The organism is Nonomuraea sp. NPDC003707 (assembly GCF_053587055.1).
This window is the reverse complement of sequence record NZ_JBSFNK010000044.1, coordinates 1-57,061: the sequence shown is the minus strand read 5'-3', so window position 1 is coordinate 57,061 and position 57,061 is coordinate 1. Positions and strand designations below refer to the sequence as shown.

The window sequence follows — 57,061 nt, the reverse complement described above, 5'->3', positions numbered from 1 at the left end:
GTCGCAGAAGGGAGCGTGACCCGTGTCCGCTGACGACAACCCCGCGGCCAGGGGAGCCGCGATGGCCAGGGAGAAGCTCGCCCAGGCCAAGGCCGACGCGGCCAAGCGCGGCCAGCTCCCCCGGCGCGAACCCAGGCGCAAGGCGGCGGGGCCGCGCAGGGAGGGCGGCGATCCACAGCTTTTCGGACGTGCCATTGCCGACCTCCTGGCCGACCGCGGCTGGGAGCGCTCGGCGGCGGTCGGCGGGGTGTTCGGGCGCTGGATCGACATCGTGGGTCCTGACCTGGCCGCCCACACCAAGCCCGAGTCGTTCGAGGACGGCGAGGTGCTGATCGCGGCCGACTCCACGGCCTGGGCGACGCAGGTGCGGCTGCTCGCGCGCACCCTCGTCCGCAGGCTCAACGAGGAGCTCGGCGACGGCACCGTCACAAAGGTCAAGGTCAGAGGCCCGCAGAACGGTCCCCGGCCGTCCGGAGGGTTGCGGGTGACCGGAAGCCGGGGCCCTGGCGACACCTACGGATAGCCTCGATCAGCGGTTTTCCGCAGCAGGCACTTTTGCTGCTCCGGTTGGGCCCCAGGGGCGATCAGAAAGCCACAGACGCGATAAGCCCCCTTTCCGAAGGGGGGATGCTTACCAGGGGGCAAAACGAGCTAGGAGCCATCACAGGCGCGTTCCTTGCCACCTTCGGCCGCCGGACCCGGTAGACTGAAGACGGATTCCGGACACGTCCGCTTGCGTGTCACCCCGGCGGTAAGCCGACTTCCCTTGGGTGACCGCGCATCGGGGCACTCACGACGGTGACGGGCACGGTAGGGGCAGCTTTCGCAGGTTGATGGCCTCCCCCGCCGCGTGTCCGCGGCAGGAGGATTTCGCAGTTGTCCTACGACGCTAGCTCTATCACCGTACTCGAGGGGCTTGAGGCGGTTCGCAAGCGCCCGGGTATGTATATCGGCTCCACCGGTGAGCGCGGCCTGCACCACCTCGTCTACGAGATTGTGGACAACTCGGTGGACGAGGCCCTAGCCGGTTACTGCTCCCGGATCGACGTCACGCTCTTGGCCGACAACGGCGTACGCGTGGTCGACGACGGCCGTGGCATCCCCACAGGCTTCATGGAGAAGGAGAACCGCTCGGCGGTCGAGGTCGTGCTGACCACGCTCCACGCGGGCGGCAAGTTCGACAGCCAGTCCTACGCGGTCTCCGGCGGCCTCCACGGCGTCGGCTCGGCCGTCGTCAACGCGCTGTCCACCGCCATGGACGTCGAGGTCAAGCAGAACGGCCACTACTGGCGCCAGCGCTACGAGATGTCCAAGCCTCTCGCGCCGCTGGCCAAGGGCGAGGGCACCGACGAGACCGGCACCACGATCACGTTCTGGCCCGACCCCGACATCTTCGAGACCACCGCCTGGAACTACGAGACGTTCTCGCGCCGTTTCCAGGAGACGGCCTTCCTCAACAAGGGCCTGACGATCACGCTCACCGACGAGCGCCCCGACCACATCAACGGCGAGGTCCACACCGTCACCTACTGCTACGAGGGCGGTCTGACCGACTTCGTCCAGCACCTCAACACCAAGAAGGAGGCGGCGCACGCGTCGATCATCTCCTTCGAGGAGGAGGGCGACGGCATCGCGGTCGAGATCGCCATGCAGTGGAACAACTCCTACTCCGAGTCGGTCTACACCTTCGCCAACATGATCAACACCGCGGAGGGCGGCACCCACGAGGAGGGCTTCCGCGCGGCGCTGACGACGATCGTCAACCGCTACGCGCGCGAGCAGAAGTTCCTCAAGGAGGGCAAGGACGACAACCTCTCCGGCGAGGACGTCCGCGAGGGCTTGACCGCGATCATCTCGGTCAAGCTGGCCGAGCCGCAGTTCGAGGGCCAGACCAAGGCCAAGCTGGGCAACACCGAGGCCAAGTCGTTCGTGCAGAAGGCCTGTAACGACCACCTGCGCGACTGGTTCGAGCGCAACCCCGGCGAGGCCAAGGACATCATCAACAAGTCGCTGCAGGCCTCGCGCGCCCGCATGGCCGCCCGCCAGGCCCGCGACCTGACCAGGCGCAAGTCGCTGCTCGAGTCGGGCAGCGGCCTGCCGGGCAAGCTGGCCGACTGCCAGTGGAACGACCCGGAGAAGTGCGAGCTGTTCATCGTCGAGGGTGACTCGGCCGGCGGCTCGGCCAAGGGTGGCCGCGACTCGCGCTTCCAGGCGATCCTGCCCATCCGCGGCAAGATCCTCAACGTCGAGAAGGCGCGGATCGACAAGGTCCTGAAGAACAACGAGGTCCAGGCGCTGATCACCGCCCTGGGCACCGGTGTGCACGACGAGTTCGACATCGCCAAGCTGCGCTACCACAAGGTCATCCTCATGGCCGACGCCGACGTCGACGGCCAGCACATCAACACGCTGCTGCTGACGCTGCTGTTCCGGTTCATGAGGCCGCTGATCGAGGCCGGCCACGTCTACCTGTCGTGCCCGCCGCTCTACAAGATCAAGTGGGACCGCAAGGGTGAGGACGCCTCCTACGCCTACTCCGACGCCGAGCGCGACGCGGTCATCGCCGAAGGGATCGCCAACGGCAAGGCCGACCCGCGGCCGCGCGACAACGTACAGCGCTTCAAGGGTCTCGGCGAGATGAACGCGGGCCAGCTCTGGGAGACCACGATGAACCCGGAGACCCGGCTGCTGCGCCTGGTCACGCTCGACGACGCGGCGCAGGCCGACGACCTGTTCAGCGTGCTCATGGGCGAGGACGTGGAAGCCCGGCGCGACTTCATCATCCGTAACGCGCGCGACGTCCGCTTCCTCGACGTTTAGTTAGAAAAGGGATCATCACCTGTGACGGACGTGAACACCACTCCCCCGGCTGAGCGCATCGAGCCTGTGGACATCCAGTCCGAGATGCAGCGCAGTTACATGGACTACGCGATGTCGGTCATCGTGTCCAGGGCGCTGCCGGACGTCCGCGACGGTCTCAAGCCCGTGCACCGGCGAGTACTCTACGCGATGTACGACGGTGGCTACCGTCCCGACCGCGGCTACTTCAAGTGCGCCCGCGTCGTCGGTGACGTGATGGGCACCTACCATCCCCACGGCGACACCTCGATCTACGACGCGCTGGTGCGACTGGCGCAGCCGTGGTCGCTGCGATACCCGCTGGTCGACGGGCAGGGCAACTTCGGCTCGCCGGGCAACGACCCGGCGGCGGCGATGCGCTACACCGAGTGCAAGCTCGCGCCCATCGCCATGGAGATGCTGCGCGACATCGACAAGGACACCGTCGACTTCCGCCCCAACTACGACGGCAAGTCGCAGGAGCCCGACGTCCTGCCGGCGCGCTTCCCGCAGCTGCTGGTCAACGGCTCGGGCGGCATCGCCGTCGGCATGGCCACCAACATCCCGCCGCACAACCTGCGCGAGGTCGCCTCGGCGGTCAAGTGGGCCCTGGAGAACCCCGAGGCCGGCGACGAGGAGTTGCTCGAAGCGTCGATCAGGCTGGTCAAGGGGCCCGACTTCCCCACCAAGGCGCTGATCGTCGGGCGGCGGGGCATCGAGGACGCCTACCGCACCGGGCGCGGCTCGATCACCATGCGGGCCGTGGTCGAGGTCGAGGAGGACAAGGGGCGGCAGGCGCTCGTCGTCACGGAGCTGCCGTACCAGGTCAACCCCGACAACCTCGCCCTCAAGATCGCCGAGCTGGTGCGCGAGGGCAAGCTGACCGGCATCGCCGACGTACGCGACGAGAGCTCTTCTCGGGTCGGGCAGCGCCTGGTGATCGTGCTCAAGCGCGACGCGGTCGCCAAGGTCGTGCTCAACAACCTGTACAAGCACACCCAGCTCCAGGACACCTTCGGCGCCAACATGCTGGCCCTGGTCGACGGGGTGCCGCGCACGCTGCGGCTCGACCAGTTCATCCGGCACTACGTCGCGCACCAGATCGAGGTCATCGTCCGCCGGACGCGCTACCTCCTGCGCAAGGCCGAGGAGCGCGCCCACATCCTGCGCGGCCTCCTGAAGGCCCTTGAGCGGCTCGACGACGTCATCGCCCTCATCCGGGCCTCGGAGTCCGCCTCGCACGCCCAGCAGGGCCTCATGGCGCTGCTGGAGATCGACGAGGTGCAGGCGCAGGCCATCCTCGACATGCAGCTGCGCAAGCTGGCCGCCCTGGAGCGGCAGGCCATCCAGGACGAGTACGACTCCCTGATGACGCAGATCGCCGAGTACAACGCGATCCTGGCCAGCGAGGCCCGTCAGCGGGAGATCGTCAACGAGGAGCTCGCCGAGATCGTCGGCCGCTACGGCGACGACCGGCAGACCGAGATCATCGCCTACGACGGCGACATGTCGATCGAGGACCTCATCGCCGAGGACGAGATCGTCGTCACGATCACCCGGGGCGGCTACGCCAAGCGCACGCGTACCGACCTCTACCGGGCGCAGAAGCGCGGCGGCAAGGGCGTGCGCGGCGCCCAGCTGCGCCAGGACGACATCGTCGACCACTTCTTCGTCACCACGACGCATCACTGGTTGCTGTTCTTCACGAACAAGGGCCGGGTGTACCGGGTCAAGGCGTACGAGCTGCCCGACGCCGGACGTGACGCACGTGGCATGCATCTCGCGAACCTTTTGGCGATGCAGCCCGACGAAACAGTTATGGAGGTTCTCGACCTACGCGACTATGACGTCGCCCCCTACCTCGTGCTCGCCACCCGCAGCGGGCTGGTCAAGAAGACCCGCCTGTCCGAGTACGACTCCCCCAGGTCCGGTGGCCTGATCGCGATCAACCTACGGGATGACGACGAGGTCATCGGAGCCCGCCTGGTCTCCGAGCAGGACGACCTGCTGCTGGTCTCCAAGGGAGCCCAGTCGATCAGGTTCACCGCTTCCGACGAGGCGCTGCGGCCCATGGGCCGTGCGACCAGCGGTGTGATCGGCATGAGGTTCCTCGACGGTGACGAACTTCTCGCCATGAATCGACTCGCCGACGGTCAAGATGTGCTTATCGCCACGGAGGGTGGGTACGCAAAACGGACGCCAGTGGAGCAGTATCCAGTTCAAGGACGTGGCGGTAGGGGCGTGCTTACTGCGAAAATCGTGTCTTCCCGTGGCAAGCTGGTCGGTGCCGTCATGGTCAACCCAGAGGACGAGGTCTTCGCGATCACGTTCGCCGGCGGGGTGATCCGGACGAGTGCCGGTGAGATCAAGCAGTCCGGCCGCCAGACCATGGGAGTGCGATTGATGAATCTCGCCGAAGGAGACAGCGTGGTGGCCCTCGCCCGGAACGCGGAGTCGATGGAGACTTCGGTGGAAACTGAGGAAGACGGGGGAGGAGAGTAGTTCATGAGCGCCCAGGGTGGCTCCGCCAGGACAAAGGCGGCTTCGGGTAACGGACAACAGCCGAAGAAGCCCAACGAAACCGAGATCTTCGGCGCGGTCGACGACGGCAAGGACACGTCGCCCGCGCAGGGCAAGCCAGGTCCGCCCAAGGAGGAGTCGCGGTCGACGGCCCCCGCGCCGTCACCCATGCCCACGCCGTCCGCCCCCGGCCCCGGCGGTCCTGGTCCTGGTCATGGCCCCGGTCCGGGTTCCGGTCCTGCTTCCGGCCCGCAGCCTCCGGAGGGCAACGACACGGTCCGCGTCCGTCCGTCGCTCGCCACCGAGGCCCCGCCCGCTCTCGAGCTGCCCAACAAGAAGAAGTCGTCGAACTCCTCGGGGTCCCGGCTCCCCCGCAAGGCTCACCTGGTCCTGCGCCGTGTCGAGCCGTGGTCCGCCATGAAGTTCAGCTTCGTGGTGTCCCTGGTCTGCTTCGTGGTGCTGTTCGTGGCGGTGGCCGTCCTGTACGGCGTGCTGTCGGCCCTGGGCGTGTTCGACTCGCTGGTCGACCTGGTCAACCAGCTCGGCCAGGGGGAGCAGGGGCAGAGCTCCATCCCCATCAACATCGCCTCCTGGTTCGAGCCGGTGCGCATCCTCGGCTACACGGCACTGATCGGCGCCGTGAACGTCGTACTGATCACCGCGCTGTCCACGTTGGGGGCGGTCATCTACAACATCGCCTCTGACCTGGTCGGAGGCGTCGAGGTGACCTTCAGCGAGGCCGAGTAGTCGTGGCGCTCGCGCCGGCCCCGTGGGCGGGGACGGCGCGAGCAGCACGCTGGAGGCGGTAAGCTTTTCCTCGTCCGAACAACCGGTTCGCCTCCGTCCTGCGGATGCGATAACGTTCGGTGTGCGCGGGGCTATAGCTCAGACGGTTAGAGCGCTTCCCTGATAAGGAAGAGGTCCCAGGTTCAAGTCCTGGTAGCCCCACAGAGTTTCACCAGTTCAGAGGCTAGATCCCAAGATTGTGGATCTGGCCTCTTGATCGTTTGGCCGTCATTTGACGGCGGCGGGGTGATGCTGTGTTCAAGTAGAATCTCCGGTCCTTCCGAGGATCTTGAGCGGTGTCCTGCAGATGGGCCTTCAGCCCAGTCGAGAGTCTCTTGCCGCCGATGCCCGCGCCGACCCGCCCTCCAGGTCGAGAAGCAGGGCCTTCAGGTCTCGCGCGCCTCGGCCTCGATCGGCTGCGCAGCGCGTTCTCAGTGTGCGGGTCCCAGCACGGCGAGCTGTCCGCGCGGACCGGTCTGACAAGCGGCTGATCAGCTCGCCGCGAACATCTGTGCCGCCAGGCGCCGCGAGTTGTCGATGGCCGCGAAACCACGCGGCAGCATGATTGCCTGGTAAGCCGCAACCGCTTCGACCAAAGATTTCCCGCCTCGTGCGGCGGAAAGGATTTCATCCGCCAGCGTGGCGGCGTCGGCCAGCGCGGTGTTCGCTCCGGCCCCCGCAGTGGGCGGCATGGTGTGGACCGCGTCGCCGAGCAGGGTGACCGGGCCCGGCGCCCACGCCGGTATCCGTTCGCTGATCCGGAACGTGATGGGGAAAAACGATTCGGTGTCGGCGCGGGCGTAGATTTCGCGAATAGCCGGATGCCAGTCGGCGACGGTGTCCGTCGAGAGTTTCCACAGTTCTTCCGACGACATGTGGAACAGCCTCTCGTCCGTGACGCCGAGATGATCCGGGGTCGCGACGAGGGTGACCATCAGGTAGTCCTGCGGCCCGTCCACGGGGGTGCGGAACCGGACGGTACCAAACCCGGCGCCGCACGTGCTGCCGCCCGAAACCCAGCACAGACCACGCTCGAATTCCTCGGGAGACAACGATCCGGTGAGGGGCATCCGGCCGTACAGACACCGCAGACCGAAGTCGCGCACCACCGCTCCGGGGAGCAACAGGCGCCGAATGGCTGACCCGACGCCGTCCGCGCCGACCAGCAGATTCCCCTCGTCGCTGCCGCCTTCGGCGAACTCGACCCGCACCCGTCCCGAGCCGGTCACCTGATAGCCGGACACCGTGCGCCCGAACCGGACGACGTCCTCGAGGCCGGTGAGCAGGCCCTGGCGGAAGGTGTTGCGGTCGACGGCGGTGAGCTGGTCGGCGGGAATGTCGGGGAAGTGCTGTGTGAACACCTGCCTCAGCCCGGTGGTGAAGGTCGTCACCAGATCGCCGTTGCGGCCGCTGGTGCGGCGCAACACTGCCAGTACGTCCGGCGGGACGCAGTCGGCCAGTGCCGCGTTGCCGGTCGGGTCGAGGTGGATCCGGTAGCCCTGGTTCCGGGTGCGGGGTGTCGGGTCCTGCTCGTAGACGACGACATCGAGCCCGGCATGGTGCAGCGCCTGCGCGAGCGCCAGGCCGCCGACACCGCCACCGGCGATGAGAATCCTTGTGCTTTCCGGCATTTCACTCCCCTTGTTGGCTGCGATGCCCCAATGGTGCGCCTGGGGAGCAACGCTGTCAAGCGTTCATTTGATACGTTCAAACAGATGATTGATAGAACCAGGTGAAGATATGATCGTGTGCATGTCCGCGTCGAAACCCCGAAGGTCCCCCAAGCCGCAGGAGCGGCAGCGCGATCCCGAACGCACCCGCGCGCTGATCCTGGACGCCGCGATGGCCGAGTTCGGCGCGCATGGTTACGCGGGCGCCCGGATCAGCGCGATCGCCGCCCGCGCCGGAGTGAACGTGCAGCTGATCTCGTACTACTTCGACGGTAAAGAGGGCCTGTACCAAGCCATTTCGCGGCAGTGGCAGCAACGACAGGCCACGCTGGCGCCCGCGGGCACGCCGTTGCCGGAGCAGCTACGCCGCTATGCGCTGGAGGCGTTGCGCAACCCGGACGGGGTCCGCCTGCTGGCCTGGAACGGGCTCGAATACACCGGATCCGACGCGCACCCGTCGACCGGCATGTTCGCCGAAACCATCGACGAGCTGCGGAAACGGCAAGAAGCCGGTGAACTGCCCGCCGATCTCGATCCGGCCTGCCTGGTCGTCATGCTGATGGCGATGACCATGGCGCCCACCACACTGCCGCATATCATCGAGGGCACCTGCGGCGTCGACCCGCGCTCGTCCGAATTCCTCGACCGGTTCGCCGGCCAGGTAGCCATCCTGGCCAGGCACCTCGGGCTCGGCTGAGTAGTACCACAACTCGCCTTCAGAACCGCCTCGACCTGCTCATCCAGCGCCTTGCCACCTGCGAGACCTGGCTCTTGGAGATGTGCTTGATGCCCGGCTGCTCCACCAGCTTGTCCACCCGCCGGGTCGCGACCACGCTGATCAGCGCCTGCTCGGCCCGCCGCCGACGTTCCGGCAGCCAGTCGGGGAAGTAGGAGCCGGACCGGAGCTTGGGGATGGCCGGCTTGGCCTGGCCGGCGGGCCGACGATCCTGCCGCTCGCTTACGGCCGCAACCTGCTGCTCGGGCTCGCCGCCCTCGTTCCCCGCCTCCGGATCGGCGCGGCCCGTGTACTGGCCAGGCGCCGCCGGCTATGTCAGTAAGGCGGTGTGGCAGCGGACCCGGAGGGGCGCCCTGACACCGTCCGGCGGCCACAGCGCGGAGGCGTGCGCGTGGATCAGGTCGTGGAGCCGGTACAGGCCCGGGGCCGGCTCCTGCAGGAGGTGGGCGTTCAGGAGGTGGTCCAGGAGCCGGATCGCCTGGGTGGTGGTCGTGTTCAGCAGGGCAGCGGCGGTGTCGAGGTCGAAGGCGGGGTGGAGGGCCGAGCCCAGGAGCCGGTAGGCCTCTTGCTGGTCGGTGGGCAGGCGTTCGTAGGAGCGGTCGAAGGCGGCGGTGACGCTTTGGTGGCCGGCTGTCAGTTCGGTGAGGCGGTCGGCGGCCAGGCGGTCGAGCAGATGGTGGGCGTTCCAGGCGGGGTGGGCCTGGAGGCAGGCGGCGGCGATGCGGATGGCCAGGGGGAGGAGGCCGCAGCGGCGTACGATCTCGGCCAGGACGTCCGGAGGCGTGTCCCCGTCGCATCCGGCGGTGCGGGTGAACAGAGTGATCGCCTCTGCCGGAGGCAGGGCGTCCAGGGACAGGATGCGGGCGTTGCCCGGGCAGGTCAGGCGGTGGCGGCTGGTGACGATCACCTGGCAGCCGGGGGTGGCGGGCAGGAGCGGGTGGAGCTGGTGCTCGTCGGCGGCGTCGTCCAGGACGATCAGGAGCCTGCGGCCGGCCAGGACGCTGCGGTACAGCGCGGCGCGGTCGTCCAGGTGCCACGGGATGTGTTCCGCCGGGACGCCCATGGTGCGGAGTATGCGGGCGAGGGCGGCGCCCGGTTCGACCGGTGCCGTCGCCTGGGCGTGGCCGTGCAGGTCCACGAAGAGCTGCCCGTCGGGGAAGCGAGGGGCGAGGCGGTGGGCGGCGTGTACGGCCAGCACCGTCTTGCCCGTCCCGGCCATGCCGTTGACGAAGACGACGGCCTCGTTCAGCTCAGGCATGGTGGTGGTGTGGTCCTCCACGATCGAGAGTTCGCGTTCCCGGACGCCCGGCGCGGCGACGTCGGCGGGCAGCTGCCGGGGGATGGTCCACGGCCTCGGGTCGGTCACAGACGGGTCAGCCGGGGCTGTGGTGGGGCGGCCACGGGCGACCGCGTTCAGGGTCGCCCGTTCCGCACCGTCCAGCTCCAGCGCCTTCGCCAGCTGCAGAACCGAGGTGGTCCGCGGCTGCAACAGCCCGTCGTTCTCCAGCCGACGCACCGTCCTGACATTCAGACCCGCCCGTTCGGCGAGTTGCTCCTGCGTCATCAGCGCCCTCCTGCGCCACATGCGTAGCAGCGCCCCCAATGACATCCCGACACCCCCGTCTTCTTCGTCGGTCCTGCCCCCGCGAACAACCACGACCATCGAAACCGCGTCCCGGCTGTTCAGGCCACTGGTCGGACGGCATTGGACGGAATCGGACGGGGCGGATGAATCCGGCTATCCGCGCAAACGTGATTGAGGGCGTGCGGGCGATTGGCCAGAATGAGCGCCATGGGCGAGCGAGGCGGGGGCGGCCGATCCCACGATGTGTGCCCTTACCAAGGTCTGGTGCCGTTCGAGGACACGAAGGCCGAACTGTTCTTCGGGCGTACGCGGGCGACCCGCAGCCTCCTGGATCGCCTGGGGAGGCGGCTGGCGCGGCACGGATCCATCCTGCTGGTCTCGGGCGCCTCGGGGGTGGGCAAGTCGTCGCTGCTGCGGGCGGGGCTGATGCCGGCGCTGGCGGAGGGGATGCTGCCGCTGGCCGGGTCGCAGGACTGGCCGCGCCTGCTGGTGACGCCGAGCGCGAAGCCGTTCGGCGCGCTCGCCGGGGTGTGGGTGGGGGAGTTCGGCGGGCTGGTCGAGACCGTGGCCGAGCGATTACGGGAGGATCCGGGGGAGGTCGTCGCGGGAACCGGGCGGTTCGTGCTGGTGGTCGACCAGTTCGAGGAGCTGTTCACCCTGGTGGGCGACGAGCGGGAGCGACAGGCGTTCGTACGGGCCCTGCACGCCCTGGCCGAGGGCGCGGACGGCGGCGGGGTGATCGTCGGGGTGCGCGCCGACTACTGGGACCGGTGCGCCGCCTACCCGCAGTTCGCCGAGGCGATCCAGGACGGTCAGGTCATCGTCGAGCCGATGGCGGAGCCGGACCTGCGGCTGGCCATCACCGGCCCCGCGGCCGCGGCGGGCCTGGAGCTCGAACAGGGGCTGGTGGAGATCATCCTGGCGGAGCTGCGCGCCGGCGACCGGTACGAGGCCGGCGCCCTGCCCCTGCTCTCCCAGGCCCTGCGCAACACCTGGGAGCGGCGCGAGAAGGACACCCTGACAGTCCGGGGGTACGAGGACTCCGGCCGGGTACGCGACTCCGTACGACGTACGGCCGACGAGGCCCTCGACGGGTTGCGGCCGGACGATCGCAAGGCCGCGCTCAGGTTCTTCCGGCGGATGACGACGATCACCGCGGGCGGCCGGGTGGCGCGGCGCCGGGCGACGCTGGCCGAGCTGCACGCCGCCGCGTCGGCGCGTTCGGTGGAGGACCTGGAGCGGACGGCGGCGCTGCTGTCCGCGTTCGCCGACCGGCGCCTGCTCACCCTGCACGAGGACAGCGCCGAGATCGCCCACGACGCGCTCCTGACGGCCTGGCCCACCCTGCGGCAGTGGCTCGAACCGGACCTCGCCGCGCAGACGGTGTACGACGGGCTCCTGGAGGCCGCCGCCCAGTGGGCGGAGAACCACCGCGACCCGGCTTTTCTCTACCGGGGGCCCCGGCTGCTGGCGGTCCAGGACAGCCGGCCCCGCTGGGAGCGCGACCCCGACAGCTTCCCCCCGCCCGGCGCCACCGTGGAGAGCTTCGTCGCGGCCTCCACGCGGGAGGCGCGGCGGGTGACCCGGCGCCGCCGGCTCGTCATGTCGGGTCTGGCAACGCTGTCGGTCCTCGCCCTCGCCGCGGCCGGCACCGCCGTCAACGCGGCGGCCGACGCGAACTGGCAACGCGGTCTGGCCAGCTCCCGCCAGCTGGCGGCGCAGAGCGAGGTCACCGGCGACACCGCCCTGGCCTCGATGCTCGCCGTGGCGGCGTGGCGGATCGCGCACACCAACGAGGCCAGGAACCGGGTGCTGACCGCGGCGACCCGTACCGGCAGGGGGACGCTCACCGGGCACCAGCGGGGCGTCACGGCGGTGGCGTTCACTCCCGACGGCGCGACCATCGCGACGGGGGGCGACGACGGGACGGCGCGGTTGTGGGACACGGCGACGCGGCGGCAGCTCGGCGCGCCGATCACCCGGGCGAAGTACGACTGTTCGAGCGTGCGGCTGGCTTTCAGCCCCGACGGCCGGACGCTGGCCACGGCGTGCCTCGACAGCGTCCGGTTCTACGACGTGGTCACCCGTCGCGAGCTGGGCGCCCAGGTGAAGGCCGAGGAGGTCGTGACGGCGCTCGCGTTCAACCCGGACGGGAGAACGCTGGCGACCGGCGACAGCAAAGGCGTGGTCCAGCAGTGGGACGTGGCCACGCGCCTCCCGCACGGGGCTCCCATGGGCCGTCCGGACGAGGGGCACGCCATCCACGGGGTGACGTACAGCAGGGACGGGAAGATCCTGGTCACCGCCGGGGAGGACAAGACCGCGCGGCTCTGGGACACCGCCACGTCCGGCCAGCTCGGCGCCCCCTTCACGGGGCACACCCAGGCCCTCGGCGACGTGGCGCTCAGCCCGGACGGGTCAACCCTGGCAACCGTGAGCTGGGACCGTACCGGCCGGGTGTGGGACGTGGCCACGCGCAAGCAGAAGGGGATGCTCAAGGACCGCACGGCCGGTTACTACTCGGTCGCCTTCAGCCCGGACGGCACGCGGATCGCGACCGGCGGGGACAGCGGCCGCACCGTGGTGTGGGACATGGCCAGCCGGCAGCAGCTGTTCGCGCTCTGGGACAACTATGCCAGCGTCGACGACATCGCGTTCAGCCCGGACGGGAGTGTGCTGGCCGCCGCCAGCAATGACGGCGTGGTCCGGCTGGCCGACCCGCAGGTCCTCCAGCAGAAGGGGACCCGCGTGCCGGCGCAGGGGGCCGTCGCGCTGAGCCCGGACGGGCGGATTCTGGCCACCGGCGTCGCCGACGAGAAGAGCCCCGACCTCCAGCTGTGGGACGCGGCCACCCAGCGTCCTCTCGGCCCGCCGCTGCATCCCGAGGGCGCCCGCCGCGTGGCGGCGTACCGGGTGGAGTTCACTCCCGACGGGCGGACACTCCTGTCGGAGGGCTCGGACGGGATACGGCTCTGGGACGTCGCGAGCCGCCGCGAGGTCGCGCACGAGAAGTCGCTTCACTGGGCCAGGATCAGCTCCGACGGCAGGTTCGTCGCCGCCCAGCGGGACAAGTCCATCGTGTTCTGGGACATCGCGAGCCGCAGGGACACCGGAGCGCGCATCACCGTACGCGACGGCACCGACGTCATCACGGCGATGACGATCAGCCCCGACGGCACGATCGTGGCGACCGCGGGCTTCGACAACCGGATCCGGTTCTTCGACGTCGCCACCGGCCGGGAGCTGCCCGGCCCGACGTTCACGGCTCACGGCGGATTCGTCAACGACCTGGCCTTCAGTCCCGACGGGCAGCGGCTGGCCGTCACGGCCTACGACAACAGCGTGCGCCTGTGGGACGTGCCGCACCGCCGTGCGGTCGGCATCGGCCTGATCGCCGAGGAGGGCATGACGACCTCGCTCGCCTTCGGCCCCGACGGGAAGGTCCTCGCCACCGGCCTCACCAACGGTGAGGTGCAACTGTGGGACCTGCTGACCTACCGGCGGCTCGGCCCCGCGATGAAAGGTCACACCAAGGGCGTGACCGACCTCGTCTACAGCGACGACGGGACGACGGTCGCCACGGCCTCGGGAGACAGGACCGCGCGGCTGTGGAACGTCCGCACACCCCCCGACCTGGTGGCCGCGGCGTGCGCCAACGCGGGCCGCTCCCTCACCCGAGAGGAGTGGGAGAATCTCGTGCCCCAGGAGGAGTACCGCCAGACGTGCGCGTGACCCTGGACCCGACCACGGAGAGAACAAGGATGTTCCTGCGAGGCTTACGGCGGCGGACAGGCAGGCCCGTCCCGGAACTGGTCGCGTTGTTCCGTTCGATCGTCGAGGGCGGCCGCGACTTCCACCCGATCGCGTCCGACTTCCTGGAGCACTTCATGGACGGCGCGGGCGCGTCGAGGACGATGTCACTGCGGTGGCTGCGCTCGTTCAAGGTGATCAAGAAGGCCGAGCGCAAGAATCAGCGCCGGTTCGAACGGCAGCTCGCCCGCACGGCGCGGCAGCTGCGGGAGGGGGAGTCGAGCTGGTTGCACGACTACTGGGACGCGCGGATCAACGCCTTCATCGGTACGGAGCTGTTCTACGTCAGCAGGATGAGCCTGCTGCGCTCGCAGGGGTCGTTCGTGCTGACCAGGGACGGACCGGAGGTACGCGTGTCCGGCACGGTTCGCCACCGCTGGTTCGACCCCTACGACTGGGACCGCGGCCGCTGGGTGTACATCCCCCGGCACGGGTTCGTGCCCATCGCGGTCGGCCGTGACCTGGTGGAGGCCGACGAGGCCCGCAACTTCCTGATGGAGTCGCGCCACGTGCAGACGCTGGAGGGCCGGTGCCTGGAGGGCCGGTGGCCGCGGCGCGGCAGGGACGAGTTCGGCTGGGCGCTGGTGCGGGCGGGAGAGGGATGATCGAGGAGCGTCCCCGTCCGCCCGATCCCGCCGAGGCGGGCAGCACGGCCGACTTCGTCCGGTCGCTGGCCCTGCTCAAGCAGTGGGCGGGCGAGCCGTCCCTGAGCAAGCTGCGTTCGCTCGGCGGCCAGACGACGGCCACGGACGGCGCCACGGTCGACGCGTTGCCGAAGAGCACGGTCTCGCACGTCCTGCGGCAGGCCGACCGGCTGCCGCGGTGGGATTTCGTCCGGGCCTTCGTCACCGCCTGCCTCCACTACTGCGACTACCCGGCCGAGCTGATCCCCGGCGAGCTCGAACGCTGGCGGGCGGCCAGGACGGCCCTGGCGAAACCGTCCGCCCCCGTCCCCGAGCCGCCGGCGACGCCGGCCGTCTCCACGCCCGATCCCGCCGTCGAGCTGCTGACCCGCCGCGTGGTCCGCGAGGAGGACAGGGCGCGCAAGGGGCTGCTCGGCGGCTACAACCTCGCGGCGCTCTCCTTCAGCCTGTACGGCGACACCGGCGAGACCGAGTGCGACCTGCACACGATCGGCCGGTTCTTCGGCGACCTGGGCCTGCGGCGCCTGCTGGTCGTGGGCGAGTCGGGGGCTGGCAAGACGGTGCTGGCGATCGAGCTGGTGCTGCAACTGCTGGAGCCCGTGCTCGCCGCCGGCGGCCGGCTCGACCAGGGGCAACTGGTGCCGGTACGGCTGAGCGCGGCCCGCTGGACCCTCGGCAGGCCGTTCGAGGCCTGGCTGGCCGAGCAACTGGCGCAGGACTTCGGGCTCGCGGCCAGGGACGCGCAACGGCTGGTACGCGATCGCCGGGTGCTGCCGGTGGTGGACGGGCTGGACGAGCTGGACCCCGAGCCGGCGTGGGGCCCGCCGCGCCGGGCGATCGGGCTGCTGGCCGAGCTCAACCGCTACAGCGACCTGTCCGGCCGGCGACCGGGCGCGGTCGTCGTGACCTGCCGCGCCGACCGTCACGCCGAACTGCGCGAGGCCGGGGCCGGGCTCGACAACGCCGCCAGGATCCACCTGCACAACCTGACCGTCCAGCAGATCGGCGCGTACCTGCGCACCCGCTGGCCGGACGGGCACCCCTACGGCGCGCACCGCGAGGCCATCCACGGGGCGCTGTCCGGGCCGGCGGGCAAGGCCGTGCACGCCGCTCTCGCCACGCCCTGGCGGCTGGTGCTGACCGTGACCGCCGTGGAGTCCGGCGCCGATCCCGCCGGGCTGCTCCGCGTGGATCCGGGGCTCGACACCGGTGAAGGGGTGGCGCGGATCGTCAGGAGGCTGCTGGAGGCGTACGTGCCGGCGGCGACCGTGCTGACACCCCGTACCGCTTACGGGGCTCCGTACCAGGCGGAACAGGTGCGGTCGTGGCTCGTGCACCTGGCCGCCCACCTGCGCTGGCAGGCCGCCCGGGGCGCCGAGGTGGACCGGCCGCCGCCTGGCCTGACGGCGATCGACATCGTTCCGCACCTGCTGTGGCCGATCGGCGGCAGGCGGCGGATCTGGGCGCTGCACTGCCTGGTCTGCGCGCTCTTCGCGGTCGTCGCGATGCTGGCGTACTGGACGGGGTCGGCGGCTGACGATGCTGGAGCCGGCCCTGAGCGGCTGCTCACCCTGACGCTCATGGCGGGCTGGGTGGCGATCGCCACCGGCCTGTCGTTGTCGCCCTGGCCGGCCGCCGCCGGTGGGCGCAGCGAGGTCCCCCGCCGGCGGCGCGTGATCGGCGGCCTGCTGGGCGCCCTGGCGGGCACGCCCGTCGGGGTGCTCGGCGGCCTTGCCGGACTCGTGCTGACCGGGGGCAAGGTCTTCGGGCCCGTCTTCGCCGTCGCCGCGGGCGGCACCGGAGGGCTGGTGCTGGGCGCGGTCATCGGGCTGACCGCGGCAGGACAGCGGGGCGCCGAGCGGATGACCGTCACCGAGGTGCTCCACGCCGAGCCCGTCACGCTGCTGGGCTTCGGGTTGTGCGGAGCGATCATCGGGCTGGTGCCGCTGCGGCTGGCCCACGCCGGCCCGCTGCCGCTGGCCGTGGGGCTCGCCGGGACCTTCGCCCTCGCCTTCACGCTGGGGGTCGTCTTCAAGATCGCTACCGGGGGCTGGAGCAGGGATGCCGAGCTGGCCCACCCGCGGGAGGCACTGCACCGCAACCCGACGATCGGGCTGGCCTTCGGCCTCACCGGTGGTGTCGGCGCCTTCCTGGTGTTCGTCATGAACACCGGCGTCGTGGAGTCGCTGGTGTGCGCGCTCGTCGGCGGCGTGACCTTCGGGCTGTCCTTCGGGGCGATCGCCTGGGCCCGTACGATGATCGGGCTGGTCGTCGCGGCCATGCGCGGCCTGCTGCCGCTGCGGTTGTGGGCCTTTCTCGACTGGGCCTGCGAGGCCCGGCTGCTGCGGGTCAGCGGCGCCACGTACCAGTTCCGGCACCGGGAGCTCCAGGACTTCCTGACCCCCTCAGACGGTGACCGGTGAGCTCAGGGCCGCTCGGCTGCGTGTGGCTCGCCTGGGCGGGCGTCAAAGCTCGCTGCGCCGCCACTGCTCGATCTCGTCCTCCAGCGCCTGCTCATTCAGCATCGGTACGAACACGTCGGTCGCCCATGCAGTGAACAACCGCACGAACTCGTGGTCCTCGTCGTTCGGCTCACCGTTGACGTGGAACCACGAGATCAGTGGGGCGGCGTGCAGATCATCCGTGTCGCAGTCCGAGCACAGCACCACCCCGGTGTAGCCATCCACCCGCGTGCCGGCGGCGTTGTACCAGCCGTTCGGCACGCGTGCGTACAGCAACCCCTCTCGGCCGCAGCGGGGGCACCCCGGCGCGTCGTCGGAGCTGATGACCTCGATCCGCCGGCTCAAAGCGACAGTGCTTCAGGCCCGAGCAGCGCCTTGATATCGGCGGCGAAGCTCGGTTCGGCGTTGACCGGCCATTCCGGTAGCGACATCACCATGACCTTGCCCGCCGGCCGCCGCAGGTTGATGTGCAGCGGTACGCGGCCCTGGTGCATCTTCAGCACCTGGCGCAGTTCGTCCAGCAGGGTCGGAGTGATGCGTTCTTCCCGCAGGAGAAGCGTGATCGGGGCGCCGGACTCGCTGTTGACGCCGGACACATCGATGAGGGCCATCTCCTGGGCGAAGACCGAGATGGCGCCGTCCCGGTTGTTGATCTGGCCCTTCACCGACACCACGATGTCCGGCCGCAGCTCCGGCCCGTACAGCTCGTAGTTGCGGGGGAAGAACAGGCATTCGACGGCGGCGTCCATGTCCTCGACCGTGAGGATGGCCCACGTGTTGCCTGCCTTGTTCACCCGCCGGTCCACCTTGGTGACCAGGCCGGACACCTGGACGTCGCCGCGGTCGTCGCGGCCGCTGTCCAGCAGGTCGGCGATCGTGGTGTCCCGGCTCCTGGCCAGGAGGCGTTCGGTGCCGGCCAGCGGGTGGTCGGACACGTACAGGCCGAGCATCTCCCGCTCGAAGTCGAGCTTGGTCTTTTTGTCCCACTCGCCTTCGGGGACGGCGATCGTGAACGCCGCGTCGTCGCCCGTGTCGTCCATCCCGCCGAACAACGAGTCCTGACCGTGCGCCTCGTTCTTCTTGATGTCGATGACGGACTCGACGGCCTGCTCGTGGATCATGAGCAGGCCCTTGCGCGGATGTTCGAGGGAGTCGTACGCGCCCGCCTTGATCAGCGATTCGATGACGCGCTTGTTGCAGGCGGTGAGCGGCACCTTGCCGAGGAAGTCGTTGAAGTCGGTGAAGCGGCCCTTCTCCTTGCGGGCCTTCACGATCCCTTCGACGACGTTCTCCCCGACGTTGCGGACCGCGCCCATCCCGAACCGGACCTGCGTGTCCCCGACCGCGACGAAGTCGAGCTGGGAGTCGTTGACGTCGGGCGGGAGCACCTGGATGCCCATCTTGCGGCATTCGGCCAGGTAGACGGCCGCCTTGTCCTTGTCGTCGCCCACCGACGTGAGCAGGGCGGCCATGTACTCGGCGGGGTAGTTGGCCTTCAGGTACGCGGTCCAGTAGGCGACCAGCCCGTAGCCGGCGGTGTGGGACTTGTTGAACGCGTACCCGGAGAAGGGCAGCATGACGTCCCACAGCGCCTGGATCGCCTCGTCGCTGTAGCCGTTGCCGCGCATGCCGGCCTGGAAGTTGGCGAACTCGGCGTCCAGGATCTCCTTCTTCTTCTTGCCCATGGCGCGGCGCAGCAGGTCGGCACCGCCGAGGGTGTAGCCGGCCAGCTCGCGGGCGACGGCCATGATCTGCTCCTGGTAGACGAGCAGATGGAAGGTGGGGCCGAGGATCGGTTCGAGCGCTTCCTTGAGCTCCGGGTGGATCGGCTCGATGTCCTGGCGGGCGTTCTTGCGGTGGGCGTAGTTGGTGTGCGCGTTGGCCGCCATCGGGCCCGGCCGGTAGAGGGCGAGCACGGCGGCGATGTCCTCGAACCGGGTCGGTTCCATCAGCTTCAGCAGCGACCGCATGGGGCCGCCGTCGAGCTGGAACACGCCGAGCGTGTCGCCGCGGGCCAGGAGCTGGTAGGTCTTGGCGTTGTCGAGCGGCATCGTCAGGGTGTCGAGCTCGACCCCCCGGTTCTGCTTGATGATCTTGATGGCGTGGTCGATGATGCCCAGGTTCCGCAGTCCCAGGAAGTCCATCTTGACCAGACCCATGTCTTCACAGGACGGGTAGTCGAATCCTGTGATGACCACCCCGTCCTTGTCCCGCATGTGCATGGGGATGAGGTCCAGCAGCGGGGTCGAGGACAGGATGACCGCGGCGGCGTGCACGCCGGTGCCGCGGATCAGCCCCTCGATGCCGCGGCCGGTGTCGATGACCTTCTTGACGTCGGGGTCGTTCTCGTACAGGGAGCGAAGCTCGGTGCCCTCGTTGTAGCGGGGGTGGCTCTCGTTGAACATGTCCGCGAGGGGGACGCCCTTGCCCATGACGTCCGGCGGCATCGCCTTGGTGATCTTGTCGCCCATCGCGAACGGATAGCCGAGAATCCGGCTCGAGTCCTTGACGGCGGCCTTGGCCTTGATCGTGCCGAACGTGTTGACCTGCGCGGTGAACTCACTGCCGTACTTCTGGGTGACGTAGGCCACCATGCGATCGCGCTGGCGGTCGTCGAAGTCGAGGTCGACGTCCGGCGGGTTGATCCGCTCAGGGTTGAGGAACCGCTCGAACAGCAGGCCGTGCTCCAGCGGGTCGAGCTCGGTGATGCGGGTGGCGTACGCCACGATCGAACCGGTCGCCGATCCACGGCCGGGCCCGACCGGGATGCCGTTGTCACGGGCATATTTGCAAATGTCGGCCACAACGAGGAAGTACGAGGAGAACCCCATCGGACCGATGACCTTCATCTCGGTCTCGTACCGATCCATCACCTCGGCCGGAATCGGGGCGCCGTACCGCATCTCCAGGCCGCGCTCGCATTCCTTGCGCAGCCACGACTCCTGGGTCTCCCCCTCGGGCACGTCCGGATAGTCGGGCATCCGGTCCACCTGGGCGAACACGTCGCCGTAGTCGCCGATCATCTCGGCCACGAGCAGCGTGTTGTCACATGCCTCGGGCAGTTCCGGGAACAGGGCGTACATCTCGTCGGCGGGCTTGAGGTAGTAGCCGGATCCGTTGAACCGGAACCGGTTCGGATCGTCCTTGTTCTTGCCCACGCCGACGCACAGGAGGCTGTCGTGGGCGTCGGCCTGGTCCTCGGTCACGTAGTGGGAGTCGTTGGTGGCCAGCAGCGGAATGTTGAGCTGCTTGGCCAACCTGAGCAGGTCCTCCCGGACCTCCCGCTCGATGCTGATGCCGTGGTCCATGAGCTCCAGGAAGTAGTTCTCCTTACCGAAGATCTCCTGGTACTCGCCGGCGACCTTGACGGCTTCGTCGTACTGGCCCAGCCGGATCCGGGTCTGCACCGCGCCGGACGGGCAGCCGGTCGTGGCGATGATCCCGGTCGCATACTGCGAGATCAGGTCCTGATCCATGCGCGGCTTGGAGTAGTAGCCCTCGAACGACGCCAGGGACGACAGCCGGAACAGGTTGCGTAGCCCGTTCGCGTCCTTGGCCCACATGGTCATATGGGTGAACCGGCCACCGCCGGAGACGTCCTTGCCGCCCTCGCCGTCCGCCACGCCGGTCTCGGCCCGCTGCCCCCAGAACACCGGCTTCTTCACGAACCGGCTGTGCGGGGCCACATACGCTTCGATCCCGATGATCGGTTTGACCGGTGTGCCCGACGCGACCTTCTGGAACTCGTACGCACCGAACATGTTGCCGTGGTCGCTCATGGCGATCGCCGGCATGTCCAATCGTTCGGCTTCTTTGAACAGCGGCTTCAGCTTGGCCGCCCCGTCCAGCATGCTGTACTCGGTGTGGACGTGCAGATGCACGAACGACTTGCTCACCCGTTCCCCCAACTTCGCATCGGCCCGGATCCTCGCATGAGCCTATTCCGTCTCGCGAGGCTCATGGGGCATCGCGCCCGGAGGGCGGGAAGGTTGTTGCCAGGCTGTTGTTGACGCTGCGTGAAGGGCATACCACACCGACCGTGAGCTGGGGAAACGCCTGTGTCTTCGGTCCATACCCGCTGTTGGACAGACTCGAACGTATGAGCGAGCTGCGCAGCCCGGCCACCTCCGATACGGCGAGTCTGCGTTCACCGACGGTGCCCGCGGCCTAGGCTCCAAGCGCGGCCCGGCTCGGGCGGCAGATCCCCCCGGCCTTGGCTGCACGGATCGTCCAGCCGCTCCACAGGACAGCCACTGCGGGAGAGACGAATGGAGTGGTTGGTCTCGCTGCTCGGGGCCGCGCTCATCATGGCCGCCCTACGAGACCTGTTCCACACGCTCTGGCACCCCACCCGCCACGGAGGGCTGAGCCGGCTCGTCATGGCGGCGTTGTGGAAACTGGCCCGGCATCTCCGAGCGCGCAGGCGTGTTGTGGGGCTCGTCGGTCCGCTCGCCATGGCGACGGTGGTCGGCATGTGGGCCGTCACCATCATCCTGGGCTGGGCCATCGTCTACTGGCCCCACATGCCGGAGGCGTTCGCCTTCGCACCCGGTTCCGGGCTGTCGCAGGAGCCGGCACTCCTCGACTCTGTCTACCTGTCGCTCGTCATGGTCGCCACCCTCGGGCTCGGGGACATCGTGCCCGTCGCAGGCTGGCTCCGCGTGGTCTCGCCCCTGGAAGCTCTCATCGGCTTCGTCCTGTTGACGGCCACCGTCTCCTGGGTGCTGGAGATCTATCCGACGCTGACCCGCCGGCGGGTGCTCGCGATCCGGTTGGCGCTGCTGCACCGCTCGGACCCGTCCATGCGGCAGCTCGACTGCGCTGCGGGTGCGTCATTGCTGGGAGGCCTGGCCACCGAGGTGGTGCGTGTCCGTATCGACTTCACCCAGTACGCGGAGGCCTACTACTTCCATGACGGTGAGGACCACTCGTCCCTGGCGGCCACGATCGGCTATGCCACTCGCCTCGCCCAGCGCGGGCAGGCAGCCCGACGGGCAGATGTGCGCCTGACGGCCGACCTGCTCGTCGGTGCGTTGGAAGACCTCGCCACCATCCTTGACCAGCGTTTCCTCCACACGAATGGATCACCTGCGGAGGTATTCGCCGCGTACGCGGCCGACCACGGCCGCGCCCTCACCGGGGCCTGAGCGCTGCTCATCCCATCGGCCCGGCGACCCGCTCGGCAATGCCTCCAGCACGGGTGTGCCGGACTCGGGGCGGTGCGGCGGGCGAATTCCGCATAAATGCAAGGGTGCCGTCACGATCCGACATGGCGTCGTGTGTCGCATCAGCCGCCTCTGTCCGCCGGGCCACAGTGGTCGAGCCGGCCGCCTCTTCAGGCGAGCGGGTCTGCACCCCGGTGCGCCGAGCCACGCGTGGTCCTGAAAGGTCCGCACGACACAGGCACGACAGGGCGCGTGCGCGTCCATGAACGAGAAGGCTTCCACCACCGCATGACCAAGAGGGACCGAATCCGAGAAGCGGGCAGAAAGCCTCGGAGGCTGGCGCTCAGCGTGCCACAGATCGTGGGAAGCGCGATGGCCGCGGTCACGGCGGCGGTCGCGGCGTCGTACCTGGGCGTCGCCGGCACGGTGATCGGCGCCGCTGTGATGAGCCTCGCCAGCACGGTGGCCACCGACGTTTACACGCACTATCTCAAGCGCACCGGCGACAAGGTCAGGCAGCATGCCGTGAGCGCGTGGCACGAGCGGACAGCCGAGGCGGGTGATGGCGAGGCGCGACGGTCCGCGCGGGCCGGGGCACTTCTGAAGGCGTTGCCGTGGGCCAAGCTGGGTGTGGCGGCCGCGCTGGTGTTCTGCGTCAGTATGGGCGGCATCCTGACCTACCAGGTGATCGTTGATCAGACGGTGGCCGACCAGGTGACCGGCAAGTCCCGGAAACGGGCCGAATCCCGCAAACCATCTTCCAAGAAGAGCAGGCACGCCGAGTCCCCGGCTCCGGCGCCGTATCGGGAGTCAGCCACCTCGACGCCGACAGGCGCGTCTCCGTCCTCCACCCCCTCCACGTCACCGACCACCCGCACCCCCACGCCGGCCCCCACTCTGACGCCGAAGCCGACGCAGAGCGTGCCGGAGCCGTCCGAGCCTTCCACTTCCGAAGGGACTCCCGACGTGACCAGGCAGCCCCCGGCGCCGGGTCAGGGTGGGCCTGCCGGCTCGCCCTCCGCCACGCCGCCGGGCACCGTGCACATAAAGCTCTTCTGAACGTGGCGGGCGACGGCTTTCGACGCCGTGAGACGTACGATCTGCGCTGTATTGGCGTTCCTCTCGACGTGCCTGTCGGTGGGAGCGACGCCCGCGACGGCAGCGGGAAAGGTCCCGGCCCAGTTCTTCGCCAAGCTGTACAGCGAGGCCCTGGGCAGGATGCCCGACCCCAGCGGCTGGTCCGCGGCGGTCGGCGACTTCGCCGCCAAGGGCTGCACGCCGGACCGCGTCAGAGATTTCGCGCGGGGCTTCTACACCTCGGCCGAGTTCATGGCCCTGAACTACGACGCCGAGGAGCGTGTCCTGGCGCTCTACCGGGGCGCGCTCAACCGCGAGCCCGACCGGAGCGGGTTCGACCACTTCACCGGGCTGCTGACCGGCGGCGCGCGGAGCTGGCCGCAGATCGTGGACGCGATCGTCTCCAGCGGCGAGCTGGGCTCGCTCGCCGCGACCATCTGCGGCTCGTCCGCGAGCTACCACTACGGCACCGCGCCTGCCCTGACGCTCACCCCCAAGGGCGCCGGGTTCGCGGGCGGCACGGTGTACCTGGCGGAGAAGGCGGTGGTGCGGGTCGGCGCGATGCTGGTCATACCCCCTGGTCGTACGCTGGCCACCACCGGGACGCCGTCGCCCCGCGAGTATGCCCGGCAGGGGCGCCTGGTGCGCGCTTCCTCCTTCGGCGAGCCGGTCGTGCGGCTGCAGAGCGGCGCCCGCCTGCGTGGCGTCTGGGTGGACGGCCAGCGCGGCGCGTACACGAACTCGTCGGAGCATGTGATGCACGACGGCGTGGGCCGCTGGACCGACGGCATCTCCGTCTCCTGCGAGAACGCCGTCGTCGAGGGCAACGGGATCGTGGACGCGACGGATGTGGGGATCGTGCTGTTCCGTTCGAGCCCGGCGACACAGCGTTCGAGCGTGCGGGGCAATGTCGTGCTGAACGCAGGTAATGCGGCGTACGGGGCGATCGTCGTGGACGCTCTGTACGGCGGGGACGTGACGCACGACTTCACCGGCGCGACCGTGTCGGGGAACGCCTTCTGGACCGGCCCGGACACGCACGCCGACATCGGCATCGCGGCCGGGACCCGGATGTGGTTCGGCGAGCGCGCCGACGACGGCGCCGGGGTGTCGGTGCGCGACAACACCACCAACGGCCTCACGGCGGTCGTCGGCACCGGGATCGCGGTCGGCGGCATGAACCGCGCCACCGTCCAGGGCAACGACCTGCGGCTGTCGGTGCGGGCGATCAGCTCCTGCCCGCACGTGAACTTCGGCGTGGACCAGGAGGGGCACGCCCAGGACGGCGACTTCCAGCCGGGCGCCACGCCGGTCGACTTCACCAACTCCTCCGGGGGAGGCTGCACAGGCCACTGAAGCCCCCAGGGGGTCCGAGAGGTCGTACTGTTCCTGTCAGCCGAGCCAGCTCGCGACCTGCGACTCGACAGCGGGGTACCAGCCGAGTTGGAGATGGTTGGCACCGGCGATCAGCGCGGTGCCGGCCACCGTACCGATGCCCACCGTGGACAGCGCACTGCTGACGAACACCACGCCGTCGCTGGGTCCACGGTTCTCGTTGTAGATGCCCACGACGCTGGGCGACCCGCCGGCCAGCAGGTACGTCGCCACCGACGCCGGCACACCCGCCTGCTGGATTCGCGAGATCAGCGAGCCCGCGTTGATCGCGGCCTGGATGCCGGGCCCGGAGGTGTAGAAGCCCTGTCCGCCGTAGTACGTGGTGTACCAGTCCTGCTGCGTCTGGTCGATGCCGTAGGTGCCGTCGAAGCGCGCCAGCATCTGCCGCTGCCCGGGATAGCAGTCGTACCCGCCGGCGGGTACGAACGAGAACTCCGGATGGTTGGCGTAGATGCCGTAGCAGGTCATGTACGTGTGCGGCGCGGGGGAGTTGACGCTGCCGCCGCACTCCGGCCAGATCGAGAAGTCGTGCGCCCAGCCGTGAGCGAACGGATAGTCGTAGCCGGCGTTCGGGCCGCCGAGCGTGATGAGCTTGCGCACGTCGCCGGCGTACGAACGGCCCCAGCTCGGCTTGACCGACGACACGTACATCCGCGCCGACATCTCACCCTTGCTCCAGCCCACCAGATCCACAGCGGACACACCGAGCTTGGCCTTGATGATCGCGATCGCGTCGCCGACCTCCTGGGCCTGCATCAGGTTGTCGCCTTCCTTGTGCGCGAACCCGATGGCGAAGACCCGGTATCCGGCGTTCGACAGGTGCTGCATCAGGCCGGTACTCGGGCAGCTTATGGCGCCGCAGCCGAAGCCGCCGGACTCGCCGGGATTGGCCCACGCCCGGTCCGGATTGTCGTTGGCGCCGTGGACCAACAGTACCGGAGTGGCCTTGGGATTGGCGTTCCAACCGGGTGCGTGGTACAGCAGGAACCGGCCGGAGAACGGCCGCTTGACGCCGCCGAAAAAGCTCAGCCGCTGGCCGTCCTGATCTCCGCGGCCGTCCGGCGGGTAGCTCTCTTGGGTGAACCCGGACGTGGTGTCCAGGTACCGCTCCACCGAGGACCAACCGCTCGCGACGTTGGCGTACGTGGCTTCCAGCGTCAGGTACGAGGGGGTCGCGGCATGGGCCGCGGTCGGTACCAGCAGTGCGGTCAGCATCACCGCGACCGTCCATAAGCAACGCATTTGGGCCTCCTGTCTACGGGATTTCGGCGACCGCTGCGGCGACGCGCGCGGCGAGCAGGATCGTGTGGTGGCCGGTGTCGTCGACGGTGCGCGCCGGCATCCGGGAGCCGGGGCATGGCGGCGAGGCCGTGGAGGCCGGCAGGGCGGGCATGACGGTCGTGTCGGGCATGAGTGCTCCCTGAGTCGGTCGGCAACCCCGAGACCGGCCGCCATCGTCACTTGAGCGCCGCGGCCGTTCCAGTGCCGCCCGCCACACCTTTGCCGCACCGGACGTGTGCGTGCGGCACATCCGCGGAGGGCAGCCAGGGCGTCGCGGGCGAAGAGCTAGGGCCGCTGGTAGAGATCGGGGATCCCGTCATGGTCGGAGTCGGCGGTCTCGGACCGGTGGATGCGCCGGTAGACGCGGGCACGCAGCCGAAGGATCACCGTGGCCAGCAGGGCCGCGGTCAGGGAACCGGCCAGGACCGCGATCTTGAACCGCGCGTCGGCCTCGCCCGTTCCGAACGCCAGCTCCCCGATCAGCAGCGACACGGTGAACCCGATGCCGCCCAGGACGGCCAGCCCGGCCATGTCGATCCAGGCCAGCCCTTCGTCCAGAGTGGCGCGGGTGAAGCGGGCCACCAGCCAGGTGGCGGCCAGGATGCCGACCGGCTTGCCGACCAGCAGCCCGGCCACGATCCCCATCGCCACGGGGTCACTCAACGCTCCTGCCGGCCCGCCAAACCCACCCAGGCCGACCCCGGCGGAGAAGAACGCGAACACGGGTACGGCCACACCGGCGGACAGCGGGCGCAACCGGTGCTCGAAATGTTCGGCCAGGCCCGGTCCCTCCGTGCCGCCCGGCGGTGTCCGGGACAGTACGGGGACGGTCAGAGCCAGCAGCACCCCGGCCACGGTGGCGTGCACCCCTGAGGCGTGCACCAGTGCCCAGCAGGCGAACGCCGGCGGCAGCAGCAGCCACCACGCACGTACCCCACGCCGTACCAGCACAGCGAAGATCGCCAGCGGCACCACAGCGGCCAGCAGCGGGAGCACCGACAGGTGCGAGGTGTAGAAGGTGGCGATGATGACGATGGCGATCAGGTCGTCCACCACCGCCAGGGTCAGCAGGAACGTGCGCAGCGCGTCCGGCAGGGAACGGCCGATCACCGCGAGCACCGCCAGCGCGAAGGCGATGTCGGTGGCCGTCGGGATCGCCCACCCCCTGGCCGCCGTTCCGCCGGCGACCGCCAGATACACCAGTGCGGGCGCCACCACGCCGCCGGCTGCCGCGGCCACCGGCACCACGGCACGGCGCAGGTCACGCAGATCGCCGGCGACGAACTCCCGTTTCAGCTCCAGACCGGCCACGAAGAAGAAGATGGCCAGCAGCCCGTCCGCGGCCCAGGTGGCCAGGTCGAGGTTCAGGTGCAGAGCGGCAGGGCCGGCCTCGATGGCGCGCAGGTCCTGGTAGGTCTGCGCCCACGGCGAGTTGGCCCAGATCAGCGCGGTGAGCGCGGCGGCGAGCAGCAGTGCCCCGCCGATGGTTTCCTTGCGCAGGATGTCGGCGATGCGGCGCGCTTCGGGCCAGGTGCTCCGGTTGAACAGGCGGGGAACGCGCGTGGGGCTGGTGCCGGGCATGGAACTCCGCTCCTTCGGCAGGGGTCGGGTCGCTCACTTGCCGACCAGACTTCCCGGCACACCTATCAATAAGGTATCAGGACACGTAAAGAGCTACATAACGGACTCTCGTCCGGTTCGGATGGTCCACGGGATCTCCTGGTCGTTCGGGTGGCCGGGGTTGAGTGCCAGCCGCGCGCAGCGGCGGCCTTGGTCTCGCAGCGGGTTGGTGACGGACGTGATGCCGAGCCGGCGGCCGGCTGGTGAGGCATCCCAGCCGAGGTAGGCAGCCTCCGGGTGAGTCTCCTGGAGGGCCTGGTGGGCTCCCAGGACGAGTTCGTCGCTCATGGCGATGATGAGCGCGGTGGGGGTGAGCTGCGGGGCGAGTTCTCGTGCTGCGGCGAGGCCGTCCTGTTGGGTGTTGCGGGCCACGACGGCGATCGGCGTGCTCGTCCAGTCGAGCCCGGCCTGTTCGATGGCGGTGCGGTAGCCACGCAGGCGGGCGTCGGTGACGGGGAACGGTGCGTGTGGCGGCAGATCGGCGCCGGTCGTCACTATGTGCTCGCGGTCGCGATCGAGCGGGAACGAGATCACGACGGGCGTCCGGTCTTCGCGGAGTCCCTGGGAGGCGACCGCGAGCGCGGCCCGGTAGTCGTCCTGGGTGACGCACGCGATCCCCTGGCGCGGTGGGCCGCCCTGGATGACAGCGGGACGGGGGTCGTCGGCGACTGCCGCCAGCACCGGGTCGTCCTCTGCGGTGGTCCACAGCACGAAGCCGTCGACCGCCGCGGACAGCACGCGGTCGGCGTCGGCGGCATCGCCCCGCGTGGGGATGAACGTGAGGCCCCGGCCTTCCTCGACGCAGACCTCCGCGACCCCGGCCAGGAACTGCGCTGCTTGGGGATCGTCGAAGGCGTACGCCAGATGCTCGCTGAAGACCACCCCGATCTGATGCGTTCGACCGGATTTCAGCGCGCGGCCCACGGCGTCGGGGTGATATCCCAGCTCGTCGGCGGCGCGGTGCACGCGTTCGCGGGTGTCGGTCGCGACCCGGGCAGGCCGGGTGAAGGCGTAGGAGGCGGTCATGGGTGACACTCCGGCACGAGCCGCCACATCTTTCAGTGTCACGCGTCTGCGGTCGGTTGGCACGGTGCCATTCTAGTTGTGTAGCGTTACACATGTGTCCACAGTGATCGCCCGCCCCGGCGGCATGTTTCGCGCGGCGCCGTTCCTCGGCTTCGCCGGTTTCGGCGCCTTCTGGGGTGTGTGGGGTGCCGGCCTGCCCCTGCTGCGAGCCCAGGCCGGTGTGAGCGATGCCGAGTTCGGCGTCGTACTGCTCTTCATCGCCGCCGGAGCTCTGCCCGCCATGCTGCTGGCCGGGCGGCTCGTCGACGCGCTCGGTCTGCGTGTCACCGGAGTACTGCTCGCACTGCTGGGTGTCATGGGTGTCGTGCTCTCCGCCGCCGCGGTGAACTATGCCGCGTTGTGCGCCGGCATCCTGTTGATGGGAGCCTGCTCGGGAGCGGCCGATGTGGCGCTCAACACGCTGGCGGCGACGGTCGAGAAGCGAACCGGACGTCCCGTCGTGACCCGTTCGCACGCGGCGTTCTCCGCCACGGTCGCGCTCTCGAGCCTGGCCACCGGCGCACTCACCGCGATCGCGGACAGCCTGCTGGTGAACTTCGCCGCGGGCGCGGTGGTGGTCGTGGCGCTCGGTCTGGCCGTCGTCACCGCGACGCGACCGGCCCATGCTGATGACGACGCCGCCGCACCCGAGGGCGCTGCCACGCGTCCTGATCGCATGTCGGGGTGGATCGCGCTGGTCATGGTCGGGGCGATCGGCGCGTTCGCGTTCGCGGCGGAGAACGCCTACCAGTCCTGGAGCGCCGTCCTGCTGACCGACGCGTTCACCGCCTCGCCGGCGCTGGCCGCCGTCGCGCCGGCGGCGTTCGCCACCACGGCGGCACTGACCCGTTTCGCCACCGGTACGGTCACGCTGCGCCGCCCGATCGCCACGCTGGTCGTGGCAAGCGCGATCGCCACGGCCGGTGGCGTGCTGACGGCGTTCGCGGCCACGCTGCCGCTCGCCCTGGGAGGCGTCATCGCCGCCGCCGTCGGCACCTCGGTGCTCTTTCCCACCCTGCTGTCCTACGGGCTTCGGCCCGTTCCCGACGGGTCACGAGGACGGGCCACGTCCGCCATCTCCACGGTTGCCTATCTCGGCTACCTCGCGGGACCGGCGTACTTCGGGCTGCTCGCCGATGCCACCGGGGTGCAGAGGACGTTCCTCGGTATCGCCGCGCTGACCGCCGTGGTGCTGGCGGCGATCCCGGCGCTGCCGGCGCTCAAGCGAGCAGGAGGATGGCCGGCGCGGGGCCGAAGGCGCCGCCGAGCTGGTAGCACAGGGTGAGCAGGCTCACGGCGGTGGCCCGGTGCTCGTCCGGTACGACGGCGCCGACGCGGGTCGCGTACCAGGCCATCGCCGCTGTGGCGGCGAACACCGCGAACGCTGTGGACGCCGCGACGAGCACCGGCCACGGGGCGATCGACGGCAGGGCGACGGTCGTGGCGCCCGCGGTCAGCAGGACGGATCGGGTGACGGCGGGACCGAGCCGAGCGGCCCGCCGGGTGAACAACAGCGAGGCGATGGAGCCGGTGGCCAGCATGATGAGCGTCACCAGCCCGATCCGCCCGGTCGTCCAGTGGCGTTCCAGCAGCCGGGGCACGGTGTAGAGCAGGGCGAAGTAGGAGGTGGACAGCGTGCTCGCCACCGCTGCCGCGGTCACGAACGCCCGGGAGCGGACCACCGGATGAGGGATGAACCCGGCAGGCTTCTTGCGGACGTGCAGGGTCAGCAGCAGGCCCGCAACGGCCGAGGCGGCAACGGCCACCAGCTCCAGGCGCGGGATCAGGACGAATGTGCTGACCAGCGTCATCACGAGCAGGATCCCGATGGTGTCGGTACGGGTGGCGGCGGCTTGGTGGTGGTGCGCGGGGGCGTGGCGTAGGACGGCGGGGACGGCCAGCAGCGCCGGCAGGGACAGCAGCAGCGGCAGCCGCCAGGAGATCCCCGACAGGGTGGAGCCGGCCAGCGGGCCGAACGCGCCGATCAGGCCGACCCCGGGGGTGACGGCGCCTGCTCGCGAGGCGGTCCCGGCCAGGGAGATGGCGATGGTGACCAGGCCCCCTCCGCCGGCGGCCTGAGCGGCGCGTCCGGCCGGCAGCATCGGCAGCGTCGGTGCGCCGGCCACCAGGAGCGTGCCGAGGAGTACGAGGGCGCCGTTGACGAGTGTGGCGGCGCGGATGCCGCGGGTGCGCAGCAGTGCGGCGGTGAGCGGGGCGCCGAGGACGCCGCCCCAGCCGAACGCCGTGGCGGCCCAGGTGGCGTCGGCCGCCGAGACGCTCAGGGCTCGGGCCAGGTCGGGGATGACGGTGGTGGTGCTGTTGGCGCTGAGTGAGGTCGGCGTGGCCAGGAGTGCGAGGTGCCGGACGCGATCGCCGCCGAGGCGGGGGTGTCCAAACGCACGATCTACCGGCACTTCACCGACAAGGAGCAGTTGTTCCTGACCGTCGCGCTGGAGGGCGCCGACGAGGTCACCGCCGCGATCGCGCAGATCATGGACCGGCATCTGCACAAGATCGTGGATCTGGAGCGGGACCTCATCGACTTCTCCCTCGACAGGGTCGCCGCGGTCACCGCCTTCCCTGACCACTTCGCCCTGGTACGGGCCATCGAGGCGGAGGCGGCCCACATCCCGCCGCCGATCCTCCAGGCGTGGATCGCGGCCGGACCGCAGACCGGGCACCTGCGCCTCGCCCCGTACCTGCGCCAGATCGCCGAGCGCGGCCTGCTGCGGCTCGACGACGCCCACCTCACCCTGCTGACCATCACCGACGTGAACCAGCAGACGTTCTACGGCGCCGTCCCCCTTCCCCAGGAAGAGGTCGACCGGCTCGTCACCGCGGGCGTGCGGGCCTTCCTCCGTAGCTACGCTCCCTCCTCCGCATAGCACAAACCCTGCGGCGCCACTCGATGCGGACCGGGTCAGATGGGCTTGGCCTCGAGGAGGCTTGCTCCCGCGCCCAACTCCACAACCTCTCCCAGTTCCAGATCGGCCGAGGCGAAGAGCTGCGCGTACTCCTGTCGGCTCCGTTCCGAGCCGCCGTTGAAGATGGCCAGCATCCGCAGGTCCAGGTCCTTGCCCAGATGCGGCTCCGCGCCGTCGGGCAGCACCACTTCCAGGATCAGCACGCGCCCACCGGGTTTCATGGCGTGCCGGACATTTCGCAGAATGCGCACAGCGTCGTCGTCGCCCCAATTGTGCAGGACGCTGGCAAGCAGGTAGACGTCCCCTCCCGAGGGCACCGAGTCGAAGAAGTTCCCGGCCACCACCTCGCACCGATCAGCCAGGTTCTCGGCGGCCAGCATGTCCCCGGCATGGGCCACCACGTGGTCGAGATCGAGGAGGATGCCCCGCATGCCGGGATTGGCGCGCAAGACCGTGGCCAGGATCGAGCCGCTGCCTCCGGCGACGTCGACCATGGTGCCGACGCCGGTGAAGTCATAACGCGTGACCAGGCCCCGCGTGAAGGCGTCGGCCCTGGCGGTCATGTAGTCGTCGAAGATGTGGCTGATGTCGGGATGGCGGGCCAGGTGCTCGTAGAGCTCTCCGTACCTGGTGACGAACGCGGAGCTGCCCTCGCGCACCGTGTCCGGCAGTTTGCCCATGGCGTACCAGAAGCTCTCCTCGCCCAGCATGCGCATGGAGGAGCGGATCGAGCCGGGGATGTCCGAGCGGAGCGCCGAGCCCTCCTCGGTGAGGGCGTATCGGTCGGCGCCGGACGGACGGACGACTCCGATGCCCGCCAGCTCGCGCAGGACCCGGCGGAGCGAGGGAGCGTGCGCCCCGCACCGTGCGGCGAGCTCTTCGGTGTCGAGCGGCCCCTGCGCGAGCTGATCGGCCACGCCGAGCTCCGCCATGGTCAAGAGTGCAGCGAATCGGGAGATACCGGAGACCGCTTCCCAGAGGAGCTTGTCGGATGACGGCATGTGTCCTTTTCCAGAAGTCATGGCGTACGGTTCGCCTGCCTGTGCCAGATCAGCAGCCGGCGCTCCGCGAGCACGAACAGCGCGTTGACGATATAACCGAGGATGCCCAGCAGGGCGATCGTCGCCCAGACACCGGGTGTGTCGAAGCTCCGCTGCGCCACCAGCAGTTGGTAGCCGATGCCGTTCGTGCTGCCGAACACCTCGGAGATCACCATGAGGATCAGCGCGAGGGACAGGCTCAGTCGCAGGCCCGCGAAGATCTTGGGCGAGGCGGCGGGGATGACGATCCGGTGTAGCCGCTGTGGTCTCGACAGTCCGAAGACCGTGGCGGTCTCGGTGTAGGTGCGGTCGACGTTTCTGGCTCCGTCGATCGAATTGAGCAGTACGGGCCAGATCACGCCGGAGACGATCGCGGCGAGCTGCATGGCCAGGCCGGCCTGGAACAGCGCCAGGAACAGCGGCAGCAGCAGGGGCGGCGGAACGGCACGGCCGAACTCGATCAGCGCGTCCACGTAGTCGGCCGCGACCCGCGAGCGCCCCAGTGCCACGCCGGCCACCACTCCGATGAACGCGGCCAGCAACCAGCCGGCGAACATGCGTCCCATGCTGGGCAGGATGTTGTCCACGGCGTCGTCGGTGAGGAACAGGCGCGCGGCCGGGCCTGAGAACCACAGCTCGTGCATGCGGGCGACGATGCTCGTGGGCGGTGGGAAGTCGGTGTCTCCGAGCCGTCGCGTGACGAGCTCCCAGGCGGCGATGACAGGGAGGATCACCAGGACCCCGGCAAGTGATCTCACGTCTGCGCCGCACCCGTCCGCGCCAGGTGCCAGCCGAACAGACGGCGCTCGGCCGCCCGCAGCGAGGCGTTGGCCAGCAGGCCGAACATGCCGGCCCACAGCGTGGCCGCCATGACGAGGTCGGTCCTGTTTCCGCTGCCCGCCTGGATGACGAAGACGCCCAAGCCCGCGGTTCCACCGGCGAACAGCTCGGCGCTGACGGCGATGATCAGCGCGACCCCGGAGGCGATCCGGACACCGGTCGCGACGAAAGGCGCGGCGCTGGGCAGGCTCACTCTGCCGAGCACGGCCACCGGCCCGAATCCGAAGCTACGCAGCGAATCCTTCGCCAGCGGGTCGACGTCGTGCATGCCGTACAACGTGTTGAACAGGATCGGCCAGACGGACGCGTACACGATGACGCCGACCTTCATCAGGCCGTCCACCGGGATCAGCAGGATCGCCAGCGGGATGACCGCGACCGAGGGAATGGGCCGCAGAAACTCCAGTACGGGCCGGGCGGCGCGCTCCAACGGGGCCAGCGCGCCGAGCAGGACGCCTGCCGGGACCGCCACCGCCACCGCCACCAGCAGGCCGAGTGCCCAGTTCACGAGCGTCGTGAGCGCTCCCAGCAGGAACTCTCCGTCGGCCGCCAGCCGCACGGCCTCCATCAGGATGACGGACGGCGCGGGGAAGATCACGCCGTCGCCCAGCCCGAACCGGATCACCAGCTCTCCCGCGACGAGGAACCCCGCAACGCCTGCGACGCTGCGGAATGACCGCGAATGACTCATCCGTCCGACGGCGTCGCGATGACCGACTTCACGTCGATCGGACTCTCGAGGTACTTGTACTCGAGCATGAGGTCGGCGACTTTTTGCAGCCTGTTGGCGCTCAGCGCGCTCGGGAAGGTGCCCAGGGTGATGACCGAAGCGGTCTTCGCATCGATCTTCGTGTACTTGGGCAGGATCGCCTCGATCTCCTTACGGTCGTTCGATGCGAGTTCTTGCGCCTTGGCGATGGCTCGCTGAAAGGCGGCCAGCGTCTTCGGGTTCTTTTTGACCCAGTCGTCGGAGGCCATCCAGCCTGCGATCGGCAGGTCCTCGGTCTGCCCCGTCATGGTGTCGGCGATCTTGCGGAAGCCCAGCTTGCTCTGGTTGGCGGTGATGAACGGCTCGGTGATCCAGGCGGCGTCGGCCTGCCCGGCCTGGAGCGCGTTGCCCATGTCGGGGAAGGGCTTCTCGGCGAATTTGACGTCGTTCTCGGTGAGACCGGCCACCTTCAGCTGGGTCGTGACGGCCAACGTGGCGATGTTCCGGAAGTTGTTGACCAGGACGGTCTTGCCCTTGAGATCCGCGACGGTCTTGATCGGCGAATCCTTCGGGACCATGATGTTGTAGGCGTTCGGGCCGGCCTGGTACATGTCCGCGACGAGCTTGAACTTCTCGCCCTTGCTCACCGCCAGGAAGGTCGAGACGTAGTTGGTCTGGGTGATGTCCAGCTGACCGCTCTTGATCTGCGGAAGGGCCGCGGCGCCGCCGACGATGGCGACCGGCTCGACCGTCAGGCCCTCTTGTTTGAAAAAGCCCTTGTTGATGGCGATGTAGAGGGAGACGGGGTCGGGAATCGGCATGGCGCCGACCCTGATGGTGGCCTTCTCCAGGCCGTTGCCGCCCGAGCCGGCCGACTGGCCGTTTCCGCCGCAGCCGGTGAATAACAGAGTGGCGGTAACGCCGAGCACGAGAGTGCGGCGGCGCACTTTGCGGGTCATTTCAGGTTCTCCTAACACAGGAAGCCTCCGGTGATCGGCACCGGGGCGCCGAGCGTGAAGATTACCGAAGGCGAGATCGATGCTGAAGCGCGACGGATGACGTTTCTCTTGGATTTCTCTGCAAATGAATTGCGTCACCAGCGCTAACAGCGGGTGCGGCGCCGAATGATCCGATGCTCCTGAGATCGAACTGCCGAGTTACTGTGTGTGATGTTTGCAGAGACGTGCAAATGTTGATTTATCTAGTACCTTGATTGGCGTTGGCCAGCTAATGGGGTTTGTGGTCGAATTGCGCCGGAGCTTGCCCGTGCTCGGTCAGTGGCGCCGGAGCTTGCCCGCGTTCAGTCAGCGACGTGGCTGAAGTCTCCCGAGGCAGGCCGTCCGGGGGACGCTTGCCATCGGTAAGGACAAAGATGACCCAAGTTGGTCGTGCCGGCGTTCCCGTTCTGCAGGAACGGTTCGTGGCCGACGAGAAGTCACCGGAGCAGGCGTCGGTGGAGCAGGTTCCCGCTCATGGGAACCCGATGGCGTTGCGGAACTGGCGGGTGCGAACCCGCCTCATCACGCTTATCGCCATTCCGACCCTGGTGGCCGTGGTCCTGGGCGCGCTGCGGGTCGGCATATCGATCAGCAGCGCGGAGCAGAATCAGCGCATCAGCAATGTGGGCTCCTTGGTGGCGCAGCTCGGCGAGCTGTCCCGCGAAATGGCACTCGAGCGAGACCTTTCCGCGTACTATGTCGCCTCCGACAGGGAATCGGCGCAGTTGGAGCGGCTCACGGCCCAGCGGCGGATCGTCGATTCCAGCGTGCAGCGTACGAACGCGACGGCCGCGGAGGTCGAGGACTCGCTGTCCGATCTCGGTCGCAGGAAGCTGGCCCTCGTCCGCATCAGGCTGACCCAGCTCGCCTCGCTGCGTGCCACCGTGTCCGGGCAGAACGCGCAGCTGCCGCCGCTCCCGACGATGGAGAAGTACTCCGAGGTCATCGCGGAGACGCTGCAACTGTACGACGAGGTGGGGCAGGGCTCGACGGACGAGCAACTGATCTCCACCAGCGCCGCGCTGCGAGCCGTCGCCCGATCGGAGGAGGAGGCCGCCAAGCTGCGAGGCCTGTTGACGATCGCGCTTGTCAAAGGGTCGTTCGAAGAGCCCGAGCGCAAGGCTTTCCTTGACGCCCGCTCCAACCGCGAGAGCGAACGCGCCTCGTTTCGCGCCGTGGCCACGCTGGCGCAGCGGCAGTTCCACGACAACACGGTCGCCAGCGTGGAGGTCGGCCGGGGCGAGTTCTACATCAACAGGGCCGTGTTCCTCGCCAATGCCGGCCTGCCCCTGCGGCGGCTCGACACCTCGACTTCCAACGACGTCACCCTGTGGTTCAACGCCATCAGCGACACCGTCGACCGGCTGCACACCGTTCAGCGGGCGTTGCTGGAGCAGGTCGGCACCCGAAGCGCCGACATTCAGTCCAGCGACCGGTCCGCGGCCACGCTCAACATCATCATCCTCGCCGTGCTGCTGCTCCTGGTCCTCGCCATCACCGCGGTCATGGCCCGCTCGCTCGTCCGGCCGCTCAGGCGGTTGCGCAGGGACGCGCTCATGATCGCCAGCCAGCGGCTCCCCGAGCTCGTGCGGCAGCTGCGCAACAGCGAGGTCGACACGAAGGCGATACACGTGCCGCCGATCGCCATCTCCTCCAAGGACGAGATCGGCGAGGTGGCGCGGGCGTTCGACGAGGTCCACCGTGAGGCGGTCCGGCTGGCGGGCGAGGAGGCCCGCCTGCGCGCCAATGTCAACGCGATGTTCGTGAACCTGTCGCGCCGCAGCCAGACGCTGGTGGAGCGGCAGATCACCCTCATTGACGGGCTGGAGCAGGGCGAGCAGGACGAGCAGCGGCTCGGCAACCTGTTCAGGCTGGACCACCTGGCCACCCGTATGCGGCGTAACAGCGAGAACCTGCTGGTTCTCGCCGGCCAGGAGACGCCCCGCCGCTGGAGCAAGCCCGTCAAGCTGGTCGACGTCGCCCGCGCCTCGCTGTCGGAGGTCGAGAACTACGAGCGGGTCATCCTCCAGGTGCCCGACGGCGTCGCGGTGGCCGGCCAGGCCGTCAACGACATCATTCACCTGGTCGCCGAGCTTGTGGAGAACGCGTTGTCGTTCTCGCCGCACGAGTCCCAGGTGACGGTGTCGGGCAGCAGGATCGACGGGGGCGGCATGATGCTGTCGATCACCGACTCCGGCATCGGCATGACCCCGGACGAGCTCACCATCGCCAACGACCGCCTCATCGACGCTCCCACCGTGGACGTGTCGGTGTCGCGGCGCATGGGCCTGTTCGTGGTCGCGCGGCTGGCCCACCGCCACGGAGTCCGGGTGCAGTTGCGCCCGCACGAATCCGGAGGGCTCACCGCGATGATCCTCATGCCCGAGGCGATGCTCGCCGCGCAGGCGCCCAGCTATCCCGGCGGCTCCGCCGAGGCTGTCCCCACCCCACCGCAGTGGGGCTCGTTCCAGATGGGTCCGGCCCATCCTTCGTACCCGTCCAACCCGTCCAACCCGTCCAACCCGTCCGGCGCCTGGCTCACGCCGTCGGAGAGGCCGGGGGGATCCGGCGGCCGGCCGTCCGCCGACACCGGCTCGTACGCCGTCGCCGACCCGTGGGCGCCGCCGAGGAGACCGTACGACCCGCCGAGCCAGGAAACGCTCTTCCTCAGGCGCCCCAACCTGGGCCTGCGCGGCGGCATGGACGACGCGCCGCAGCGGCCGTCCGGTTATGACTTCCCCGACACGGCGTCGGCGTCCACCGGTCCCATTCCGGCCGCCAAAGCAGCCTCGGACGAGTATCTGCCGATCTACGCCTCGATCGAGTCGGCGTGGTTCGAGCAGGGAGTCAGCTGGGGGGCGGCCGACGCCGGATGGAACGCCGCCAAAGCCGCCGCCGTGGAGCCGGTGCGCGACGGCGAGACCGCGACCGGGCTGCCCAAGCGGGTGCCCAAGGCCAACCTGGTGCCCGGCTCGGCCACCACGGCCTCCACGCCCCAAGATGTCCCGCCGATGCCGTCCGTCTCGGCGGACCGGGTACGCAGCCGCCTGTCCAGCTTCCAGCAGGGCTACCGGTCCGCTCGCGACGACATCAGCATGGGCAGGGCCGCCCCTGACCCGAAGCACAGAGGACAGGGCGCATGAACGACGTGAGCTACATGGCGTACGAGGTCGACTGGCTGATCAGCGAATTCGTCGGCATCGTTCCAGGAGTCGTCCACGTCGTTCTCTTCTCCGCCGATGGCCTGCCGTTGGCGACGTCCTCGGGCTTCCCCGTCGACCGGGCCGGCCGGCTGGCCGCGATCACCTCTGGGCTGGTCGGCCTGTCGGTGGCCGCGGCCTGCGCTCTCGACGGGGGTGGGGTCGTTCAGAGCATGGTGGAGATGGCGAACGGCATGATGCTGACCACCATGTCGATCGGCGAAAGCGCTTGCCTGGCCGTGCTCTCCGAGCCCGACTGCGACGCGGCGCTTGTCGCGTACCACATGACGCTCATGGCGGACCGTGCGGGTCAGGTGCTGACTCCCGCCGTACGCGAACATCTGCGCGCCAGCCAGATCAGGTGATGCGGACGTGTGACCAGGACGCGGGCGATCACCGCTTTCCGGTATCCCTGCCGACCGCTGAAGCAAGTTTGTATGCGCCACCGTGAGACGCTGCTTCCTATTTGCCGAAGCTCGAGAGGAAGAGTTACCAATGCGCACGCGCCTGGTCATTGAGCGACTTGATCGGGTACCCGTGACCGTGACGATGGTCCCCGGATTGTCCATGCTCGCGCTGATCTGCGATGCGCTCGCGGGCCGGGACAGGGGCGCCCCCGAACGATGGCGGCAACTGGTGCGCTCTGCCGCGGTGGCACCCGACGGAATGGTGGTGGATTCGCTCTCGGCACCCGGCTACACCATATTTCCCGATGTCGCGTTCCCCGGAGACTTCAGCCGGGATCTGGACGTTCCCACGCAGCTCGAAATGCTTCGCGATCTGTCGCCCGACGCGTTACAAACAGAGCTGGACTCCATCACCGACGGGAGACCGCCGCCCCACTGGCAGCCCGCGATGAAGCACCCTCGCCGTTGGCTGCACGGATTTGCCGACCTGCTGGGGCAGGCATGGTCCGCCATGTATCCGGAATGGCAGCAGACCCGCGCGCTGTTCGATCGCGAAGTCGAGCGGATCGCCGTGGCCAGCGCCCGAGGAGCACTCGATGTCGTGCTCAATGACGTGCACGCCGACTGCACTTTCAGTGAGGGCGCGCTGAGCGTCCCCGACTACGGTCCCGACGAGTTCTCCATCGAGTCCAGGGGTCTGGTGCTGATACCCATGCTCGCCGGGCCGGACGCGCTCATCGTCCGCTTCGACGGCCCGGAGGTCGCCTGGATCGGCTATCCCCCGCCGTACCTGACGGTGCCCCGGCCGAAGGACACCGAGGAGCAGCTCCAGTTCCTCTTCGGCGACGCACGGGCGACCATCCTGGCCAGCGTCGACCAGCCGATGTCGATGGGCGTTCTGGCCAGGCGCATCAAATGCCACCCCAGCGTGATCACCTACCACTGCAAGCGCCTCGAATCGGCGGGGCTGGTCACCCGGCGGCGCGACGGCAGGGAGATCTACGTCCACCTGACCAGGCGCGGCACGGCCCTTCTCGATCTCTTCACCTCCTGACCCCGGATCGACGGCGTCGACACCGCGGCCTCGGTCTCGGCCCACCTCCTGCGTGGCCACCCCGGCACGAACCCGCACCATCGATGTCGCGTGTGGCGGGGTGAATCCTCTGGCGGGTCCGGCGCCTCTCATATGCGTTCCGTCATCGACGAAGGAGAGGTTGTCGTGATCGTTGCTGTGGGAGTCGCGGTCGCCGTCGTACTCATCTGCACCTGTAGCGTGGTCGTGCTGCGGCGGAGGAGGCGTACGCGTGGCTGAGACGACGACCTGGCCGGACGAGGCGTTGATCGCGGCGGCCCGCGACGGCGACGCCGAGTCGATCGCCGCGCTGGTGTCGGGCGCGCACCCGCACGTGCGGCGCTTCGCCCGCCACCTGTGCGCCACGCCGGAGGATGCCGAGGACGCGGCGCAGGAGGCGTTGATCGTCCTCTATCGCAAGATCGGTACGCTGCGCGCCACCGGCGCCCTGGTGTCGTGGATGTTCCGGATCATCCGCAACGAATGCGTACGCCGGGCCAGGCTGGCACTCCGGCCACCGCCTCCCCTCCACGGCGCCGCCATGCGGTCCGCGGAGGAAGAGGTGTTCGATCGGCTGGAGGCGGCGCGGGTGGCGGCGGCCATCGCGGCGCTGCCGGCCGACCAGCGGCAGGTGCTGATCATGCGGGACGTCCAGGGCCTCAGCGGCCGGATGACCGCCGACGCGCTGGGCCTGAGCGTGGCGGCGATGAAGTCGCGCCTGCACCGCGCCCGCGCGGCCGTGCAGGACCGGCTGGGCGAGGGGGTGTGCGATGACTGACGGACACGAGTTCGCCAGCGCGTCACTGCCTCGGCACCTGGCGCGTGGTGTGGTGGGGTTCGGGGCGTTGATCGGCTCGGTCGCGCTGATCCCGGTGATCGGGCCGGTCAGCCTGGTGCTGGCGCCGGTGGCGCTCCTGGCCTTCCGCGGGTGCCCGACGTGCTGGCTGATCGGCCTGGCGCAGACCGTCTCGATGGGACGGTTGCGGCGGTCGTGTACGGACGGCGTGTGCGAGCTGCACGTCGCCAAGAGGACGTAGCCGGCCTCTCCGGGAGATCGGGGGAATCGCCCCGAGGCGTCGGCAATGATCGATAACGTACCGGGATGAGTGATGCGTTTCCTCGGCACGTGCTCTGCGTGCTCGGTGCCGGGCTGGACCTTTCGGAGATAGAACGGACTGCGGCCGGCTTCGGCGGTTTCGTCCTCGACCGCGAATACTCCGAGGCCGAACCCGACCCTCGGATGCCGGAGGCGTTCGAGGCCAGTATGGCTGCGGCCTCGTTCGACGAGGCGGACTGGGCCGCAGTGGAGTCCCACGACACCGTCGGCTACCTGCTGTCCGCGCCGATGATGCGGGAGCTGGCGTTCGACACCTCCCGGCGGCTGCTGGCGGTGACGGCCGCGCTGCTGCGGTCCGGAGCCACGGCGGTGAAGAACGAGAGCAGCGGGATCGCGCACGGCCGGGACCGCTGGCTCGCGCTGGCCGATCGAGCGGCCGAGGCCACGGACGAGGCCCTGGCCGACGCGCTGGTCAGCGCCTGGGTGCAGCGACCGCTCCACGACGGTCAGGTGCTCTACAGCTGCGGCATGCACCTGCTCGGCGCGCCCGATGTGGAGATCGAGGTCGGTGCGGAGCTTCCGCCGGAGGACAGGCTGGCCGAGCTCGTCGCGCACCTGGACACGCTCGCCATCTACCTGCTGACCGATCCGCGCGCGGAGGAGATCGAGGACGGCGCCGGGTTCCGGATGGCCGAGGACGCTCCGCGCTGGTTGCTGCGCACCGGCGCGTGCGACCGCTATGACGAGGACGATCTGTTCTTCAACCCGTACGGATACGTCCGGCTGACTCACGCCGACTGACGGACGCTCGATGAGGTCACCCACGGCTCCGCCGGACGGCTACGAACAGCCCTCCGACGACGTACCAGCCGGGACGGCGGCGCATGTATCCGAAACGTCCATGGTTCAGCCGATGGCCTGGCGGAAGCGGTCGCCGAGGTCGGCGAGGCGTTCGACAGGTTCGTTGGCGAACACGAGCCGCAGGTAGTGCCCGCCGCTGGGGCCCCAGCCGTCCATGGGGGTGGCTGCGACCTTCGCCCGCTCGAACAGGCGCCGGGACAGTTCGGCGGGGGTCAGCTCCAGGGGCCTGGCGTCGATGAGGAGTGACCACCCGCCGTGCGGCCGGACGACCGGGTACGCGGCGAGCTGATGCAGGACCGTCTCGCAGCGCCGTTGCCACTCGGCGGTGGCGGCGGCGACGTCGGCATCGGCGTCGGGCGCGTCCAGCGCGGCGGCCACGGCGTCCTGTGCCAGGCCGACCTGGCAGACGACGTTGGTCAGGCCCACCAGGCGGATGTCGGCGACGATGTCGGCGGGGCCGGTCACCCAGCCGACGCGCCAGCCGATGAGGCGCAGCTCCTTGGAGGCCGAACCGACGGTGATGGTGCGCCGCGCCAGGCCTTCGTGGGCCGCCGGGTGGCTGGGAGGGCGGCCGTCGAAGCGGATGCGTTCCATGGCCGCGTCGTAGATCAACCAGGCGTCGTGGCGTTCGCAGGCGTCGGCGAGGGCGGACCAGTGGTGCTCGTCCAGGACGAGACCGGTCGGCATCGCCGGCCCCATCATCAGGACAGCCGCCGTGTCGGGTCCGACGGCGTCGGCGAGCTGTTCGGCGTCGACGGTCCAGCCGTCCGCGGTGGGCTGCGCGGGGACGAAGCGGGGGACGCCGCCCGCGAGCCGGACCCGGTTGACCAGGCCGGCGTATATGGGGTCGCACAGCACGACCTCCTGCCCGGGCTCGACGGTCGCCAGCAGCGTGTTGAGGATGCCGTTGAGCCCGCCGGCCACGCTGACGCATTCGGTGTCGGCGTCGTAGGCGTGCCCGGAGATGCGCCCGACGTGCGCCGCGGCGGCCGCGCGAAGCGAGCGGCGCCCCTGGAACGGCAGATAGCTGTTGGCCGCGTCGTCGTCGACGGCGGCATGCGTGGCGGCGATGGCGACGGCGGGCGGCCGCAGGTCGGTGTCGAGGTTCTCCAGCCGCAGGAACTCCGGGTCGCCCACGGCGTCGGCCGCGTCGCCGACGGCGTCCACGCCGATGCCCGGGATGTCGCGCAGCCGCGTCACCGTCATCTCGCCTCCAAAACCATTATATTGGTACGTCCATACCACTATGCTGATACGAATGGAGCTCGCGCAAGTGGTGGGGACGAACGTGCACCGGCTGCGTACGGCGGCCGGGATATCGCTGGCCGACCTGGCGTCCGCCGGCGGCATCAGCAAGACCACGCTGCACGGCATCGAGCAGGGCCAGGGCAACCCGACCCTGAGCACCCTGTGGGCCCTGGCCACCGCGCTGAAGGCGTCCCTCGGCGAGCTGCTGGAAGCGCCCGCCTCGACGGTCGAGGTGGTACGCGCCGACGACCGGCGGCCGCGGGTCGAGGGCGACGCGGTCAGCGCGCGTCTCCTGCACCGCATCAGGGTGCGCGGCACCGTGGAGGTCTACGACATCGCCATCGCCGAGAGCACCCAGCACTCCGACGCCCACCTGCCCGGCGTCGAGGAGTGCCTCGTGCTCACCCACGGAAGCGTCACCACCGGACCCGCCGATTCCCCCACCGACCTGGCCGAAGGCGATTCCATCCGGTTCGACGCCGCTCACCCGCACCTGTACCGAGGCCACACCCCGGACAATCGTGCCGTACTTCTCATGGTCCACCCGGAGGGCTGACCCGTTATGACCGTCCCCGATGTGTCCGAACTGCGTGAAGGCTCACGACGGCGAGCCGCCGACCGGCCCCGAGGCCCCGCACCGGCCCGCGTGGAAGACCTGCACGGGCCGGACGGGCTGCCGCTGCGCCACTACCGGCCCTCCGAACAGGCCAGGCCGCTGATGGTGTTCGCCCATGGCGGCGCCTTCGTCATCGGTGACCTGGAGACCCATGACCGCACCTGCCGGCGCATCGCCCACGCCTGCGACGTCGAGGTGCTGGCCATCGACTACCGGCGCGCGCCCGAGCATCCGTACCCGGCGGTCCGTCGAGGACGTGACCGCGGTGCTGCGCTGGGCCCGCCCGGCCGCGGTGGCCGGCGACAGCGCCGGCGGCCACCTGGCCACCATGGCCTGCCTGCGGCTGCGTGACGAAGGCGACGCCTACGCCCGCCGGCTGGCGCGAGCCGGCGTCCACGTGACGCACCGGCAGGAGCCCGGCCTGGAGCACGGCTTCATCCAGAACATGGACCTGACCTCTGCCGAGGCGGCCGCCGCGCACGAGCGGCTGTTCGAGGACATCAGGACCCTGACGCGCCGAAGCCGGTGATCAGGGGCAGATCTTCCGGTACGGCAATCCGGGCAGATACTCCTGCCACTCCGCGCGCGTCAGCGAGCGCCCGGCCCGGGCGCAGACGGTCGCGGCCGTGCGCTCGGGATCGACGGAGACCGAGCGCAGCACACCCGCCTCGTCGATGGTACGGAGCACCGCGCCACCGGATCCGAACGCGGCCGTTATCAGCGGCTCGTCCGCCCCTGCGATCGACGACCCGAGCTTGCGAGGCGTGATGGGGTCCCAGAGCTGGACCTCCCCCTCAGTGATGGATGCGGCCACGTCGCCCGTCCGGGAGAAGACCAGCTGGTTGATCCCGATGATGTCACCGGGGTACGGACGCAACGTCGGACCACGCCTCTTACCCGTGCGCAGATCCCAGAACGCGAGCCTGCCCGACTGGCTGTAGGCGGCGAGGCTCGCCCCATCAGGACTGAAGGCGATGCTCCTCAAACCGCTGCTCAGCCCTCCTGGGCCGAAGGCGGGGCCGACCGGCTGCCCGGAGGAGAGATCGATCAGGTGGTTGGCCGAGTCGCTCATCGGAGCGATGATCGTGCTGCCCGGCCGGAACACGATGCCCATCAGGTAGTTCGTGTCGATGGGCCGCAACCACTTGTGATGCGGCACGTCCCAGACGAAAAGCCGGTTTCGGGATGCGCCGCTGGTATCGGTGGCGGCGATCGCGACAAGCGTCCCGTGCTCGTTCACGGCCACGGCCTCCGCCATCCACTCACCCGGCAACTGGGCCCTGGTCACGCGCGACGGCTGCGCGGTGTCCCACATCTCCAGCGGCTTCCCCATGCCGCTGAAGGCCGCCAGCAGCCGCCCGTCTCCGCTGAACGCGAAGCCCAGGGTGCCGTCCCCGATCCTTATCTTCAGGGGCGATCCCAGCGGGCGGAGCTTCTCCGCGTCCCAGAGCACGAGCTGCTTCGCCTCGTATTGGTGCGTGGCGAGGAGTCGTCCATCAGTGCTGAACACAGCGGACTCAGGGGCGTGGCCGGGCAGCCGCGTGAGGTGGAGGACATCGGAGATGTCCAGGCCCACCACGGTCTCGTCGGTCAGGTAACGCAGGGTCGTGCCGTCGAAGCCCACGCTCTCGGGTGCGCTCCGGTAGGAGAGCACGGTGTTCCCGTCCGAGACCCGGACAAGCTCAAGGTTGTTGTTCTTCCTGACCACGAGGTAGCGGCCGTCCGGGCTGAACCACATTCTGGTGCCGCCGTCGCCGTTCCCCCCGAGCGCCGGCTGGCCGGCGAGGTCGCGTCCTGTGTGCGCGTCGACGAGGGAGACCCCTGAACCGGTGGCGCAGGCGATGGTCCGTCCGTCCGGGCTGATGGCCGCCGTCCACACCTCCTTGGCGCAGCCGCCCGAGCGGGGCCATGGTGCCACCGGTTTCCCGCTCGGCAGCCTCAGCAGGCTGAACCGGCGCATGACACCCCCGTTCACGACCAGGTCGTTGGCCAGGGTGACGGAGGGTTCGAGCATGCCGTCCCCCGCCTCGATCTCCGCGCCGGTCCGCGTGTCCCAGAGGCCGCCGGCCTGGGATCCCAGCACGTTGACGTACCGGTCGCCGGTCTGGAACTTGACCCCGTTGAAGTTTTCCGGCATGTCGATCCTGCGTCTGGCTCCCGTCTGCCTGCCGGTGCTCGTGTCCCAGACATGGATCTCATCGCCCGCCGCCACGGCCAGCATCCGGCCGCTGGGGCTGAGGCTGGCGCCCAGGAACTTCTCCCCACCGATCTTCAGGTCGTCCCAGCCGCCGGTCTTCCTCCCGGTCCGCAGGTCGTAGATCCGCACCCCCTGCGGGGACACGCTGACGAACGTGCGCCCGTCCCTGGTGATCTGCCGTACGGTCTCCGCGCCCGAGTCCGGGTCGGAGAACGCCGAGCGCTCGCGCTGTGCCCAGGCGTTCTGCAACGTCGCCCGCGTCGCGGTGACCGGGGCAAGCCGCCAGGCGGCGACGCTGAGCAGCATCGCCCGTACCGGGTCCGCCGTGCGCATCGCGTCGGCCTGGGCCGCCACCTTGCCCGCGACCGCCTCGTCCCGCTGCGCGGCGACGATCCTGCTCTGCTCCGAGATGACGAGGCTCTGCCGAACGGCGACGGCGCCGCCGATCAGGGCGAGGACGAGCAGGGCGGACAGGGTGACGGTGAGGAGGCGGCGGCGCCGGATCCGGTGGCGGGTGGCGGCGTTGCAGGCGTCGAGGAAGTCGCGTTCGAGTTTGCTGAGCGTGAGATGGCGGCGTCCGGTGGCGGCCCAGCGCAGGGCCGTCTCCAGGCGGCTGCCCTGGAAGACGTCGCCTTCGCGGCGCCCGTGGGTGTTCCAGTGGCGTGCGGCGGCGCGGATCAGGTCGTGCGTGGGCAGGCCCTCACGCTCGTCGCCGACCCAGGACCGCAGCCGCGGCCAGGCCTGTAACAGGGCGGGCCGGGCCAGTGCGACGTCGTCGCCTCGAACGGCGATCACGTAGGAGAAGACCTCCAGGATCCGTTCGAGCGCGGCCCGCTCGTCCGGTGTCCTTGCCTCGAACAGCTCCTCATGCGACGCGGTGCGTACGGTCACCTCACCGGCGTCGGTGACGGCCACCATGCGCAGGAACAGGTTGGGCACCAGGTCGCGTTCGCCGGGGCTGAGAAACCCGTAGGCGTCCTCCGCAAGCGTGCCGAGGGCAGGATCGGCCGCGGCTCCCCGGCTGAGCAGCCCGGCCTCGGCGCTGCCGACGGTCAGCAGGTCGGCCTGGCCGCCCTGGAACCCGCTGATCAGGCCGAGCAACAGCTCGCGCGCGGTAGGCCGGGCGAGAGGATCCTTGGCCAGGGCCGCCGAGACCAGCGGCCGCAGCGAAGGCGGCAACGGGGAGAGGTCGGGTTCGGCGGACAGGACGCGGTGCATGACCGCGCCCAGGCTCTCGGCCCGGAAGGGGTCGTCGCCGTTGGCGGCGTAGAGCACGATCGCACCCCAGGAGAACACGTCGGCGGGAGCACCGGCACGCTGGCCGGTGAACACCTCCGGCGCCATGTAGGTCGGAGTGCCGGCCACCAGACCGGTGGCGGTCAGCGACATCTCCAGAGTCCGCGCCACCCCGAAGTCGATGACGCGCGGACCGTCGGGACCCAGCAGCACGTTGTCAGGCTTGAGGTCGCGGTGCACGACGCCGGCGTCATGGATCGCGGTCAGCGCCGTGGCCACCGCGGTGGCCAGGCGGTGCAGCTCGTCGCCGCTGAAGCGGCGCCCGTCGGCGACGGCCTGACGCAGGCTCGGCCCTTCGACGTAGTCGCTGACGATGTACGGCTTGGGCGCGTCCAGATCGACCGCCAGCACGCGTGCCGTGCAGAACGAGGCCACCCGCCGGGCCGCCGTGGCCTCCTTGCCGAAGCGCGACCGCAGATCCGGATCGCCGGCGGCATCACCGTGCAGCACCTTGATGGCCACCCGGTCGCCCTGCGCGTCGTACGCCTCGTAGACCACCCCCTGGCCCCCGGCACCCAGCCGCCCGGCCAGCCAGAAGTCCCCCAGCCGAAGAGGATCCCCAGGCAGCAGGGCCGACGCCATCTGATCACCCCGTCATCTCGGATCTTCTACGTCCTTAGATGCGGCCCCCGCGGCGGAAGTTGTCCTTCGTCGATCACCCGGCGGCGCCATGGTCGGGGAAGAGCCCCTGAAGGAGCGTGTAGCCCGGCATGCGTTCGGCCGGACGCACGCTCACGGTGAACATCTCCGGCTCGTCGAACACCGGCTCTCCGTTCGGGCGGCGTGCGTACGGGACGCGCCCGTAGTCCACGCCGTCGCTCTGATCGAAGCTCATCCAGGTGATCGCCTCCTGCTCCCCCTCGAGCAGCGGGAGGTTGGAGACGGCCCGGCTGAAGACCTTGTCCGGCGTGATCACCCATACCTGGGGGACCGCGAAGATCCATCGCGTCGCGGCGATCTCCTGGGCCCTGGTGGCGGCTCGATTCTCGAAGTCCGTGGCCGACTGCTGGTCGCGAAGGTAGTCGTAGTCGCTGAGCACGAGTTGGCGTTCACCCTGGAGCGCGACGATGGCCGGGCAGTCGCGGGCGAGGATGCTCTTCTCCAGCCGGCCGATCACGTCGAAGAGCAACGTGGCCGTCTCGTCGTTCATCACGTCCTCCGAACTTCGCAGTCCCCCACAGATCCTGCCATGACGCGATGGGATGGATCTCTCAGCGGAGGGCGTCCTCTCCAGGGGGACGGGTCTGCCCGGTGAGCAGCGATCGAGTGCGGGCCGGCGCCGACGGAGGCAGGTCGGCGAGGACATCGGCGAGCGAGACCCCGGCCAGGCTGCCGCGCCACACCCGATGCGCCTCGGCCATCTTCACGGCGAGGATGCAGGCCTGCCGGCACTCCTCGGCCGGAAGCGCGCCGCGGCCCTGCCTGCGGATCTCGCGGCATTCGTACGGAGCGGAGGCGCCGTCCACCGCCTCCACGATCTGCAGCAACGTGATCTCCGCAGGCTCGCGCGCGAGCCGGAACCCGCCGCGCGGCCCTGTCGTCGCCGACAGCACGCCCGCCTTGACGAGCGACTGGAGCTGCTTGGCGAGGTAGGGCGCGGGCAGGTCGTAGTAGTCCGCCAGCTGGGCGGCCGATGCGGTGGTCCCCGGTTCGAGCTGCGCCAGCGAGGTGGCGCAGTGCAACAGCCATTCGGTGCTTACGGGCAGCTTCACGATCGGCAGGATATCGTGGATATTGCGGACCTGTTTAGTCCGAGATATGGTCCTGGTTGATCGTGGACAAGGAGTGATCATCATGCGGATCGCCGTCGCCGGCGCGACCGGCAACATCGGTTCCCTGACCGTGGCCGCCCTCGAACGGGACGGGCACGACGTCGTGCGCATCAGCCGTTCGCTCGGCCTGGACCTGCTGACCGGTGACGGGCTCGACGACGCCCTCGCCGGGGTCGAGGCCGTCATCGACGTCACCAACGGGCCGGAGGGGGATCGGGCCGAGACGGTGGCCTACTTCGCGGCGGCCACCCGTAACCTGCTCGCCGCCGAGGAACGGGCCGGCGTACGCCACCATGTGCTGCTGTCGATCGCCGGGGTGGGCCGGATCGACGGCAATGCGCACTACGCCGGCAAGCGGGAGCAGGAACGCCTGGTGGCCGCGGGGCCGGTGCCGTGGACGGTCGTACCGGCCACGCAGTTCCATGACTTCGCGGAGATGGTGGCCGGTTGGACCGAGCAGGACGGCGTGGCCACGGTCGCGCCGCTGCTCATGCAGCCGATCGCGCCCGCGGACGTGGCCGCCATCCTGGCCGAGATCGCGGTGGGCGAGCCGCAGGGACGCCATGTCGACGTCGCGGGGCCCGAGCCGCAGGACCTCGTCGACATGGCCCGGCGTACGCATCGGGCGCGCGGCCGGGAGGTGAAGCTCGTGCCGACCTGGTCGGGCTTGTTCAGCCCGGAGATGGCCGGCAACGTGCTGCTGCCGGGCGAGGACGCCCGCATCGCGCCGACGACGTTCGACGACTGGCTCCAGGAGCAGAAGTGACCCCGGTCAGGGCTGGACGGCGTTTCGGGCCTTGTGCATCGGGAGCATGTCGAAGATGCTGATCACGCGGGTGATCCTGCCGTTCTCGACGGTGAAATAGTCGATGCCGCGGAAGTCCTTCAGCAGCGGGGTGTCGGTGGTGTACACGGTCGCCGCGTTCGTGTCGTTGCCCAGGACGTCGATGACGGTGGCGCTGACCAGCGAGGTCGCGAACGGCTCGAGGAACCCGCGGTAGCCCTCCACCCCCTCGAACGTGCCGGTCGGGGCCTCGCACACGACGTCGTCGGCGAGGAGGCTCAGGGCCTTGTCGATGTTCTTGCTGGTCCACGCGCGGACGAAGTCGTCGGCGATCTGCTGGGCGAGCCCGTTGGTTCCGGTCACAGCACAGTTCCTTTCAGGACGTTCGCGCCGCCCCCGTGGGCGGCCCGTCTACCTGCATCTTCACGGGGATATATGTCAGGTAGCGTCATATACCTTTGAAGACGTGAGATCCGAGCGCCTGCTGTCGATCATGCTGCTGCTGCAGACCCACGGGCAGCTGCCGGCCGGTGACCTGGCCGAGCGCCTGGAGGTGTCGGTCCGCACCGTCATGCGCGACGTCGAGGCGCTGTCGTCGGCCGGCGTGCCCGTCTACACCGTGCGCGGCCCCCACGGCGGCATCGCGCTGCTGCCCGGCTACCGCACCAACGTCACCGGCATGACCGCCGACGAGGCCCGCGCCCTGTTCGTGCTGATGTCCGGTCACGCTCACACCGAGCTGGGCCTGGGGCAGGCCCTCGGCTCCGCTCTGCGCAAACTGATGGCCGCCCTGCCCGCCCCGCACCGGCCCGACGCCGACCTGGCCAGCCGCCGCATCCTCATCGACCCCGTGCGCTGGCGCGGCGGTCCGGCGCGCTCGGCGACCGGCCCCGCCGTCGACCTGGCCGTGCTCCAGCAGGCCGTCTTCAACGACCGGCGGCTGCGCCTGCGCTACCGGCACGGCCGCGACAACCGCGTCCGCTCCTACACCCTCGATCCGTACGGCCTGGTCAACAAGGCGGGCGTCTGGTACCTGGTCGCCGACCACCGTGGCGAGCCCGCACTCTTCCGAGCCGACCGGGCCCTGTCAGCCGGCATCCTCGACGAGCCCGTACGCCGCCGCGACGGCCTCGAACTGGCCGACGTCTGGGACGGCCTGCGCCGCCACATCGACGAGATCCCCGCCCCGCTGGCCGTCACGGTCAGCGTCCACCGGGACATCCTGGCCAGATTCCTGCGCATCCACGAAGCCGACCTGGCCGGCCCTCCTCCCGCGACCGACCAGCGAGCAGAGCGGGTGCACGTCGAACTGCACTTCCGCTCCCTCGCCGCGGCAGAGGTGCTCCTGGCCTTCGGCACCGACGCCGAAGTCCTCGCCCCGGCCGAGCTCCGCCGGGCCCTGGCCCGCAAGGCGGCCGAAGCCGCCGCCCGCTACAACTGCGCATAACGGTGGAAACCGCTGGTACGCCAGACCGCTCCCGACGAGGTCACCGCGAACGCCTCCAGCTCGTCCTGATCCTCCACCCACTCCCGCGCCGCGGAGCCCATCGCGAACGCGGCGGTGGCGTAGGCGTCCACGGTGGTCAGGTCGTACCCGACGAGGGTGAGCGAGGCCAGCGCGGTGGCGGGGGCGCCGGTGTGCGGGTCCACGATGTGGTGCCCGCGTTCGGCGGTGCCTGAGGTGGCGACCGCCAGGCCGGTCCCCGAGACGACGGCGGCCAGCGCCCCGGGCCGCAGCGGGTCGGCGATGCCCACCCGCCACGGCCGGTCGGTTTCCGGCGATGAGCCGAGGCGGACGTCGCCGCCGCCGTTGACGCTGTGCCGCCGCGCGCCCGCCGCCGCCAGCAGCGCCGAGGCGTGCTCGATGGCCCAGCCCTTGACCAGCGCGGACGGGTCGAGCCGGCCGCCGGGCATGAGCGTGAAATAGCCGCCGGTGTCGCGCTCGACCTGGGCGCAGCGGGCCAGCACGCGGACGATCTCGGGCGGGCAGCTCTCCGGGGCGATCTCGCCGCGGCCGAGGCGGCTGATCGGGCTGCCGGGCCGGTACGTGGAGAAGAGGGCGTCCACGTGGTGCAGCCAGGTCACCGCCTCCTCGATCGCCGACGTGATCCGCTCGGACGCCTCGTGCCGGACGTCGAAGGAGAACACCGTCCCCATGACGTGCTCGACGTGCCGGATCGTCACAGCCCCGCCCGGTCGATCGCGCTCTGCAGGGAGCGGGCGTAGCCCTCGCTGGTGTAGGTGGCGCCGGACACCGTGTCGATCTGCGCGCTCTGCGCCGACAGCGCCTCCTGGGTGAGGATCGGCAGCGCGGCGTCGTTGATCTCGATGTCACGGCGGTTGCCGTCGGGCGCCTGCAGCACCTGGACGTCGGCGATCTTCCCGCCGGACACGGTGATCGCGACCTGCACCGGGCCCCAGCGGGTGTCGGCCGGATCGCCGGTCACGGTTGTCCCCTGCGCCGGCGTGGTGCCCTGAGCCGGCGTGGTGCCGGACTGCTTCTGGGCCAGGGCGGCGGGTGGCTGGGCCGCCTGCGACACGTCGTGCGGCTTGAACGACAGCAGCAGCACCAGGCCGACGGCAGTGGCCAGCACGGCGAGGAGTGCTCTACGGATGGGCATTTATCGTCGTACTCCTAGAACTCGAAGGATTCGTGATGGATGTGCCGCCGGGGCACTCCGGCGGCCCGCAATGCCTGGATCGCGGCCCGGGTCATCTCGGCGGGGCCGCACACGTACACGTCGTGGTCGCGCAGGCCGGGCACGACCTGGGCGAGCACCGCCGCGTCGAACGGCCCACCGGGGCCGCGGGGGCCGGTCGAATAGTGCAGGTTCGCGCCCCGGGCGACGGCGATGTCCTCGAGCTCCTGCCTGAACACCAGGTCGGCCTCCCTGCGTGCCCGGTAGAGCAGGGTCAGCTCGCCGGGAAGCGACTCGAACAGGGCGCGCAACGGGGTGATGCCGACGCCGCCCGCGATCAGCAGCACCTGCCGGCGGGAGCGCAACCGGCCGGTGAAGGCCCCGTACGGTCCCTCGGCGAAGACCCGCGTCCCGGGGCGCAGCCCGGCCAGGGTCGCGCTGTGGTCGCCCAGCGCCTTGACCGTGATCCGCAGCCCTCCGGCGCCGGGCGGGGCCGACAGCGAGTACGGGTTCGCCGACCACCACAGCCCCTTGGCCAGGAAGCGCCAGCGGAAGAACTGGCCGGGCTCGGCGCGCAGCCGTTCCAGTCGCCGGCCGGTGACCTGGACGGAGATCACGCCGGGGGCTTCGGCGGTCACCGCGGCCACCCGCAGCCGATGCCGCAGGAACAGCCGGACGGGCGCCAGGAGCCGGTACCGGACGACGAGCGCGGCCACGCCGAGGTAGAGGACATACCAGGCGACCTGGGCGGCCCGGTCACCGGCGAACTCCGCACCGGTGGCGAGCTGGTGGCCGAAAGCCAGGTAGGCGGCGACGTAGGTGTAGAAGTGCAGCAGGTACCAGGTCTCGTAGCCGATCCGGCGGCGGGCGGCACGGGCCGAGATCGCGCCGATGCCGAGCAGCAGCAGACAGGCCGCGGTGGCCTCCCACATCTCGGGGAAGGTCACGACCATCGTGACGGCCTCGTCCGCCACGTGCTGCCCGTCGGCGATCGCGTACCCCCAGATGACCGACAGCACGTGCGCGGTCATCAGGCCGACGACGTAACGCCCGCCCATGGCGTGCCAGCGGGTCAGCCGGTCGGTGCCGACGCCGTGCTCCAGCGCGGGCACGCGCGCCATCAGCGCGATCAGCACCGCCATCGCGTAACCGGCCAGCAGGCCGGTGATTCGCCCGGCGTTCGTGAGCCAGCCGGCAGCCCCCACCACCGCGGACGTGTCACGCCACCACAGCGCGACGACCGCGACCGCGCCCAGGCCGATCAGGACGAGCACCGGGCCGGGGCGGGCCACGAACCCGGTGGACCTGACCTGCGGGGCGGTTCGGGATGGTACGTGCGTGATGGTCACACCGTTCTCCTGCTTCTTCGGGAACGGGACCCACCGTGCCAAGCGAAACTCTGCGTTCCTTCTGAACGGCCCGGGACGGAGGTGCTCTCAGAGGATTTTCAGAAGATTTCGGTATGAAATGGACATGGAGGTGACCGTGTCGGTGTTGCTGCGTCCTGACGGTGCGCCGATCCGCGTGCTGGTCGTGGACGACGAACCGGACATCGTCGAGGTGCTGGAGACGGTGCTGCTCCAGGAGGGGTGGCGGGTCCGCGCGGCCGGCGACGGCATGACCGCGGTGCGGGCGGCGGAGGAGTTCGTGCCGGACGCGGTGGTCCTGGACGTGATGCTGCCCGATCTGGACGGCCTGGAGATCATGCGCCGGATCCGCGAGCGGCTGCCGGAGGTGTGCGTGCTGTTCCTCACCGCCAGGGACGCGGTGGAGGACCGCGTGGCCGGGATCACCGCCGGCGGCGACGACTACGTGACCAAGCCGTTCAGCCTGGACGAGGTGCTGGCCCGGCTGAACGGGCTGCTGCGCCGCGCGGGGATGGCCCGGGCCGGGAACGGCACGCGGCTCGTCGTGGCCGATCTCGTCATGGACGTCGAGGCCAGGGAGGTGACCAGGGCGGGGACGTTGATCGACCTGACGCCGACCGAGTTCGACCTGCTGCGGCTGCTCATGCTCAACCCGCGCCGGGTGCTGAGCAAGACGCAGATCCTCGACCACGTCTGGTCCTACGACTTCGGCGGGCAGGCCCATGTGGTCGAGCTGTACGTCAGCTACCTGCGCAAGAAGATCGACGCGGGCCGCGAGCCGCTCATCCACACCGTCCGCGGCGTCGGCTACGTGCTCAAGCCGCCCGCATGAGCCGCCTCCTGCCGCGCACGCTGCGGGGCCGGCTCGTCGCGGGAGTCCTGGCGCTGCTGGCGCTGGCCTGCGCGGCCGTCGGCGTCGCGACGTCGCTCGCGATGGACCGCTTCCTGATGGGACGGGTCGACCAGCAGCTCGCCACGATCGGCGGCAGGTACGCGGCGAGCCTGGAGCACGGCGACCGGAGCGGGGGCGACACGCGCAGCCAGGCCCCTGGCACCTTGGGAGTGCGCGTCGCCGGCGGCGTGATCACTCAGGGGGCGGTGGTGACCCCGTACGACGACGATCGGGCGCGGCTCGCCGGCGGTGACCAGGCCGTCCTGGCCGCGTTGCCGGCCGACGGCGTGCCCAGGACCGTGTCCCTGTCGAGCCTGCATGAATACCGGGTCGTCGCCGTACCGGGCCGCGACGGCGACGTGCTCATCACCGGTCTGCCGCTGCGCGAGGCCGAGGAGACCTTGAGGCGCATGCAGGTGTTCGAGGTCTTCATGTTCGGCGCCGCGCTGGCCGTCACCGGCGTCGCCGGCGCGGTCTGGGTCAGGCTCGCGCTGCGCCCCCTGGAACGCGTGGCCGCCACCGCCCGGCGGGTCACCCGACTGCCGCTGGCCAGCGGCGAGGTGGCGCTGACCGAACGGGTGCCCGACACCGATCCGCGTACCGAGGCCGGGCAGGTGGGGGCCGCGTTCAACAGCATGCTGGGACACGTGGAGGCGGCGCTGGCCCGCCGGTACGCCGTCGAGCAGCGGCTGCGCGCGTTCGCCGCCGACGCCAGCCACGAGCTGCGCACCCCGCTCGCCGCGATCCGCGGCCACACCGAGCTGGCCCTTCGCGGCGCCGAGCCGATGCCCGAGGGGGTGCGGCACGCGCTCGACCGCATCGACGCCGAGTCCGGCCGGATGAGCGAACTGGTCGCCGACCTGCTGCTGCTCGCCCGGCTGGACGCGGGCCGGCCGCTGGCGCGGGACGAGGTGGATCTCACCAAGCTGGCCATCGAGTCCGTCGGTGACGCCAGGGCCGCCGCGCCCGCCCACCGCTGGCGGCTCGAACTGCCCGAGGAGCCGGTCACCGTCCAGGGCGACCCGTCGCGGCTGCGCCAGGTGATCACGAACCTGCTGACCAACGCCGGTACGCACACCCCCGAAGGCACGGCGATCACGCTGACGGTACGACAGGCGCCGGGCGCGGCGGAGCTGACGGTCGCGGACGGCGGGCCCGGCATCCCGGCGGACATGCAGGAGGAGATCTTCGAGCGCTTCTCCCGCGTGGACAAGGGGCGATCGCGCGCTTCCGGCGGCACGGGGCTCGGCCTGGCGATCGTCAAGGCGGTGGTCGCCGCGCACGGCGGCACGATCGGCGTCGAAAGCCGCCCCGGCCGCACCGCCTTCCACCTCCATCTGCCCGACGCAGGGCAATAGCGGGTGTCATGCGGAAAATGAGAGGCACGCGAGCGGGGTGATGGCCTACCGTGCCGCGAGTGACGGATCTGCTTCCCCCGGCAGTCCTGGACGCGGTGCTGGGCCACCCAGGAGGCTCGCTCGGGTCGTGCCGGAGTGAGCCGGTCACCGGCAGCTCAGGGGCCGCCACCGATGCCGTGACCAGGCTGTCCGGCCAGGCACGGCTCGGCCGCGACCAGGTCTCCTTCACCGTGATCCGCAAATCCTGCCGGCCGCTGACCACCGGACGACACGCCGCCGGAGCCGCCGATCCCCGGCACTGGGCCAACTGGCGGCGGGAACCTCTCGCCTATGCCAGCGGGCTGCTGCCGAAGGGACCGGGCCTGGCCGCGCCCCGCTGCTACGGCGTCATCGGCGACACCGTCTATCTCGCCGACGCCGGCGCCAGCCCGGAAGCCCCGCACGTGGCCGCTCACCGGCTCGGCCGCTGGCAGGCCGACGTCGCCGTCCCCGACGTGCCGTGGCTGTCCGGCCACCAGCTCGCCCAGCGGATCGCCGTCAGTGACCTGAGCTGGACCGGCCTGGACGTGCCCGCACCCATCCCGGCGTTGTGGCAAGAACGCCACGACCTGCTGGAGCGGCTCGACCAGGTGCCTCGCGTGCTCGTGCACGGTGACTTCTCCCACGGCAACCTCGTCGCCGCCGCCGACGGCGCGGACACGGTGGCGCTGGACTGGGCGACGTTCGGGGTGGGCCCGGTGGGCGCCGATCTCGCGTCACTGGCGCTGACCACCCTCGGACGCCATCTCACCGACTACCTCGACGGACTGGCCGGCCGCTTCGACACCGCCGACGTCGAGCTGGGCTACCGAGCGACGCTCGCACTGACCGGAGCCGGTCGCATCCACTGGATGGTGTCGCGCGGGATGAGGCCTCCCGCCGGCTATGTCGACTTCGTCACCACCGAAGCCACCTCACGCCTATGCCCGTAGTGCCCGTCGCGCCGTCCGGTCGATGGCAGGGGTCTGCACGTCCGGCCCGGTCTCGCCGCCGTAGGTGGCGATCTTGTACTCGACGGCCGTGAGGGAGAGGGTCAGCTCACGGATCCGGCGGCGGATGGTGTCGCGATGCTCGATGAGCAGGTCGAGCCG

50 protein-coding genes, 1 tRNA gene and 1 pseudogene (1 of these 52 cut by a window edge) are annotated in these 57,061 nt (G+C 69.9%); 29 read left to right on the top strand and 23 right to left on the bottom strand.

Annotated elements, in window-relative coordinates; genetic code table 11:
- The 6 genes from recF to ACWDRB_RS57890 form a co-directional block, all read left to right on the top strand.
- Positions 1-33 carry the final stretch of a DNA replication/repair protein RecF gene (gene recF, locus ACWDRB_RS57915; RefSeq protein WP_355192867.1) on the top strand. The gene continues 1,212 nt to the left of window position 1, outside the view, so the window shows 33 of its 1,245 coding nt (coding positions 1,213-1,245); its start codon lies beyond the left edge, outside the window; the stop codon is at positions 31-33.
- Complete coding sequence (locus tag ACWDRB_RS57910; RefSeq protein ID WP_350724236.1) at positions 23-523, top strand: DUF721 domain-containing protein; 501 nt, start codon at positions 23-25, stop codon at positions 521-523. The genes recF and ACWDRB_RS57910 overlap by 11 nt, the downstream gene beginning before the upstream one ends.
- A gap of 353 nt (positions 524-876) precedes the next feature.
- The gene (gyrB, locus tag ACWDRB_RS57905) at positions 877-2,820 is read left to right on the top strand and encodes a DNA topoisomerase (ATP-hydrolyzing) subunit B (RefSeq protein ID WP_449909933.1); all 1,944 of its coding nucleotides are present in this window, start codon (positions 877-879) and stop codon (positions 2,818-2,820) included.
- 21 nt (positions 2,821-2,841) lie between these two features.
- Positions 2,842-5,340, top strand: a complete 2,499-nt coding sequence (gyrA, locus tag ACWDRB_RS57900) for a DNA gyrase subunit A (protein ID WP_449909931.1) — start codon at positions 2,842-2,844, stop codon at positions 5,338-5,340.
- A 3-nt stretch (positions 5,341-5,343) separates the two neighbouring features.
- A complete protein-coding gene (locus ACWDRB_RS57895; RefSeq protein WP_449909929.1) occupies positions 5,344-6,105 on the top strand; it encodes a DUF3566 domain-containing protein in 762 nt (253 codons plus the stop codon).
- 127 nt (positions 6,106-6,232) lie between these two features.
- Positions 6,233-6,306 (top strand) — tRNA-Ile (locus tag ACWDRB_RS57890).
- Between the two features lie 329 nt (positions 6,307-6,635).
- Here ACWDRB_RS57890 and ACWDRB_RS57885 read toward each other — a convergent pair.
- On the bottom strand, positions 6,636-7,775 hold the full coding sequence (locus ACWDRB_RS57885) for an FAD-dependent oxidoreductase (RefSeq protein ID WP_449909927.1): 1,140 nt from the start codon (positions 7,773-7,775) through the stop codon (positions 6,636-6,638).
- Positions 7,776-7,896: 121 nt separating this feature from the next.
- Here ACWDRB_RS57885 and ACWDRB_RS57880 point away from each other — a divergent pair, with 121 nt between their 5' ends.
- Positions 7,897-8,511, top strand: coding sequence for a TetR/AcrR family transcriptional regulator (locus ACWDRB_RS57880; protein ID WP_449909925.1), 615 nt, complete (start codon positions 7,897-7,899; stop codon positions 8,509-8,511).
- A gap of 26 nt (positions 8,512-8,537) precedes the next feature.
- Here ACWDRB_RS57880 and ACWDRB_RS57875 read toward each other — a convergent pair.
- Both ACWDRB_RS57875 and ACWDRB_RS57870 read right to left on the bottom strand, forming a co-directional pair.
- Positions 8,538-8,749, bottom strand: a pseudogene (locus ACWDRB_RS57875) (transposase); the annotation flags it as partial.
- 111 nt (positions 8,750-8,860) lie between these two features.
- Positions 8,861-10,159: an NB-ARC domain-containing protein gene (locus ACWDRB_RS57870; protein ID WP_449909923.1), complete on the bottom strand. Its 1,299-nt coding sequence runs from the start codon at positions 10,157-10,159 to the stop codon at positions 8,861-8,863.
- Between the two features lie 174 nt (positions 10,160-10,333).
- Here ACWDRB_RS57870 and ACWDRB_RS57865 point away from each other — a divergent pair, with 174 nt between their 5' ends.
- From ACWDRB_RS57865 to ACWDRB_RS57855, 3 genes are read left to right on the top strand one after another with little or no spacing between them, the layout of a single operon-like run.
- The gene (locus tag ACWDRB_RS57865) at positions 10,334-13,867 is read left to right on the top strand and encodes an nSTAND1 domain-containing NTPase (RefSeq protein WP_449909921.1); all 3,534 of its coding nucleotides are present in this window, start codon (positions 10,334-10,336) and stop codon (positions 13,865-13,867) included.
- 29 nt (positions 13,868-13,896) lie between these two features.
- Positions 13,897-14,550, top strand: coding sequence for a hypothetical protein (locus tag ACWDRB_RS57860; protein ID WP_449909920.1), 654 nt, complete (start codon positions 13,897-13,899; stop codon positions 14,548-14,550).
- Complete coding sequence (locus tag ACWDRB_RS57855) at positions 14,547-17,012, top strand: NACHT domain-containing protein (RefSeq protein WP_449909918.1); 2,466 nt, start codon at positions 14,547-14,549, stop codon at positions 17,010-17,012. Before ACWDRB_RS57860 ends, ACWDRB_RS57855 begins: the two co-directional genes overlap by 4 nt.
- Before the next feature lie 42 nt (positions 17,013-17,054).
- On the opposite strand, the gene ACWDRB_RS57850 is transcribed toward ACWDRB_RS57855, so the two are convergent.
- Together ACWDRB_RS57850 and dnaE are read right to left on the bottom strand one after the other, a co-directional pair.
- Entirely contained in the window at positions 17,055-17,396 is a 342-nt protein-coding gene (locus ACWDRB_RS57850) for a DUF6300 family protein (protein WP_449909916.1), read from the bottom strand.
- On the bottom strand, positions 17,393-20,947 hold the full coding sequence (gene dnaE / locus ACWDRB_RS57845; RefSeq protein WP_449909914.1) for a DNA polymerase III subunit alpha: 3,555 nt from the start codon (positions 20,945-20,947) through the stop codon (positions 17,393-17,395). The genes ACWDRB_RS57850 and dnaE overlap by 4 nt, the downstream gene beginning before the upstream one ends.
- A gap of 372 nt (positions 20,948-21,319) precedes the next feature.
- Between dnaE and ACWDRB_RS57840 the strand changes: the two genes are divergently transcribed.
- The 3 genes from ACWDRB_RS57840 (at position 21,320) to ACWDRB_RS57830 (ending at position 24,649) form a co-directional block, all read left to right on the top strand.
- Positions 21,320-22,198: a potassium channel family protein gene (locus tag ACWDRB_RS57840; RefSeq protein WP_449909912.1), complete on the top strand. Its 879-nt coding sequence runs from the start codon at positions 21,320-21,322 to the stop codon at positions 22,196-22,198.
- A gap of 366 nt (positions 22,199-22,564) precedes the next feature.
- The gene (locus tag ACWDRB_RS57835) at positions 22,565-23,275 is read left to right on the top strand and encodes a hypothetical protein (RefSeq protein WP_449909910.1); all 711 of its coding nucleotides are present in this window, start codon (positions 22,565-22,567) and stop codon (positions 23,273-23,275) included.
- Positions 23,276-23,326: 51 nt separating this feature from the next.
- Positions 23,327-24,649, top strand: a complete 1,323-nt coding sequence (locus ACWDRB_RS57830; protein ID WP_449909908.1) for a DUF4214 domain-containing protein — start codon at positions 23,327-23,329, stop codon at positions 24,647-24,649.
- Between the two features lie 36 nt (positions 24,650-24,685).
- On the opposite strand, the gene ACWDRB_RS57825 is transcribed toward ACWDRB_RS57830, so the two are convergent.
- The 4 genes from ACWDRB_RS57825 to ACWDRB_RS57810 form a co-directional block, all read right to left on the bottom strand.
- Positions 24,686-25,930 carry an esterase/lipase family protein gene (locus ACWDRB_RS57825; RefSeq protein WP_449909905.1) on the bottom strand — a complete coding sequence of 415 codons (1,245 nt, stop codon included), beginning with the start codon at positions 25,928-25,930 and terminating at the stop codon, positions 24,686-24,688.
- Positions 25,931-25,943: 13 nt separating this feature from the next.
- Positions 25,944-26,099 carry a hypothetical protein gene (locus ACWDRB_RS57820; RefSeq protein WP_355212001.1) on the bottom strand — a complete coding sequence of 52 codons (156 nt, stop codon included), beginning with the start codon at positions 26,097-26,099 and terminating at the stop codon, positions 25,944-25,946.
- A gap of 155 nt (positions 26,100-26,254) precedes the next feature.
- Positions 26,255-27,550: a Na+/H+ antiporter NhaA gene (gene nhaA, locus ACWDRB_RS57815; protein WP_449909902.1), complete on the bottom strand. Its 1,296-nt coding sequence runs from the start codon at positions 27,548-27,550 to the stop codon at positions 26,255-26,257.
- A 93-nt stretch (positions 27,551-27,643) separates the two neighbouring features.
- The gene (locus ACWDRB_RS57810) at positions 27,644-28,642 is read right to left on the bottom strand and encodes a LacI family DNA-binding transcriptional regulator (protein WP_449909970.1); all 999 of its coding nucleotides are present in this window, start codon (positions 28,640-28,642) and stop codon (positions 27,644-27,646) included.
- A 67-nt stretch (positions 28,643-28,709) separates the two neighbouring features.
- Here ACWDRB_RS57810 and ACWDRB_RS57805 point away from each other — a divergent pair, with 67 nt between their 5' ends.
- Positions 28,710-29,939, top strand: a complete 1,230-nt coding sequence (locus ACWDRB_RS57805; RefSeq protein ID WP_449909899.1) for an MFS transporter — start codon at positions 28,710-28,712, stop codon at positions 29,937-29,939.
- On the opposite strand, the gene ACWDRB_RS57800 is transcribed toward ACWDRB_RS57805, so the two are convergent.
- Positions 29,875-31,068, bottom strand: a complete 1,194-nt coding sequence (locus tag ACWDRB_RS57800) for an MFS transporter (protein WP_449909896.1) — start codon at positions 31,066-31,068, stop codon at positions 29,875-29,877. The two genes, ACWDRB_RS57805 and ACWDRB_RS57800, sit on opposite strands and share 65 nt — an antisense overlap.
- Between ACWDRB_RS57800 and ACWDRB_RS57795 the strand changes: the two genes are divergently transcribed.
- Complete coding sequence (locus tag ACWDRB_RS57795) at positions 31,012-31,539, top strand: TetR/AcrR family transcriptional regulator (RefSeq protein ID WP_449909893.1); 528 nt, start codon at positions 31,012-31,014, stop codon at positions 31,537-31,539. The genes ACWDRB_RS57800 and ACWDRB_RS57795 overlap by 57 nt on opposite strands.
- A 35-nt stretch (positions 31,540-31,574) precedes the next feature.
- On the opposite strand, the gene ACWDRB_RS57790 is transcribed toward ACWDRB_RS57795, so the two are convergent.
- From ACWDRB_RS57790 to ACWDRB_RS57775, 4 genes are all read right to left on the bottom strand, one after another.
- Positions 31,575-32,579 carry a methyltransferase gene (locus ACWDRB_RS57790; RefSeq protein WP_449909890.1) on the bottom strand — a complete coding sequence of 335 codons (1,005 nt, stop codon included), beginning with the start codon at positions 32,577-32,579 and terminating at the stop codon, positions 31,575-31,577.
- 17 nt (positions 32,580-32,596) lie between these two features.
- Positions 32,597-33,376: an ABC transporter permease gene (locus tag ACWDRB_RS57785; protein WP_449909887.1), complete on the bottom strand. Its 780-nt coding sequence runs from the start codon at positions 33,374-33,376 to the stop codon at positions 32,597-32,599.
- Positions 33,373-34,083, bottom strand: coding sequence for an ABC transporter permease (locus ACWDRB_RS57780; RefSeq protein WP_449909885.1), 711 nt, complete (start codon positions 34,081-34,083; stop codon positions 33,373-33,375). Before ACWDRB_RS57780 ends, ACWDRB_RS57785 begins: the two co-directional genes overlap by 4 nt.
- Positions 34,084-34,145: 62 nt before the next feature.
- Positions 34,146-35,264 carry an ABC transporter substrate-binding protein gene (locus tag ACWDRB_RS57775; protein WP_449909882.1) on the bottom strand — a complete coding sequence of 373 codons (1,119 nt, stop codon included), beginning with the start codon at positions 35,262-35,264 and terminating at the stop codon, positions 34,146-34,148.
- Positions 35,265-35,539: 275 nt separating this feature from the next.
- Here ACWDRB_RS57775 and ACWDRB_RS57770 point away from each other — a divergent pair, with 275 nt between their 5' ends.
- The 6 genes from ACWDRB_RS57770 to ACWDRB_RS57745 all read left to right on the top strand — a co-directional run bounded on the left by ACWDRB_RS57770 (position 35,540) and on the right by ACWDRB_RS57745 (position 41,702).
- Complete coding sequence (locus tag ACWDRB_RS57770; protein ID WP_449909880.1) at positions 35,540-38,308, top strand: sensor histidine kinase; 2,769 nt, start codon at positions 35,540-35,542, stop codon at positions 38,306-38,308.
- Positions 38,305-38,730, top strand: a complete 426-nt coding sequence (locus ACWDRB_RS57765) for a roadblock/LC7 domain-containing protein (RefSeq protein WP_350724283.1) — start codon at positions 38,305-38,307, stop codon at positions 38,728-38,730. The genes ACWDRB_RS57770 and ACWDRB_RS57765 overlap by 4 nt, the downstream gene beginning before the upstream one ends.
- Positions 38,731-38,860: 130 nt before the next feature.
- Positions 38,861-39,826, top strand: a complete 966-nt coding sequence (locus tag ACWDRB_RS57760; protein WP_355212032.1) for a MarR family transcriptional regulator — start codon at positions 38,861-38,863, stop codon at positions 39,824-39,826.
- Between the two features lie 250 nt (positions 39,827-40,076).
- Positions 40,077-40,622, top strand: coding sequence for an RNA polymerase sigma factor (locus tag ACWDRB_RS57755; RefSeq protein WP_449909875.1), 546 nt, complete (start codon positions 40,077-40,079; stop codon positions 40,620-40,622).
- Positions 40,615-40,881 carry a hypothetical protein gene (locus ACWDRB_RS57750; protein WP_350724289.1) on the top strand — a complete coding sequence of 89 codons (267 nt, stop codon included), beginning with the start codon at positions 40,615-40,617 and terminating at the stop codon, positions 40,879-40,881. The genes ACWDRB_RS57755 and ACWDRB_RS57750 overlap by 8 nt, the downstream gene beginning before the upstream one ends.
- Before the next feature lie 65 nt (positions 40,882-40,946).
- On the top strand, positions 40,947-41,702 hold the full coding sequence (locus ACWDRB_RS57745) for a hypothetical protein (protein WP_449909871.1): 756 nt from the start codon (positions 40,947-40,949) through the stop codon (positions 41,700-41,702).
- Positions 41,703-41,807: 105 nt separating this feature from the next.
- On the opposite strand, the gene ACWDRB_RS57740 is transcribed toward ACWDRB_RS57745, so the two are convergent.
- Positions 41,808-42,968 (bottom strand): pyridoxal phosphate-dependent aminotransferase, encoded by a 1,161-nt coding sequence (locus tag ACWDRB_RS57740; protein ID WP_449909869.1) that lies wholly within the window; start codon positions 42,966-42,968, stop codon positions 41,808-41,810.
- 52 nt (positions 42,969-43,020) lie between these two features.
- On the opposite strand from ACWDRB_RS57740, the gene ACWDRB_RS57735 reads away from it, so the two are divergent.
- A complete protein-coding gene (locus ACWDRB_RS57735) occupies positions 43,021-43,566 on the top strand; it encodes a helix-turn-helix domain-containing protein (protein WP_449909866.1) in 546 nt (181 codons plus the stop codon).
- A 42-nt stretch (positions 43,567-43,608) separates the two neighbouring features.
- Here ACWDRB_RS57735 and ACWDRB_RS57730 read toward each other — a convergent pair whose 3' ends face one another.
- Positions 43,609-43,779 carry a hypothetical protein gene (locus ACWDRB_RS57730; protein ID WP_449909973.1) on the bottom strand — a complete coding sequence of 57 codons (171 nt, stop codon included), beginning with the start codon at positions 43,777-43,779 and terminating at the stop codon, positions 43,609-43,611.
- Here ACWDRB_RS57730 and ACWDRB_RS57725 point away from each other — a divergent pair.
- Entirely contained in the window at positions 43,729-43,977 is a 249-nt protein-coding gene (locus ACWDRB_RS57725; protein ID WP_449909968.1) for an alpha/beta hydrolase fold domain-containing protein, read from the top strand. The two genes, ACWDRB_RS57730 and ACWDRB_RS57725, sit on opposite strands and share 51 nt — an antisense overlap.
- A complete protein-coding gene (locus ACWDRB_RS57720) occupies positions 43,883-44,155 on the top strand; it encodes an alpha/beta hydrolase (protein WP_449909972.1) in 273 nt (90 codons plus the stop codon). Before ACWDRB_RS57725 ends, ACWDRB_RS57720 begins: the two co-directional genes overlap by 95 nt.
- On the opposite strand, the gene ACWDRB_RS57715 is transcribed toward ACWDRB_RS57720, so the two are convergent.
- The 3 genes from ACWDRB_RS57715 to ACWDRB_RS57705 form a co-directional block, all read right to left on the bottom strand.
- Complete coding sequence (locus tag ACWDRB_RS57715; RefSeq protein ID WP_449909863.1) at positions 44,156-47,701, bottom strand: WD40 repeat domain-containing serine/threonine protein kinase; 3,546 nt, start codon at positions 47,699-47,701, stop codon at positions 44,156-44,158.
- A 73-nt stretch (positions 47,702-47,774) separates the two neighbouring features.
- Positions 47,775-48,269: a hypothetical protein gene (locus ACWDRB_RS57710; RefSeq protein WP_350724303.1), complete on the bottom strand. Its 495-nt coding sequence runs from the start codon at positions 48,267-48,269 to the stop codon at positions 47,775-47,777.
- A 61-nt stretch (positions 48,270-48,330) separates the two neighbouring features.
- A complete protein-coding gene (locus ACWDRB_RS57705) occupies positions 48,331-48,831 on the bottom strand; it encodes an RrF2 family transcriptional regulator (RefSeq protein ID WP_397374809.1) in 501 nt (166 codons plus the stop codon).
- 82 nt (positions 48,832-48,913) lie between these two features.
- Here ACWDRB_RS57705 and ACWDRB_RS57700 point away from each other — a divergent pair, with 82 nt between their 5' ends.
- Entirely contained in the window at positions 48,914-49,657 is a 744-nt protein-coding gene (locus tag ACWDRB_RS57700) for an SDR family oxidoreductase (protein WP_449909860.1), read from the top strand.
- A gap of 6 nt (positions 49,658-49,663) precedes the next feature.
- Here the strand turns inward: ACWDRB_RS57700 and ACWDRB_RS57695 are convergent, their stop codons facing one another.
- On the bottom strand, positions 49,664-50,038 hold the full coding sequence (locus ACWDRB_RS57695; protein WP_355212062.1) for a nuclear transport factor 2 family protein: 375 nt from the start codon (positions 50,036-50,038) through the stop codon (positions 49,664-49,666).
- 103 nt (positions 50,039-50,141) lie between these two features.
- Between ACWDRB_RS57695 and ACWDRB_RS57690 the strand changes: the two genes are divergently transcribed.
- On the top strand, positions 50,142-51,122 hold the full coding sequence (locus tag ACWDRB_RS57690) for a helix-turn-helix transcriptional regulator (RefSeq protein WP_449909856.1): 981 nt from the start codon (positions 50,142-50,144) through the stop codon (positions 51,120-51,122).
- On the opposite strand, the gene ACWDRB_RS57685 is transcribed toward ACWDRB_RS57690, so the two are convergent.
- The 3 genes from ACWDRB_RS57685 to ACWDRB_RS57675 are packed head-to-tail and all read right to left on the bottom strand — an operon-like array spanning position 51,107 to position 53,663.
- Complete coding sequence (locus ACWDRB_RS57685; protein ID WP_449909853.1) at positions 51,107-51,859, bottom strand: FAD:protein FMN transferase; 753 nt, start codon at positions 51,857-51,859, stop codon at positions 51,107-51,109. The two genes, ACWDRB_RS57690 and ACWDRB_RS57685, sit on opposite strands and share 16 nt — an antisense overlap.
- Entirely contained in the window at positions 51,856-52,296 is a 441-nt protein-coding gene (locus ACWDRB_RS57680; protein WP_449909850.1) for an FMN-binding protein, read from the bottom strand. The genes ACWDRB_RS57685 and ACWDRB_RS57680 overlap by 4 nt, the downstream gene beginning before the upstream one ends.
- A 14-nt stretch (positions 52,297-52,310) precedes the next feature.
- Positions 52,311-53,663 (bottom strand): ferredoxin reductase family protein, encoded by a 1,353-nt coding sequence (locus ACWDRB_RS57675; RefSeq protein WP_449909847.1) that lies wholly within the window; start codon positions 53,661-53,663, stop codon positions 52,311-52,313.
- 124 nt (positions 53,664-53,787) lie between these two features.
- On the opposite strand from ACWDRB_RS57675, the gene ACWDRB_RS57670 reads away from it, so the two are divergent.
- From ACWDRB_RS57670 to ACWDRB_RS57660, 3 genes are read left to right on the top strand one after another with little or no spacing between them, the layout of a single operon-like run.
- Positions 53,788-54,513 carry a response regulator transcription factor gene (locus tag ACWDRB_RS57670; RefSeq protein ID WP_355212073.1) on the top strand — a complete coding sequence of 242 codons (726 nt, stop codon included), beginning with the start codon at positions 53,788-53,790 and terminating at the stop codon, positions 54,511-54,513.
- Positions 54,510-55,931, top strand: a complete 1,422-nt coding sequence (locus ACWDRB_RS57665; RefSeq protein WP_449909844.1) for a sensor histidine kinase — start codon at positions 54,510-54,512, stop codon at positions 55,929-55,931. The genes ACWDRB_RS57670 and ACWDRB_RS57665 overlap by 4 nt, the downstream gene beginning before the upstream one ends.
- 59 nt (positions 55,932-55,990) lie before the next feature.
- Positions 55,991-56,902, top strand: a complete 912-nt coding sequence (locus ACWDRB_RS57660; protein WP_449909841.1) for a phosphotransferase family protein — start codon at positions 55,991-55,993, stop codon at positions 56,900-56,902.
- Positions 56,903-57,061: the final 159 nt, after the last annotated feature.

What these genes read in the sequence shown, in the direction of transcription:
- ACWDRB_RS57765 (WP_350724283.1), top strand. Translation starts at nt 38,305, where the DNA reads ATGAACGACGTGAGCTACATGGCGTACGAGGTCGACTGGCTGATCAGC.
- ACWDRB_RS57885 (WP_449909927.1), bottom strand. Translation starts at nt 7,775, where the DNA reads ATGCCGGAAAGCACAAGGATTCTCATCGCCGGTGGCGGTGTCGGCGGC.
- ACWDRB_RS57730 (WP_449909973.1), bottom strand. Translation starts at nt 43,779, where the DNA reads ATGGGTCTCCAGGTCACCGATGACGAAGGCGCCGCCATGGGCGAACAC.
- ACWDRB_RS57770 (WP_449909880.1), top strand. Translation starts at nt 35,540, where the DNA reads ATGACCCAAGTTGGTCGTGCCGGCGTTCCCGTTCTGCAGGAACGGTTC.
- ACWDRB_RS57870 (WP_449909923.1), bottom strand. Translation starts at nt 10,159, where the DNA reads ATGTCATTGGGGGCGCTGCTACGCATGTGGCGCAGGAGGGCGCTGATG.
- nhaA (WP_449909902.1), bottom strand. Translation starts at nt 27,550, where the DNA reads ATGCCCGGCACCAGCCCCACGCGCGTTCCCCGCCTGTTCAACCGGAGC.
- ACWDRB_RS57865 (WP_449909921.1), top strand. Translation starts at nt 10,334, where the DNA reads ATGAGCGCCATGGGCGAGCGAGGCGGGGGCGGCCGATCCCACGATGTG.
- ACWDRB_RS57680 (WP_449909850.1), bottom strand. Translation starts at nt 52,296, where the DNA reads ATGCCCATCCGTAGAGCACTCCTCGCCGTGCTGGCCACTGCCGTCGGC.
- ACWDRB_RS57790 (WP_449909890.1), bottom strand. Translation starts at nt 32,579, where the DNA reads ATGCCGTCATCCGACAAGCTCCTCTGGGAAGCGGTCTCCGGTATCTCC.
- ACWDRB_RS57750 (WP_350724289.1), top strand. Translation starts at nt 40,615, where the DNA reads ATGACTGACGGACACGAGTTCGCCAGCGCGTCACTGCCTCGGCACCTG.
- ACWDRB_RS57825 (WP_449909905.1), bottom strand. Translation starts at nt 25,930, where the DNA reads ATGCGTTGCTTATGGACGGTCGCGGTGATGCTGACCGCACTGCTGGTA.
- ACWDRB_RS57710 (WP_350724303.1), bottom strand. Translation starts at nt 48,269, where the DNA reads ATGAACGACGAGACGGCCACGTTGCTCTTCGACGTGATCGGCCGGCTG.
- ACWDRB_RS57700 (WP_449909860.1), top strand. Translation starts at nt 48,914, where the DNA reads ATGCGGATCGCCGTCGCCGGCGCGACCGGCAACATCGGTTCCCTGACC.
- ACWDRB_RS57725 (WP_449909968.1), top strand. Translation starts at nt 43,729, where the DNA reads ATGGTGTTCGCCCATGGCGGCGCCTTCGTCATCGGTGACCTGGAGACC.
- ACWDRB_RS57895 (WP_449909929.1), top strand. Translation starts at nt 5,344, where the DNA reads ATGAGCGCCCAGGGTGGCTCCGCCAGGACAAAGGCGGCTTCGGGTAAC.
- ACWDRB_RS57760 (WP_355212032.1), top strand. Translation starts at nt 38,861, where the DNA reads ATGCGCACGCGCCTGGTCATTGAGCGACTTGATCGGGTACCCGTGACC.
- ACWDRB_RS57820 (WP_355212001.1), bottom strand. Translation starts at nt 26,099, where the DNA reads ATGCCCGACACGACCGTCATGCCCGCCCTGCCGGCCTCCACGGCCTCG.
- ACWDRB_RS57855 (WP_449909918.1), top strand. Translation starts at nt 14,547, where the DNA reads ATGATCGAGGAGCGTCCCCGTCCGCCCGATCCCGCCGAGGCGGGCAGC.
- ACWDRB_RS57740 (WP_449909869.1), bottom strand. Translation starts at nt 42,968, where the DNA reads ATGACGGTGACGCGGCTGCGCGACATCCCGGGCATCGGCGTGGACGCC.
- ACWDRB_RS57670 (WP_355212073.1), top strand. Translation starts at nt 53,788, where the DNA reads ATGGAGGTGACCGTGTCGGTGTTGCTGCGTCCTGACGGTGCGCCGATC.
- ACWDRB_RS57840 (WP_449909912.1), top strand. Translation starts at nt 21,320, where the DNA reads ATGGAGTGGTTGGTCTCGCTGCTCGGGGCCGCGCTCATCATGGCCGCC.
- ACWDRB_RS57745 (WP_449909871.1), top strand. Translation starts at nt 40,947, where the DNA reads ATGAGTGATGCGTTTCCTCGGCACGTGCTCTGCGTGCTCGGTGCCGGG.
- ACWDRB_RS57735 (WP_449909866.1), top strand. Translation starts at nt 43,021, where the DNA reads ATGGAGCTCGCGCAAGTGGTGGGGACGAACGTGCACCGGCTGCGTACG.
- ACWDRB_RS57715 (WP_449909863.1), bottom strand. Translation starts at nt 47,701, where the DNA reads ATGGCGTCGGCCCTGCTGCCTGGGGATCCTCTTCGGCTGGGGGACTTC.
- ACWDRB_RS57860 (WP_449909920.1), top strand. Translation starts at nt 13,897, where the DNA reads ATGTTCCTGCGAGGCTTACGGCGGCGGACAGGCAGGCCCGTCCCGGAA.
- ACWDRB_RS57665 (WP_449909844.1), top strand. Translation starts at nt 54,510, where the DNA reads ATGAGCCGCCTCCTGCCGCGCACGCTGCGGGGCCGGCTCGTCGCGGGA.
- ACWDRB_RS57880 (WP_449909925.1), top strand. Translation starts at nt 7,897, where the DNA reads ATGTCCGCGTCGAAACCCCGAAGGTCCCCCAAGCCGCAGGAGCGGCAG.